General features: G+C 67.9%; 43 protein-coding genes and 3 tRNA genes (1 of these 46 running past the window's edge). 27 read left to right on the forward strand and 19 right to left on the reverse strand.

The window, feature by feature from the left end; genetic code table 11:
• Both HTY53_RS06175 and HTY53_RS06180 read right to left on the reverse strand, forming a co-directional pair.
• On the reverse strand, positions 1 to 3623 hold a 3623-nt coding region (locus HTY53_RS06175), incomplete at its 3' end, for a hydantoinase B/oxoprolinase family protein (RefSeq protein ID WP_174105599.1).
• A 142-nt stretch (positions 3624 to 3765) separates the two neighbouring features.
• On the reverse strand, positions 3766 to 4413 hold the full coding sequence (locus HTY53_RS06180; RefSeq protein ID WP_174105600.1) for a winged helix DNA-binding protein: 648 nt from the start codon (positions 4411 to 4413) through the stop codon (positions 3766 to 3768).
• 361 nt (positions 4414 to 4774) lie between these two features.
• On the opposite strand from HTY53_RS06180, the gene HTY53_RS06185 reads away from it, so the two are divergent.
• The 8 genes from HTY53_RS06185 to pgi all read left to right on the forward strand — a co-directional run bounded on the left by HTY53_RS06185 (position 4775) and on the right by pgi (position 14909).
• Positions 4775 to 6145: an amidase gene (locus tag HTY53_RS06185; RefSeq protein ID WP_438820929.1), complete on the forward strand. Its 1371-nt coding sequence runs from the start codon at positions 4775 to 4777 to the stop codon at positions 6143 to 6145.
• A gap of 149 nt (positions 6146 to 6294) precedes the next feature.
• Positions 6295 to 7284 carry a TRAP transporter substrate-binding protein gene (locus HTY53_RS06190; protein WP_149318946.1) on the forward strand — a complete coding sequence of 330 codons (990 nt, stop codon included), beginning with the start codon at positions 6295 to 6297 and terminating at the stop codon, positions 7282 to 7284.
• Positions 7285 to 7414: 130 nt separating this feature from the next.
• On the forward strand, positions 7415 to 7927 hold the full coding sequence (locus HTY53_RS06195) for a TRAP transporter small permease (RefSeq protein ID WP_174105601.1): 513 nt from the start codon (positions 7415 to 7417) through the stop codon (positions 7925 to 7927).
• A 54-nt stretch (positions 7928 to 7981) separates the two neighbouring features.
• Positions 7982 to 9280, forward strand: a complete 1299-nt coding sequence (locus HTY53_RS06200; RefSeq protein WP_174105602.1) for a TRAP transporter large permease — start codon at positions 7982 to 7984, stop codon at positions 9278 to 9280.
• A gap of 5 nt (positions 9281 to 9285) precedes the next feature.
• Positions 9286 to 10560 (forward strand): D-amino acid dehydrogenase, encoded by a 1275-nt coding sequence (locus HTY53_RS06205; protein WP_174105603.1) that lies wholly within the window; start codon positions 9286 to 9288, stop codon positions 10558 to 10560.
• 33 nt (positions 10561 to 10593) lie between these two features.
• The gene (locus HTY53_RS06210; RefSeq protein WP_174105604.1) at positions 10594 to 12219 is read left to right on the forward strand and encodes an NAD(P)H-hydrate dehydratase; all 1626 of its coding nucleotides are present in this window, start codon (positions 10594 to 10596) and stop codon (positions 12217 to 12219) included.
• The gene (locus HTY53_RS06215) at positions 12216 to 13160 is read left to right on the forward strand and encodes a DMT family transporter (RefSeq protein ID WP_174105605.1); all 945 of its coding nucleotides are present in this window, start codon (positions 12216 to 12218) and stop codon (positions 13158 to 13160) included. Before HTY53_RS06210 ends, HTY53_RS06215 begins: the two co-directional genes overlap by 4 nt.
• 81 nt (positions 13161 to 13241) lie before the next feature.
• Positions 13242 to 14909, forward strand: a complete 1668-nt coding sequence (gene pgi / locus HTY53_RS06220) for a glucose-6-phosphate isomerase (protein ID WP_174105606.1) — start codon at positions 13242 to 13244, stop codon at positions 14907 to 14909.
• Positions 14910 to 14946: 37 nt separating this feature from the next.
• On the opposite strand, the gene HTY53_RS06225 is transcribed toward pgi, so the two are convergent.
• The gene (locus tag HTY53_RS06225; protein ID WP_174105607.1) at positions 14947 to 15645 is read right to left on the reverse strand and encodes an ABC transporter ATP-binding protein; all 699 of its coding nucleotides are present in this window, start codon (positions 15643 to 15645) and stop codon (positions 14947 to 14949) included.
• Here HTY53_RS06225 and HTY53_RS06230 point away from each other — a divergent pair.
• A complete protein-coding gene (locus HTY53_RS06230) occupies positions 15644 to 16351 on the forward strand; it encodes an arylesterase (protein WP_438820930.1) in 708 nt (235 codons plus the stop codon). The two genes, HTY53_RS06225 and HTY53_RS06230, sit on opposite strands and share 2 nt — an antisense overlap.
• A 114-nt stretch (positions 16352 to 16465) precedes the next feature.
• Here the strand turns inward: HTY53_RS06230 and HTY53_RS06235 are convergent, their stop codons facing one another.
• The 8 genes from HTY53_RS06235 to mnmC all read right to left on the reverse strand — a co-directional run bounded on the left by HTY53_RS06235 (position 16466) and on the right by mnmC (position 27638).
• On the reverse strand, positions 16466 to 18400 hold the full coding sequence (locus HTY53_RS06235; RefSeq protein ID WP_174105608.1) for a SurA N-terminal domain-containing protein: 1935 nt from the start codon (positions 18398 to 18400) through the stop codon (positions 16466 to 16468).
• A 197-nt stretch (positions 18401 to 18597) separates the two neighbouring features.
• Positions 18598 to 18674, reverse strand: a tRNA-Asp gene (locus tag HTY53_RS06240).
• 74 nt (positions 18675 to 18748) lie between these two features.
• Positions 18749 to 18824, reverse strand: a tRNA-Val gene (locus HTY53_RS06245).
• Between the two features lie 246 nt (positions 18825 to 19070).
• Positions 19071 to 21485: an endopeptidase La gene (gene lon / locus HTY53_RS06250; RefSeq protein ID WP_174105609.1), complete on the reverse strand. Its 2415-nt coding sequence runs from the start codon at positions 21483 to 21485 to the stop codon at positions 19071 to 19073.
• A 241-nt stretch (positions 21486 to 21726) separates the two neighbouring features.
• A complete protein-coding gene (clpX, locus tag HTY53_RS06255; protein ID WP_174105610.1) occupies positions 21727 to 23001 on the reverse strand; it encodes an ATP-dependent Clp protease ATP-binding subunit ClpX in 1275 nt (424 codons plus the stop codon).
• Between the two features lie 249 nt (positions 23002 to 23250).
• Positions 23251 to 23901, reverse strand: coding sequence for an ATP-dependent Clp endopeptidase proteolytic subunit ClpP (gene clpP / locus HTY53_RS06260; RefSeq protein WP_006575957.1), 651 nt, complete (start codon positions 23899 to 23901; stop codon positions 23251 to 23253).
• Between the two features lie 94 nt (positions 23902 to 23995).
• Positions 23996 to 25354 carry a trigger factor gene (gene tig / locus HTY53_RS06265; protein WP_174105611.1) on the reverse strand — a complete coding sequence of 453 codons (1359 nt, stop codon included), beginning with the start codon at positions 25352 to 25354 and terminating at the stop codon, positions 23996 to 23998.
• 229 nt (positions 25355 to 25583) lie between these two features.
• A complete protein-coding gene (gene mnmC / locus HTY53_RS06270; RefSeq protein ID WP_174105612.1) occupies positions 25584 to 27638 on the reverse strand; it encodes a bifunctional tRNA (5-methylaminomethyl-2-thiouridine)(34)-methyltransferase MnmD/FAD-dependent 5-carboxymethylaminomethyl-2-thiouridine(34) oxidoreductase MnmC in 2055 nt (684 codons plus the stop codon).
• Between the two features lie 160 nt (positions 27639 to 27798).
• Here mnmC and HTY53_RS06275 point away from each other — a divergent pair, with 160 nt between their 5' ends.
• Positions 27799 to 28656, forward strand: coding sequence for a 23S rRNA (adenine(2030)-N(6))-methyltransferase RlmJ (locus tag HTY53_RS06275; protein WP_174105613.1), 858 nt, complete (start codon positions 27799 to 27801; stop codon positions 28654 to 28656).
• A gap of 40 nt (positions 28657 to 28696) precedes the next feature.
• Here the strand turns inward: HTY53_RS06275 and HTY53_RS06280 are convergent, their stop codons facing one another.
• From HTY53_RS06280 to HTY53_RS06300, 5 genes are all read right to left on the reverse strand, one after another.
• Positions 28697 to 29170, reverse strand: a complete 474-nt coding sequence (locus HTY53_RS06280) for an aminoacyl-tRNA deacylase (RefSeq protein WP_174105614.1) — start codon at positions 29168 to 29170, stop codon at positions 28697 to 28699.
• Positions 29171 to 29409: 239 nt separating this feature from the next.
• Positions 29410 to 29730: a PXPV repeat protein gene (locus HTY53_RS06285; protein ID WP_174105615.1), complete on the reverse strand. Its 321-nt coding sequence runs from the start codon at positions 29728 to 29730 to the stop codon at positions 29410 to 29412.
• A 188-nt stretch (positions 29731 to 29918) separates the two neighbouring features.
• Positions 29919 to 30005, reverse strand: a tRNA-Leu gene (locus HTY53_RS06290).
• Positions 30006 to 30224: 219 nt separating this feature from the next.
• Positions 30225 to 33332, reverse strand: a complete 3108-nt coding sequence (locus HTY53_RS06295; RefSeq protein WP_174105616.1) for an efflux RND transporter permease subunit — start codon at positions 33330 to 33332, stop codon at positions 30225 to 30227.
• A 10-nt stretch (positions 33333 to 33342) separates the two neighbouring features.
• Positions 33343 to 34545, reverse strand: coding sequence for an efflux RND transporter periplasmic adaptor subunit (locus tag HTY53_RS06300; protein WP_174105617.1), 1203 nt, complete (start codon positions 34543 to 34545; stop codon positions 33343 to 33345).
• Between the two features lie 409 nt (positions 34546 to 34954).
• On the opposite strand from HTY53_RS06300, the gene hpnC reads away from it, so the two are divergent.
• The 4 genes from hpnC to HTY53_RS06320 all read left to right on the forward strand — a co-directional run bounded on the left by hpnC (position 34955) and on the right by HTY53_RS06320 (position 39616).
• Complete coding sequence (hpnC, locus tag HTY53_RS06305; protein ID WP_438820931.1) at positions 34955 to 35881, forward strand: squalene synthase HpnC; 927 nt, start codon at positions 34955 to 34957, stop codon at positions 35879 to 35881.
• 110 nt (positions 35882 to 35991) lie between these two features.
• Entirely contained in the window at positions 35992 to 36828 is an 837-nt protein-coding gene (gene hpnD / locus HTY53_RS06310) for a presqualene diphosphate synthase HpnD (protein WP_174105618.1), read from the forward strand.
• The gene (hpnE, locus tag HTY53_RS06315; protein WP_254599846.1) at positions 36801 to 38318 is read left to right on the forward strand and encodes a hydroxysqualene dehydroxylase HpnE; all 1518 of its coding nucleotides are present in this window, start codon (positions 36801 to 36803) and stop codon (positions 38316 to 38318) included. The genes hpnD and hpnE overlap by 28 nt, the downstream gene beginning before the upstream one ends.
• Before the next feature lie 35 nt (positions 38319 to 38353).
• On the forward strand, positions 38354 to 39616 hold the full coding sequence (locus tag HTY53_RS06320) for a Zn-dependent hydrolase (RefSeq protein ID WP_174105871.1): 1263 nt from the start codon (positions 38354 to 38356) through the stop codon (positions 39614 to 39616).
• 173 nt (positions 39617 to 39789) lie between these two features.
• On the opposite strand, the gene HTY53_RS06325 is transcribed toward HTY53_RS06320, so the two are convergent.
• Entirely contained in the window at positions 39790 to 40179 is a 390-nt protein-coding gene (locus HTY53_RS06325) for a hypothetical protein (protein ID WP_174105619.1), read from the reverse strand.
• A 204-nt stretch (positions 40180 to 40383) separates the two neighbouring features.
• Between HTY53_RS06325 and ompR the strand changes: the two genes are divergently transcribed.
• The 5 genes from ompR (at position 40384) to HTY53_RS06350 (ending at position 44694) form a co-directional block, all read left to right on the forward strand.
• Positions 40384 to 41106, forward strand: a complete 723-nt coding sequence (gene ompR / locus HTY53_RS06330; protein ID WP_006576352.1) for an osmolarity response regulator transcription factor OmpR — start codon at positions 40384 to 40386, stop codon at positions 41104 to 41106.
• 15 nt (positions 41107 to 41121) lie between these two features.
• Positions 41122 to 42471, forward strand: coding sequence for an ATP-binding protein (locus HTY53_RS06335; RefSeq protein WP_174105620.1), 1350 nt, complete (start codon positions 41122 to 41124; stop codon positions 42469 to 42471).
• Positions 42472 to 42765: 294 nt separating this feature from the next.
• On the forward strand, positions 42766 to 43314 hold the full coding sequence (locus tag HTY53_RS06340) for a peroxiredoxin (protein WP_174105621.1): 549 nt from the start codon (positions 42766 to 42768) through the stop codon (positions 43312 to 43314).
• Positions 43315 to 43423: 109 nt separating this feature from the next.
• Complete coding sequence (locus tag HTY53_RS06345; protein ID WP_174105622.1) at positions 43424 to 43945, forward strand: carboxymuconolactone decarboxylase family protein; 522 nt, start codon at positions 43424 to 43426, stop codon at positions 43943 to 43945.
• A gap of 173 nt (positions 43946 to 44118) precedes the next feature.
• Entirely contained in the window at positions 44119 to 44694 is a 576-nt protein-coding gene (locus HTY53_RS06350) for a GNAT family N-acetyltransferase (protein ID WP_174105623.1), read from the forward strand.
• A 29-nt stretch (positions 44695 to 44723) separates the two neighbouring features.
• Here the strand turns inward: HTY53_RS06350 and ispF are convergent, their stop codons facing one another.
• Together ispF and ispD are read right to left on the reverse strand one after the other, a co-directional pair.
• Positions 44724 to 45233, reverse strand: coding sequence for a 2-C-methyl-D-erythritol 2,4-cyclodiphosphate synthase (gene ispF, locus HTY53_RS06355; protein WP_174105624.1), 510 nt, complete (start codon positions 45231 to 45233; stop codon positions 44724 to 44726).
• Positions 45230 to 46039 carry a 2-C-methyl-D-erythritol 4-phosphate cytidylyltransferase gene (gene ispD, locus HTY53_RS06360; protein ID WP_174105625.1) on the reverse strand — a complete coding sequence of 270 codons (810 nt, stop codon included), beginning with the start codon at positions 46037 to 46039 and terminating at the stop codon, positions 45230 to 45232. Before ispD ends, ispF begins: the two co-directional genes overlap by 4 nt.
• A 208-nt stretch (positions 46040 to 46247) precedes the next feature.
• Between ispD and mfd the strand changes: the two genes are divergently transcribed.
• The 8 genes from mfd to HTY53_RS06400 all read left to right on the forward strand — a co-directional run.
• Positions 46248 to 49721, forward strand: a complete 3474-nt coding sequence (mfd, locus tag HTY53_RS06365) for a transcription-repair coupling factor (protein WP_174105626.1) — start codon at positions 46248 to 46250, stop codon at positions 49719 to 49721.
• A gap of 252 nt (positions 49722 to 49973) precedes the next feature.
• Positions 49974 to 51188, forward strand: coding sequence for an acetylornithine deacetylase (argE, locus tag HTY53_RS06370; RefSeq protein WP_174105627.1), 1215 nt, complete (start codon positions 49974 to 49976; stop codon positions 51186 to 51188).
• Between the two features lie 182 nt (positions 51189 to 51370).
• A complete protein-coding gene (locus tag HTY53_RS06375; RefSeq protein WP_254599847.1) occupies positions 51371 to 52885 on the forward strand; it encodes an amidohydrolase in 1515 nt (504 codons plus the stop codon).
• Positions 52886 to 52985: 100 nt separating this feature from the next.
• Positions 52986 to 53840: a phosphoserine phosphatase SerB gene (serB, locus tag HTY53_RS06380; protein ID WP_174105628.1), complete on the forward strand. Its 855-nt coding sequence runs from the start codon at positions 52986 to 52988 to the stop codon at positions 53838 to 53840.
• Positions 53841 to 54181: 341 nt separating this feature from the next.
• Positions 54182 to 54457 carry a hypothetical protein gene (locus HTY53_RS06385; RefSeq protein WP_174105629.1) on the forward strand — a complete coding sequence of 92 codons (276 nt, stop codon included), beginning with the start codon at positions 54182 to 54184 and terminating at the stop codon, positions 54455 to 54457.
• On the forward strand, positions 54454 to 54738 hold the full coding sequence (locus tag HTY53_RS06390; RefSeq protein WP_174105630.1) for a hypothetical protein: 285 nt from the start codon (positions 54454 to 54456) through the stop codon (positions 54736 to 54738). The genes HTY53_RS06385 and HTY53_RS06390 overlap by 4 nt, the downstream gene beginning before the upstream one ends.
• A 10-nt stretch (positions 54739 to 54748) precedes the next feature.
• On the forward strand, positions 54749 to 56380 hold the full coding sequence (locus HTY53_RS06395) for a PepSY-associated TM helix domain-containing protein (RefSeq protein WP_174105631.1): 1632 nt from the start codon (positions 54749 to 54751) through the stop codon (positions 56378 to 56380).
• A 211-nt stretch (positions 56381 to 56591) separates the two neighbouring features.
• A protein-coding gene (locus HTY53_RS06400) for a TonB-dependent siderophore receptor (RefSeq protein WP_174105632.1) crosses the window boundary here: on the forward strand, positions 56592 to 57671 show its beginning. 1134 nt of this gene lie beyond the right edge of the window; the window shows 1080 of its 2214 coding nt (coding positions 1–1080); the start codon lies at positions 56592 to 56594; the stop codon falls past the right edge of the window.

Here is a 57671-nt window from a genome sequence, read left to right on the forward strand (position 1 = left end):
CCACCCCCGGGCGTCTCGATCACGAACACATCCCCCACCTCCATCTCGGTCCGCGCCACGTGCGGCAGCGTCTCCTCGCTGCCATCGGCGCGGATCACGCGGTTGCGGCCCGTCGCGCCCGGCTCGCCGCCCGCCATGCCGAACGGTGCATGGACCCGGTTGTTCGACAGGATCGATGCCGTCATCGGCTCGAGAAAACGCACCTTGCGCACGCCGCCGTTGCCGCCGTGCCAGCGCCCCGCTCCGCCGGATCCCTGGCGGATCTCGTAGCTGTCCAGCCGCACCGGGAAGCGCCATTCGAGCACCTCGGGATCGGTCAGCCGGGAGTTGGTCATATGGGTCTGCACCACATCGCAGCCATCGAAGCCATTGCCGGCGCCGCTGCCGCCCGAAATCGTCTCGTAGTACTGGTAGCGCGCGTTGCCGAAGGTGAAATTGTTCATCGTGCCCTGGCTGGCGGCGACCACGCCGAGCGCGCCGTACAGCGCGTTGGTGATGCACGACGACGTCTCGACATTGCCCGACACCACCGAGGCCGGATAGCGCGGATTGAGCATCGAACCTTCGGGGATCACCACATGCAGCGGCTTGAGGCAGCCGGCGTTCAGCGGGATGTCCTGATCGACCAGCGTGCGGAACACGTACAGCACGGCCGCCATGCACACCGCCCGCGGGGCATTGAAGTTGTTCGGCAACTGATCCGAGGTGCCGGTGAAATCGACGGTCGCTTCCCTGCGCTCCCGATCGACCGTGACCCGCACGCGGATCTGCGCGCCGTTGTCGAGCGGATAGGTGTAGCTGCCATCCTTGAGCGCCGTGATCACGCGCCGCACCGCCTCCTCGGCGTTGTCCTGCACATGGCCCATGTACGCGCGCACCACCGGCAGGCCGAAGTGCGCGACCATCTTGCGCAATTCTTCGACGCCTTTGGCATTGGCAGCCACCTGGGCACGCAGATCCGCCATGTTCTGGTCGACGTTGCGCGCCGGATACCGCGCGCCGGCCAGCAGAGCGCGCATGCCGGCATCGTCGAGCACGCCGCCATCGACCAGCAGGAAGTTGTCGATCAGCACGCCCTCCTCTTCGACCACGGTCGAGTCCGGCGGCATCGAGCCCGGTGTGATGCCGCCGATATCGGCATGGTGGCCGCGCGAGCCGACGTAGAACAGCACCTCCTTGCCATCGGCATCGAACACCGGCGTGATCACCGTGACGTCGGGCAGATGGGTGCCGCCGTTGTACGGGTCGTTCAGCACATAGACGTCGCCGTCCTTCATCCGGCCGGCATTACGCGCGATCACGGTCTTGATGCTCTCGCCCATCGAGCCCAGATGCACCGGCATATGGGGCGCATTGGCGATCAGATTGCCCTGCGCATCGAAGATCGCGCAGGAGAAGTCGAGCCGCTCCTTGATGTTGACCGAGTAGGCGGTGTTCTGCAGCCGCAGGCCCATCTGTTCGGCGATCGACATGAACAGGTTGTTGAAGACTTCCAGCATCACCGGATCGGCCTCGGTGCCAAGCGCGCGCCGGAGCGGGCGCGGCACCGCGCGCGTCAGCACCAGATGGTCGCGTTCGGTCAGCAGCGCCTGCCAGCCCGGTTCGACCACGGTGGTGGCGTTCTGCTCGGCGATGATCGCCGGGCCGGCGAGGCGGTCGCCGGGACGCAGCGCGTCGCGCCGGTACAGGCCGGTGTCGTGCCAGGCGCCGCCGCTGAACATGCGCACCGTCTCGGCGGGCTGCGGCGGACCTTCGCGCGGCGCCAGGGCCGGCGGACGCTCCTGCGGCGCCTGTGCGACGCCGACCGCCTCCACCGAGACCGCTTCGACGATCAGCCCCTTGTCGGGCATCAGGAAGGCGTAGCGCTGCCGGTAGGCGGCCTCGAAGCCGGCGCGCATCGCGGCAGCGTCGTCGAACGGCACCACCAGCGCGGAATCGGTGCCCTCGTAGCGCAGATGGACGCGGCGCAGCACCTCGATGCGGCCCGCATCCTCGCCCTGCTCCAGCAGCTCGTCGCGCGCCTGCTGCGCGAGCGCGTCGAGGCGCTGCGCCAGCATCGGCACCGCGGCCTCGTCCAGCTTCGCTTCGATCGACAGCTCGCGCATCGCCGTGCGGTCGGCCAGGCCCATGCCGTACGCCGACAGCACGCCGGCCAGCGGATGGACGAATACGGTCTGCATGCCAAGCGCATCGGCCACCAGGCAGGCATGCTGGCCGCCGGCGCCGCCGAAGGTGGTCAGCGTGTAGCCGGTCACGTCGTGGCCGCGCTGCACGGAAATCTGCTTGATCGCATTGGCCATGTTGCCGACCGCGATCTCGATGAAGCCCTCGGCGACCTGCTCGGGCGTGCGGCGGTCCCCGGTCTGTTCGGCGATTTGCGCGGCCAGGTCCTCGAAGCGCGCGACCACGGCATCGCGATCGAGCGGTGCATCGGCGCGCGGACCGAACACTGCCGGAAAATGCGCCGGCTGGATCTTGCCGAGCATCACGTTGCAGTCGGTCACCGCCAGCGGGCCGCCGCGCCGATAGCTGGCCGGCCCCGGATTCGCGCCGGCCGAGTCCGGCCCAACGCGATAGCGGCTGCCGTCGAAATGCAGCACCGAGCCGCCGCCCGCGGCCACCGTATGGATGCTCATCATCGGCGCGCGCATGCGCACGCCGGCGACGCTGGTCTCGAACACGCGCTCGAAGTCGTTCGGGTGCTTGCCGCTGAAATGCGACACGTCGGTCGACGTGCCGCCCATGTCGAAGCCGATGATGCGATCGAAGCCGGCGCGCTGCGAGGCGCGCACCATGCCGACGATGCCGCCGGCCGGGCCGGACAGGATCGCGTCCTTGCCCTGGAAGCGATGCGCGTCGGTCAGGCCGCCGCTGCTCTGCATGAACTGCAGGTTCACGCCGGGCATCTCGCGCTCGATCTGCTCGACATAGCGGCGCAGGATCGGCGACAGATAGGCGTCGACCACCGTGGTGTCGCCGCGCGGCACCAGCTTCATCAGCGGCGACACCTCGTGCGACACCGACACCTGCGCGAAGCCGAGCTCCCGCGCGATGCGGGCCGCGCGTGCCTCGTGATCCGAATAGCGGTAGCCGTGCATCAGCACGATCGCCACCGCGCGAATGCCGTCGGCCAGCACGCGCGTCATCTGTTCGCGCAACGCCGCCTCGTCCAGCGGCAGCACCACGTCGCCATGCGCGCCGATCCGTTCGTCGACCTCGACCACCTCGCGATACAGCAGTTCGGGCAGCAAGATGTTCAGGTCGAACAGCCGCGGCCGGTTCTGGTAGGCGATCCGCAGCGCGTCGCGATAGCCGCGCGTGATGAACAGCGCAGTGGGCTCGCCCTTGCGCTCGAGCAGTGCGTTGGTCGCTACCGTGGTGCCCATCTTCACCGCGGATACCAGGCGCGGCGTGATCGGCTCGCCCGCGGCGAGTCCCAGCAGATGGCGGATGCCGGCGACCGCCGCATCGGCGTATTGCTCGGGGTTCTCCGACAGCAGCTTGTGCGTGACCACGGTGCCGTCCGGGCGCAGGCCGACGATATCGGTGAAGGTGCCACCGCGATCGATCCAGAACTGCCAGCGCGGATCGGAGGGGACGGCTTGCGATTTGGAGAACGACACGGAATACCTCGTGATTGGACGATTGATCGGGCGATTGATCGGACGATTGATCGGAAGATTGGGACCGGACGATTGATTGGACGAACGAGCGAAGGAAAGAAGCCGACAAATCGACCCCGCGAACACCGGGGCGAAGCTGGTGCTACAGCGACGTCGCGGAGCGCGCCGCCTGTTCGTACAGCCCGGTCAGCACGCGCAACAGCCGGGCCAGTTCGCCGATCTCGGCATTCTCGGCGCTGCCGGGGGTCATATTGCTGGTCAGGCATTGCTCGCGGATTTCACGGTACCGCGCGCATGCCTCGGTGCCGGCCGCGGTGGTGCTGTACGTCGCCTCCTTGCCCACGCGCACGCCTGCAACCAGGCCCATGCCCTGCAGCTTCTTCAGCGAGTAGGTGACCAGATGGGTGTCTTCGACGTTCAGCACGAAGCAGATGTCGGCCAGCCGCTTGGCCCGGCCGCGGTGATTGACGTGATGGAGCACCAGCACGTCGAGGAAGGTCAGATCACGTACGCCGGCCGCGCCCATGCAGCGCACCACCCAGCGGCTATAGGCGTTGTAGGCAGTGTTCAGGCCGAACTCGAATTCGGACAGCTCGGGACTGCGCGAAGACACCAGATGCGCGGAAGACACGATGCCGGCGCCCGCAGCGCGGGAAGCAGCAACGTCGGCAGCAACGTCGGCAACAACGTCGGCAACAACGTTGGCTGCAGCAACGCCGACAGCCGCGACGTTGGCGGACGCGATATCGGGAGGGGCAACTTCGTCGCGGCGGCTCGGTTTTCGGGCCATGGACAGCACTCCTGCAGAAGAACAGCGGAGAACGAACGGCATCGCGCGTCGCGCAGCGATCAACGGGCGCCGTGTAGGTGATTTCCCGGGGGCCGCGACTGAAATTTCAGCTTGACAGTTTATCGACAAATTATGAGCATGAGTACCCGGTAACGATGGGGATTGCGCGGCACTGCAATGACCGCTTCGGTGGCAATTCGCGCACGAATCCTGGGCATCGGACCAATCGCGCACGGTCCGCGCACGGTCCGCGCACTGTCGCGGGGCAAGCGGCAACGAGTCCGGGCCCGATGCACATCCCCGTTCCGACTTCGACCACCGCCCGAGCCCTCCGCCGAGCCCACGCACCACCGCTTACCCGATGACGATGCCTGCCGCGCTGCTTCCCGATATCGATACGCTGAACCGCCTGGCCCGCGAAGGCCGGCTCTCCCGCACGGCACTGTTGCAGCAGGCGCAGGCGCGCGCGAACGAGCCCGCGGCGCAGGCGGTGTTCCTGCAGACCAGTTTCGACACCGCCGCCAGCGCGGCGCAGGCGGCCGATGCCGCGGCGCTGGCCGGCAAGCCGCTGCATCCGCTGGCCGGGCTGCCGGTATCGATCAAGGACCTGTTCGATATCGGCGGCGATATCACCCGCGCCGCCTCGACGGTACGTGCCGATGCCGCACCGGCGCTCGAAGATGCGCCCGTCGTGGCGCGGCTGCGCTCGGCGGGCGCGGCACTGGTCGGCCGCACCAACATGACGGAGTTCGCCTTCTCGGGCGTCGGCATCAATCCGCACTACGGCGCGCCGGTCAATCCGCACGACACCGCGGTGGCGCGCATCTGCGGCGGCTCGTCCTCGGGCGCCGCGGCCTCCGTGGCCCTTGGCCTCGCGGTGGCGGCGCTGGGCAGCGATACCGGCGGATCGATCCGCATCCCGGCCGCACTGTGCGGGCTGACCGGCTTCAAGCCGACCGCGCGGCGCGTGCCGCTGACCGGCGCCTTTCCGCTGTCGTTCTCGCTCGATACCGCCTGCGCGATGGCACGCACGGTGGCCGACTGCGTGCTGGTCGATGGCGTGATCGCCGATCAGGCACTGGTCCCGGTGCGCAAGGCCGCCGGCGCGCTGCGGCTGGCGGTACCGCGCCAGCTGCTGCTCGACGATCTCGACCAGACCGTGTCGCGCGCCTTCGATCGCGCGTTGGGACGACTGTCCGCCGCCGGCGTGCAGATCGAACATGTGGATCTGCCCGAGCTGCTGGAGCTGTCGGCGCTGAACGCGCAGGGCGGGCTGACCGCGGCCGAAGCCTATGCGATCCACCGTGGCACGCTGTCCACGCGGCGCGCACTGTACGACCCGCGCGTGGCCGCGCGCATCGATCGCGGCGCCGCGATCGGCGCGGCCGACTATGTCGATCTGGTGCGTGCTCGCGCCGCATGGAGCGAGCGCGTGATGGCGCGCCTGGCCGGCTACGACGCGCTCGCCTGTCCCACCGTGCCGGTGGTGGCGCCGCCGATCGCGCCGCTGATCGCCGACGACGCACTGTTTACGCGCACCAACGCGCTGCTGTTGCGCAATCCCTCGACGATCAACTTCCTCGACGGCTGCGCGATCTCGCTGCCGTGCCACCAGCCCGACGAACTGCCGGTCGGCCTCATGCTGGCGCACGGCCCGATGCGCGACGCGCCGCTGCTGGGCACGGCGCTTGCATTGGAGGCCGTGCTGGCGCCCGCGCCGCTGCAGGGCTGAGGCCACGTCGGACGACAGCGCGAACGACGGCGCGAACGACGCGCGACAACCTAGTGGACGACCCAGTGGACGAGCCCCCGCTGGCGGCGCAAGATCCACGCACGCGCACACACCAACGACGCGGTAACGACACAACCAGGAGAGAAATGATGCAGCGCAAGGGATTGCTGAAGTCGATGTCTGCGTGCGGGCTGCTCGCCTGCGCCTTCGCGATGGCGCCGCTGGCGCAGGCCCAGGTCAAGTGGGATCTGCCGACCGGCTATCCGGCCAACAACCCGCACACGGTCAATCTGGATCAGTTCGCCAAGGAGGTCAGCGCGGCCACGCAGGGCAAGCTGGCCATCACGCTGCATCCGAACGGCTCTCTGTTCAAGGCCAACGAAATCAAGCGCGCGGTGCAGAGCAACCAGGCCCAGGCGGGCGAGGTGCTGATGTCGCTGCTGGAGAACGAGAATGCGCTGTTCGGCGTCGACGCCGTGCCCTTCCTCGCCACCGGCTTCGATGCCTCGTACAAGCTGTGGCAGGCGCAGCGGCCCGTGATCGACCGCCTGCTGGACCGTCAGGGCATCAAGCTGCTGTACGCGGTCGCGTGGCCGCCGCAGGGCATCTACGCCAAGAAGGAGATCCGCTCGGGCGCCGACATGAAGGGCCTGAAGTGGCGCGCCTACAATCCGGCCACCACGCGCATCGCGCAGGCGGTCGGCGCGCAGCCGATGACGATTCAGGCCGCCGAGCTTTCGCAGGCGCTGGCCACCGGCGTGGTCGACAGCTTCATGTCCTCGGGCGCGACCGGCGTCGACAGCAAGGTGTGGGAGAGCCTGTCGCACTTCCATACGGTCGATGCCTGGCTGCCGAAGAACATGGTGATCGTCAACAAGCGCGAGTTCGACAAGCTCGACAAGCCGTCGCAGGAGGCGCTGCTGAAGGCCGCCCAGGCTGCCGAGACGCGCGGCTGGCAGCGGATGCGCGAATACACGCAGCAATCGCTCGACACTTTGGCGAAGAACAAGATGACCATCGTCAAGCCCACGCCGCAGCTGCAGGCGGACATGAAGAAGATCGGCGACGAACTGCTGGCCGAATGGGAAAAGAAGGCCGGGCCCGAGGGCAAGGAAATCATCGCGGCGTATCGCAAGTAAGGTGCGGGCCGGCGTGCCGAAGACTGTCCTCGTCGTTCCCGCAGAAGCGGGGACGACGGCGGCTTCGCGCCAAACGGCCACGTAGCGACATCGTGTCCCGCTCCCCCTCCCCTGGCCTTCCGGACGCATCATGACTTCCCGCTTTCAGTGGTTCTACCAGGCGCTTGGCGCGCTGGCGGCCGTCTTCATCTGCCTGACGCTGCTGGTCGAACTGGCCATCATCGTCGGACGCTTCGCCAATTTCCAGATCGACGGCGGCGACGCCTATGCCGGCTATTTCATGGCCGCGGGGTCGTTTCTTGCGCTCGCCGCGACACTGCGCCAGGGTGACCATATCCGCGTCACGCTGATCCTGCAGCGCCTGCACGGCAAGCCGCGCGTATGGGCGGAGATGTTCTGTCTGGCAGTCGCCACGCTGCTGACCGCGTACTTCACCTACTACGCGGGCAAGCTCGCGTACGACTCGTTCATCTATCACGACATCTCGCAGAACACCGACGCCACGCCGCTGTGGATTCCACAGCTGTCGATGGCGGTGGGCCTGTTCGGCCTGTTCGTCGCGTTTGCCGAAGAGTTCGTCTACGTGCTGCGCACGCGCCGGCTGCCGCGCGAGGAAAGCGGCGAAATGGCGCGCACCGAATAACGGCGACGTCCCGGGACGTACCGCCTGGACGGCCCCCCACAGGAACGCAACAACATGGATCTCTGGATCACCTTCTTCCTGATCGTCGCCATCTTCGCCGTGCTCGGCGCCGGCGTCTGGATCGGCATCGCGATTCTCGGCGTCGCCTGGTTTGCGATGGAGCTGTTCACCAACAAGGTCGGCGGCGAATCGATGGCGCTGACGGTCTGGGGCTCGCTGTCGAGCTGGACGCTGACGGCGCTGCCGCTGTTCATCTGGATGGGCGAGATCCTGCTCAAGACGCGGCTGTCCGAAGGCATGTTCCGCGGGCTGGCGCCGTGGCTGCAGCGCCTGCCCGGGCGGCTGCTGCATGTGAACGTGATCGGCTGCACGATCTTTGCCGCGGTGTCGGGCTCGAGCGCCGCGACCTGCGCGACCATCGGCAAGATCTCGCTGCCGGAACTGGCCAAACGCGGCTATCCCGAGTCGATGGCGATCGGCTCGCTGGCGGGCGCCGGCACGCTGGGTCTGTTGATTCCGCCGTCGATCATCATGATCGTCTATGGCGTCACGGCCGACGTGTCGATCGGCAAGCTCTTCATCGGCGGCGTGCTGCCGGGGCTGCTGCTGGCGCTGCTGTTCATGGGCTATGTCGCGGTCTGGGGCTGGCGCCATCGCGATGCGATCCCGGTGCCGGAGCATCGGCTCGATCTGCATGCCAAGCTGGCGGAATCGCGCCATCTGATTCCGGTGGTGTTGCTGATTGGCGCGGTACTGGGCTCGATCTACGCCGGCATCGCAACCGCCACCGAGGCTGCGGCGCTCGGCGTGGTGGGCGCGCTGCTGCTGGCGCTGGCCCAGCGCACGCTGACCTGGCCGACCTTCCGCGATTCGCTGATGGCCGCCACGCGGATGTACTGCATGATCGCGCTGATCCTGGCGGGCTCGTCGTTCCTGACGCTGGCGATGGGCTTCATCGGCCTGCCCCGCCATCTGGCCGAATGGATCGTCGGCCTGAACCTGACGCCGTTCCTGCTGATCGTCGCGCTGATGGTGTTCTTCATCATCCTCGGCTGCTTCCTCGACGGCATCTCGATGGTGGTGCTGACGATGTCGGTGCTGCTGCCGACCATTCAGGCGGTCGGCATCGACCTGCTGTGGTTCGGCATCTTCGTCGTGCTGGTGGTCGAGATGGCGCAGATCACGCCGCCGGTCGGCTTCAACCTGTTCGTGCTGCAGGGGATGACCCGGCGCAATATCAGCTATATCGCCTGGGCTGCCTTCCCCTTCTTCGTGCTGATGGTGGTGGCGGTGCTGCTGATCTGGACCTTCCCCGGGTTGGTCACCTATCTGCCCGCGCAGATGAAGATGTAGATGCCATGCACGCCATCGTGATCGGTGCCGGCGTGATCGGCGTCTGCTCCGCCTGGTATCTGCGCGAGGCCGGTTTCGAGGTCACCGTGCTGGACCGGCGGGCCTCGCCCGCGCAGGAAACCAGCTTCGGCAATGCGGGCGTGATCGCGCCTGGCTACGTGACACCGTGGGCCGCGCCGGGGATGCCGGCAAAGGTGCTGCGCACCCTTTTCGCCAGCACCTCGCCGGTGGTGTTCCGGCCCAGCGCCGACCCCGCGATGTGGCGCTGGATCGCGCGCTGGCTCGGCGAATGCCGGCTCGAACGCTATCGCATCAACAAGCTGCGCATGCAGCGGCTGGCCTTCTACAGCCGCACGTGTCTGCATCAGCTGCGCGACCAGCTGCAGATCGACTACGAGCAGTCGCAAGGCTATCTCCAGCTGTTCCGCGGCGAACACGATCTCGACATGGCGCAGCCCGCGCTGGCGCTGCTGCGCGAGAACGCGGTACCGCATCGGCTGATCGACGCCGCCGAATGCCGCCGCCTCGAGCCCGGTCTCGCCCCGGACACGGCGCTGGCCGGCGGGCTGCATCTGCCCGAGGACGAATCGGGCAATTGCCCGATGTTCACGCGCCGGCTGCGCCAGTTTGCGGAGGCCGCCGGCGTGCGGTTTCTGATGGACACCACGGTTCATGGCATCAACGCCCCGCGCGATGGCCTGCTTTCGGTGTCCATGCGGCGCCAGGGCGGAGACTCGACCCTGCATGCGCAGCGCGTGGTCGTCGCGGCCGGCGTCGCCAGCGCCGCGCTGCTGCGCCCGCTGGGCCTGCGCGTGCCGCTCTATCCGGTCAAGGGCTATGCGGCGACGGTGCCGGTGCGCGATGCCCTGCAGGCACCGCTGGCCGCGCTGATGGACGAGTCGTACAAGGTCGCGATCACCCGCATGGGCAATCGCATCCGGCTGGCCGGCACCGCCGAGCTCGGTTCGCGCAAGCTGGACCTGCGCCAGGCAGCGGTGCGCACGCTGCTGAAGGTCGGACGCGACTGGTTCCCGGGCGCGGCCAACTACGGCGAAGCGTCGCTGTGGACCGGTGCCCGGCCCATGCTGCCCGACGGCCCGCCGCTGATCGGCGCCACTGCCGTGCCGGGGCTGTTCCTCAATCTCGGACATGGCTCGTCCGGCTGGGCGATGGCCTGCGGTTCCGCCAAGCTGCTTGCCGCGCAGGTCGCCGATGCCCAGCCCGATATCGATATGGAAGGCCTGACGCCAGACCGCTACGGCCTGGGTCCGCGGCAATGAGCCAGTGGCCGGCGGCGCTGCGATAATGCGCCGATGACGCCCTTCTCCTCGCCCGCCGCTTCCGGGACGACCTCGGACACATCGGTTACCGCGGACTGGCTGCGCTTCGATCCGGCCAGCGCCACGTCGATCCCGTTGTTCGACAGCGCCGCGATCCGCCGGCTCGAACAGGCCGCCTACGCCAGGCTGTCGCCGTTCACGCTGATGGCCCGCGCCGGTGCCGCCGCTGCCGCGTGGCTGACCGCCCATGCACCGGCAGGACCGCTGCTGTTGCTGGCCGGGCCCGGCAATAACGGTGGCGACGCGCTGGTCGCGGCGACGTGTCTGCATCGGGCGGGCCGCGACGTACAGGCATGGCTGCTGGCCGACCCTTCCCGCTTGCCCGCCGACGCCGCACGCGCGTGGAAAGAGGCGAGCGACGCCGGCGTGCCGCTGCAGGTGGTGGTGCCCGACCCCGCGTCGCCGCAGACCGCGCCGCCCTGGCCCACAACGGCACCGCGCTTTACCGCGGTAGTCGACGGCCTGCTGGGTATCGGCCTGAACCGTCCCGCGAGCGGCGCGCTGGCCGAATGGATCGATCGCCTGCGTGGGCTCGCCGAGCAGGGCGTGCCGGTGTTCGCGCTGGATATACCGAGCGGCCTGTCGGGCGATACCGGCGCCGGTGCACCGGCGGTACGCGCGACGCGGACGCTGACGTTTATCGCGGCCAAGCCGGGACTGCTGACGCGCGACGGGCGCGACTGCGCCGGCGAAGTCGATATCGCACCGCTGGGCCTGGACTATCCCCCGCAAGTGCCGCCAGAAACGGTGGCGGCGTGGGCCAATACGCCCGCCCGCTTCGCCACAGCACTGCCCGGCCGGCGGCATGCCAGCCATAAAGGCAGCTTCGGCACGCTGGCGGTGATCGGCGGCAGTATCGGCATGGTTGGCGCGCCGCTGCTCGGCGCGCGTGCCGCGCTGCATCTTGGCGCCGGGCGCGTGCATATCGGCTTTCTGGCCGATCCGGCACCGCCGTTCGATCCCGTGCATCCGGAGCTGATGCTGCATCCGGTCGACCGGCTGCAACCGGCCGAGATGTCGGCGTTGGTGGTCGGCCCTGGCATGGGCACCGGCGACGATGCCCGCGGATGGCTCGAGACAGCGCTGCGGGCTGGCGCGCCCACGGTGCTGGATGCCGACGCGCTGAACCTGCTGGCTACCAATGCAGCCCTGGCGGCGATCGCCAGGGCCGGCACCGCGCCACGCGTGCTGACCCCGCATCCGCTCGAAGCGGCGCGGCTGATGGGCGGCACCGTGGCGGAGATCCAGCGCGATCGCCTGGCCGCCGCGCGCGCGCTCGCGGCGCAATGGCAGGCGGTGGTCGTGCTCAAGGGCTCGGGCACCGTGATCGCCGCCCCTGGCGAGCACGCGGTCACGATCAATCCGACCGGGAATGCGGGCCTGGCCACCGCCGGTACCGGCGACGTACTGGCCGGCATGATCGGCGCGCTGTTGGCGCAGGGCATGGCTGCGGAGCCGGCGGCGCTGGCCGCGGTCTGGCTGCATGGCCGGGCCGCCGATCGGCTGGTGGCCAGCGGCGAAGGCCCGGCCGGATTGACCGCCGGCGAACTGCCGCGGGCCGCACGGCACGAGCTCAACCTGCTGAGCGCGTGGCGATGAACGGCGCGATCTCCATGCCGGGCGCGGCGCCGAGCCGCCGGCAACTGTGGACCGGCATCGCGCTGCTGGTGCTGGGCCAATGGATCCTGACGCTGCTCGATGCCACCGGCAAGACACTGACCCAGCAGGGCCTGCCGATCGTCGCGGTGGCGTGGGTCCGCTATGTCGGCCATGTGGTGGCCATCTTCCTTCTGCTCGGTCCCACACGCTTCCGCGCCCAGGTCCGCACGGACCAGCCGCGGCTGCAATGGCTGCGCGGCGGCCTGATGCTGGCCTCGACGCTGGTGTTCTTCTCGGTGCTGAAGCTGATGCCGTTGGCGACGGCCACCGCGCTCAATTTCTGCGCGCCGCTGTTCGTGGTCGCGCTGTCGCCATGGCTGCTCGGCGAACGCCCCGGCCGCCACGCGCGCCTGATCCGCTGGAGCGGCGTGCTGATCGGCTTTGCCGGCATGCTGGTGGTGGTGCGCCCCGGCGGCGAGCTGACGCCGGGCGGCGTGGCGCTGGGCCTTGCCTCGGCGCTGCTGTTCGCGCTGCTGCAAATGCTGACGCGGCGCATGGCCGCCCACGATGCGCCGATGACCACGCTGATCTGGAGCGGCATCACCGGCGCCGTGCTGACCACGCTGCTGGTGCCGTTCTTCTGGTTCACCGCGATGCCGACCCCGCTGCAATGCGCGCTGCTGCTGTCGGCCGGCATCACCGGCTCGCTCGGCCACTACTTCGTGATCCGCGCCTTCCAGTACGCGGACGCATCGTTCCTGAGCCCCTTCCTCTATCTGCAGATCATCTCGGCCACCACGGTCGGCTTCCTCGCTTTCGGCCAGCTGCCCGACTGGACCACGGCGCTGGGCATCGCGGTGATCTGCGCCGGCGGCGTGCTGGTCGCGGGCGGCGAATCGGCATTGCGGCTGGTGGCTCGGAGCCTCGGCGGAACGCGCTGATTGCGGCGTTGTCTGACAGTTTTCGCCGAACGTGCAGGCTATACTCCGCACATCCTGCGTCTTCTCCGCTCGTTTTTCGCAATGCCCACTGACCTTCCCGCCTGGCAACGTCTGCAGCAGCACTACCAAACGCTCCGCGACCAGCGGATGCGCGACTGGTTTGCCGCGCCAGGCGCGAGGGAGCGGGTCGACCGGTTCTCGCTGGAAGCGGCCGGCCTGTTCCTGGATTACTCGAAAAACCGCATCGTGCCGGAGACGATGGACCTGCTGGTCCAGCTCGCCGAAGAGGCCGGCGTCCCCGCGCGCCGCGATGCCATGTTCGCTGGCGAACATATCAATGCGACCGAGGACCGCGCCGCGCTGCATACGGCGCTGCGTGCCGCGCCGGACGCGCCCTTCCAGGTCGACGGCAAGCCGGTGATGCCGGCCGTCCATGATGTGCTGGCCCGCATGCGCGCCTTCTCCGAGCGCGTGCGCAGCGGCCAGTGGAAGGGCCATAGCGGCAAGACCATTACCGACGTGGTGAACCTGGGGATCGGCGGCTCGGACCTTGGCCCGCGCATGGTGTGCCGTGCGCTGGCCCACCTTGCCGGTGATGGCCGCGACGACGGCAGCGACGTTGGTGGCGCGGCATCGGGGCCGCGCGTGCATTTCGTCTCCAACGTCGATGGCACCGAACTGGCCGAGACGCTGGCGCGGCTCGATCCCGAACGCACGCTGGTGATCGTCTGCTCGAAGACCTTCACCACGCTCGAGACGATGGCGAACGCAATCAGCACGCGCCAATGGTTTGTCGAACGCGGCGTGCCGGAGGCCGGATTGGCGTGCCATTTCGTCGCGGTGTCGACCAATCTCGAGGCCGTGCGAGCGTTCGGCATCGATCCGGCCAATATGTTCGAGTTCTGGGACTGGATCGGCGGTCGCTTCTCGCTGTGGTCGTCGGTGGGGCTGTCGATCACGCTGGCGCTCGGTTACGAGGCCTTCGCGGAATTGCTCGCCGGCGGCCGCGAGATGGACGAGCACTTCCGCAGCGCGCCGCTGGACCGCAACATGCCGGTGATCCTCGGCCTGCTGGGAGTCTGGTACCGCAACGTGTTCGGCCTGCCGACCAGCTGCATGGCGCCGTACTCGACCTCGCTGGAACTGTTTCCGGCCTTCCTGCAGCAACTGGAGATGGAGAGCAACGGCAAGTCGGTGCAGCGCGACGGCGCGCCGGTGCGCGTGGACACGTCGCCCGTGGTCTGGGGCACGGCCGGCACCAATGGCCAGCACGCCTATTTCCAGCTGATCCATCAGGGCTCGCAGATCGTGCCGGTCGATTTCGTCGCGCCGCTGTCCGCGCCGCGCACGCTGCCGGGCCATCATGCCAAGCTGCTGGCCAACTGCTTCGCGCAGGCCGAGGCGCTGATGCGCGGACGGACCGAGGACGAACTGCGCGCGGCCGGCATCGTCGAGCCCGAGCGCATCGCCCATATGCGCTTCGAGGGCAATCGGCCGAGCAACATGCTGCTGATCGAGGGCATCACGCCGCGTGCGCTGGGTGCGCTGATTGCACTGTATGAGCACCGCACCTTCGTGATGGGCGCGATCTGGAATATCAACTCGTTCGATCAGTGGGGCGTCGAACTGGGCAAGCTGCTGGCGCGGCCGATCGAAGCGGAGCTCAACGGTGGCGCGGAAGCACCGCACGATCCATCCACCAGCGGGCTGATCGCGCGCGCCAGAAGCGCGCTGGCGCGGGGGGGCTGAGAGTCGGCCGCGGCCGACCTTTCACGTTTTCACGCGTTCAGACCTCGGCGCCCATCCACTCGTCGCTGGCGACCTTCCCCGCCTCGATGGTCAGGATGCGGCCGCAGCGCGCCGCCACCGACCGGTCGTGCGTGACCAGCACCAGCGTCGAGCCGGCGTCGCGATTCAGTTCGAACATCAACGCAATCACGGCCTCACCGGTCGCGGTATCGAGGCTGCCGGTCGGCTCGTCGGCAAACAGGATATCGGGGCGCGTAACGAAGGCGCGGGCCAGCGCGACGCGCTGCTGCTCGCCGCCCGACAGCGTGCGGGGATAGTGCGACAGGCGCGCCCCCAGGCCCACCCGTTCCAGCATCGCCCTGGCCCGCTCCTGCACGCCTTCGGCCTCGCCGCGAAGCTCCAGCGGCAGCATCACGTTCTCGAGCGCGGTCAGATGGCCGACCAGCTGGAACGACTGGAACACGAAGCCGACATGCCTGCCGCGCAGCGCCGCGCGCTGGTCCTCGTCGAGCGCGAACAGGTCGTGGCCATGCAGCGACACGGTGCCGCGGCTGGGCAGATCGAGACCCGCCATCAGACCGAGCAGCGTCGATTTGCCCGAACCCGAGGCGCCGACGATGGCGAGCGTTTCGCCGGGCGTGACGGAAAACGTCACGTCATGCAGAATCGTCAGCGAACCGGTCGCGTCCGTCACGGTCTTTCCCAAGGATTCGACAGCAAGAATGGATGAGGACATGAGCAAGGGTTTCCGGAACGGTTTTTGGCGGGACATCGGTGGGCGCTGGCGTGCCCTGATGCTGGGCGCGCTGCTCGCATTGGCGGCGGTGCCAGCGCTGGCGCAACGCTCGCCCACCATCCTGGTGCTTGGCGACAGCCTGTCGGCGGAATACGGCATCGCGCGCGGCGCAGGATGGGTCAAGTTATTGGAAGACCGCCTGCGCGCGGAGAGGTTCGATTATAGCGTCGTCAATGCGAGCATCAGCGGCGAAACCACGGTCGGCGGCAAGACCCGTCTGCCGGACCTGCTGGCCCGTCATCGGCCCGCGATCGTGGTGGTCGAGCTCGGCGCCAACGACGCGCTGCGCGGCCTGCCGCTGCAGAGTACCGAGGCCAATCTGCGTCAGATCGTCACCAGCGCGAAGGCTGCCAAGGCCAGCGTGCTGCTGATCGGCATGCGCATCCCGCCCAACTACGGGCCCGACTACACCGAGCGCTTTTTCGCGCTGTATCCGAAGCTGGCCAAGGAATATCAGCTGCCGCTGGTGCCCTTCCTGCTCGACAAGGTGGTCACACGGCCGGAATGGTTCCAGGACGATCGCATCCATCCGACCGCGCAGGCCCAGCCAGCGCTGCTCGAAACCGTGTGGCCGCAGCTGGAGCCGCTGCTCAAGCGCCAGCGACGCAGCGCCGAGGAAGGCAAGGCACCGCCACGGCGCGGTTGATGTCAGCATAGTGCCGTTCACCACCACCACCGGCACATGAGAAAGGGGCCCCGCGGGGCCCCTTTCTTTTTCGCTACGAGACCGACCCTGTGCGGCCGGTCTCCTCCATCGCCATCAGCCTGCCGGCTGCGACTCCGCCGGCGCCGCGGGCTTGAGCACCTCGACCTCCGACCGCGCCTTCAGGCTCTCGAAGAACGCTTCCAGCTCGCTCTGGCCGGCCAGTTGCGACAACTGCTGCGCCTCGGCCTGGCGCTGCGCGGCATCGACCTGCGCCGGCTGCGAAACCTTGGCGATGCGATAGATCGCATAGCCCTGCCCGCCCAGATCCACGCCGACCACGGCCGGCAGCTTCGATGCATCGGCACGCATCACCGCCTCGACCGCCTTCGGCGCCAGACCGGCCGGCTGCTGGCGCGATACCGTGACGGCGGCGCCAAAGCCTTCGGCCGAGCCGCTCTGCTTCAGCTTGGCAAGCTGCGCTTCGCCGTCCTTGCGCGCCAGTTCGGCGGCCTGCTCGGCAACATACTGCGCCCGGACCTGGTCGCGCACCGCGTCGAACGGCCGCACCGATGCGGGGCGATACTCGACCACGCGACCGGCGACCAGCGTTTCGGGACCGACCTGGACCGCTTCCGTATTGCGCTTGTTCTTGATCGCATCGTCGCTGAACAGCGCCGCCAGCACCTTCTCGTTGTTCAGCGGATTGTTCGCGCCCAGCGCGGGGTTGGGCGCGCGGGTCACGTTGTCCGCGGTCTGGATCGTCAGCTTGAACTTGTCGGCGGCCGGCTTCAGGCTGTCGGCCTGCTCATAGACGGTATTGCCGAAGGCGTCGGCTTGCTCGGTGAACTGCTTGGCCGCCAGCTGCTTGCGCAGTTCCGCTTCCAGTTCGGGCTTGACGGCCTCGAGCGGACGCGTCTGCGACGGCTTGATCTCCGTCACCTTGATGATGTGATAGCCATAGTCGGTTTCGACCACGTCGCTGAGCTGATTCGGCTGCAGCGCGTACATCGCGTCCTCGAACGGCTTGACCAGTGCGCCGCGGCCCATGAAACCGAGGTCGCCGCCCTTCTCCGCCGAGCCCGGGTCCTGCGACTGCTTGCGCGCGACGTCGGCGAAGGTGTCCGGATGCTTGCGCAGTTCTTCCAGCAGCTTGGTCGCCTTGTCCTTGGCGGCCTGGCGTTCCGCGGCGGGCGCGTCCTTCGAGGCGGCGATCAGGATATGGCTGGCGCGGCGCTGCTCGTCGGTACGGAAGCGCGCGATATTGCTGTCGTAGTAGGACTTGAGCTGCTCGGGCGTGATGCTGATGCCGGCGGCCAGCGCATCGGCCGAGAGCACCAGGTATTCGACCTTGGCCTGCTCGGGCACGCTGAACGCCTGGCGATGCTTGTCGTAGTACGCCTTCAGCGCGGCGTCGTCGGCCGTCACCTTGGCAGCGTAGTCGGTGGCCTTCAGCAGCAGCGGCTGAACTTCACGTTGCTGGTCGCGCGCGGCGATCAGGCGGTCGAGCAGCGACTTCGGCATGAAGGCGGTCGCACCGATCGACTGGCCGAGCTGCTGCGTCGCCAGATCGAAACGCATGCGGGCGTCGAATTGCTCGGGCGTCATGCCCTGCGATGCCAGCAGTTCGAGATAGGCCTTGTCCTCGACCCGTCCGTCCGCCTTCTTCGGCAGCTGCGCGATCGCGGGAATATTGACGATCGCCTCGTACAGCCGCTCGTTCGACACGGTCAGGTGCTCGCGATTGACCTCGTTGGCCACCACGCGCTGCAGGATCAGTTGGTCCAGTACAGCCTTGCGCGCTTCCGGACCCTCGAACTGGCGCGGATCGTAGGCGGCGCCCAGCACCTGACGCATCCGCTCGGACTGCTCGCGCAGCACGTTGTCGACTTCCTGTTGGGTGATGGCACGGCCATCGACCTTGGCGGCGTCGTGCGAGCTGTCCATGAAGCGCGAATAGCTCTCCACGCCAAAGAACACGAACGACGGAAACACCAGCACCAGCAGCAGCAAAAGCATCAGGCGCCGGTTGTTGCGAACGAAATCAAGCATGCTGACTCGGGATCAAGTTGGGACGGAGGTCAAAACTCCGCGATTCTAGCAGGCTGCGCGGAGCCGCCCGCGGGATGTGGCGTGGGCGGCCGTTGCTCGAGGGGCTACAAATGGGCTTGCGAATGGGGCCACAAATGAAAACAGCCGCTTGGAGGCGGCTGATTCGGCCGGCCACCTGGCGGTGCCCGGATGCAATGTGGCGGAGTGGACGGGACTCGAACCCGCGACCCCCGGCGTGACAGGCCGGTATTCTAACCGACTGAACTACCACTCCGATGTCGGTCTCGCTGCCCGGCGATACGGCCCTTCAATGACGCGGCGGCATGGCGATCGGGGCCATCGAGTGAGTGGTGGGTGCTGAGGGGATCGAACCCCCGACCTACGCCTTGTAAGGGCGCCGCTCTACCAGCTGAGCTAAGCACCCGCTCGATGTTGCCGCGATGTTGCCGCCATGTGGCTGCAATGCCGCGAATCAGGCTGTATCGCCGCGCACGTATCAGCCGTCGACTGCCGTTTGCGCTGCGAGGCCGCAAGTGTAATACAGCGTGTTCGGCTTTGCCAAGCCGAACACCGGGCGCGCCGCAAAAAAAAACCGCAGGGCGAACCCTGCGGTTTTTGCGTCTTGCGGTGCCGGCGGGCGGGACGCCCGGCCGGCACACGATCGGCGCGCTCAGTGATGAATCATCTCGTGCGTGGCCGCCGCACCCTTGTCCTTGACTTCGGCAGGGCTGGCGACTTCTTCCGGCAGCGGCTCGGGCATCCGTTCGAGCGCCATTTCCAACACCTTGTCGATCCAGCGCACCGGAACGATCTCGATGTTGTTCTTGACGTTGTCCGGAATCTCGGCGAGGTCCTTGACGTTCTCCTCCGGAATCAGCGCCAGCTTGATGCCACCGCGGTGGGCGGCCAGCAGCTTCTCCTTCAGACCGCCGATCGGCAGCACTTCGCCGCGCAGCGTGATCTCGCCGGTCATCGCCACATCGGCGCGCACCGGGATACCGCTGAGCACCGACACCAGCGCCGTCGTCATCGCGATACCGGCGGACGGACCGTCCTTCGGCGTCGCGCCCTCGGGCACGTGAATGTGGATGTCGCGCTTCTCGAACATCTCGTCGGTGATGCCCAGCCGGCGGGCGCGCGAACGCACCACCGAACGCGCGGCCTCGACCGATTCCTTCATCACGTCGCCCAGCGAGCCGGTGCGGGTGATATTGCCCTTGCCCGGCATCAGCGCCGCCTCGATCGTCAGCAGATCGCCGCCGACCTCGGTCCACGCCAGACCGGTGACCTGGCCCACCTGGTTTTCCTTGCCGGCCAGGCCGAAGTCGTACTTGCGCACGCCGAGGAATTTATCCAGGTTGTCCGAATCGACCTTGACCGTGCCGCTCTCCTTCTTCAGCAGCAGCATCTTGACCACCTTGCGGGCGATCTTCGATACCTCGCGTTCGAGCGAGCGCACGCCGGCTTCCCGCGTGTAGTAGCGGATGATGTCGCGGATCGCCGCTTCGGTGACCTCGATCTCGCCCGGCTTCAGGCCGTTATTGCGAATCTGCTTCGGCAGCAGATAACGCTGGGTGATGTTGACCTTCTCTTCCTCCGTGTAGCCGGACAGCCGGATCACTTCCATCCGGTCGAGCAGCGGCGGCGGAATGTTCAGCGAGTTCGAGGTCGCCACGAACATCACGTCGGACAGGTCGAAGTCCACCTCGATGTAGTGGTCCTGGAACGTGTGGTTCTGTTCCGGGTCCAGCACCTCGAGCAGCGCCGACGACGGATCGCCGCGGAAATCCATGCCCATCTTGTCGATCTCGTCGAGCAGGAAGAGCGGATTGCGCACGCCGACCTTCGTCAGGCTCTGCAGGATCTTGCCGGGCATCGAACCGATATAGGTCCGGCGGTGACCGCGGATCTCGGCCTCGTCGCGCACGCCGCCCAGCGCCATGCGGACGAACTTGCGGTTGGTGGCCCGCGCCACCGACTGGCCCAGCGAGGTCTTGCCGACCCCGGGCGGGCCGACCAGGCACAGGATCGGCGCCTTGACCTTGTCGACGCGCTGCTGCACGGCGAGGTATTCCAGGATCCGTTCCTTGACCTTTTCGAGACCGTAGTGGTCTTCGTCCAGCACGCGCTCGGCGTTGGCCAGATCGTTATTGACCTTGCTCTTCTTGCGCCACGGCAGGTTGACCAGCGTGTCGATGTAGTTGCGCACGACGGTCGCCTCGGCCGACATCGGCGACATCAGCTTGAGCTTCTTGAACTCGGCCTCGGCCTTCTTCTTGGCCTCCTTCGGCATGCGGGCGGCCTTGATGCGCTTGTCGAGCTCCTCGAGATCGGCGCCCTCTTCGCCTTCGCCCAGTTCCTTCTGGATGGCCTTGACCTGCTCGTTCAGGTAGTACTCGCGCTGGCTCTTCTCCATCTGCCGCTTGACGCGGCCACGGATGCGCTTCTCGACCTGCAGGATGTCGATCTCGCCCTCGAGCTGCGACAGCAGGCTCTCCAGGCGTTCGGTCACGTTGACCATCTCCAGGATCTTCTGCTTCTGCTCGAGCTTGATCGGCAGATGCGCGGCGATGGTGTCGGCCAGGCGACCCGGCTCGTCGATGCCCGACAGCGAGGTCAGGATCTCCGGCGGGATCTTCTTGTTCAGCTTCACGTACTGGTCGAACTGCGACACGATCGCGCGGCGCAGGGCCTCGGTCTCGGCGCTTTCGCCCGGGCCCAGAGGTACCGGCACGGCCTCGCACATGAAATGCGAGTCGTCCTCGCTCACTTCGCGGATATTCGCGCGCTGCGTGCCTTCGACCAGCACCTTCACGGTGCCGTCCGGCAGCTTCAGCATCTGCAGGATATTGGCGATGCAGCCGACCTCGTACAGGTCTTCGGCGGTGGGCTCATCCTTCGCCGCCGTCTTCTGGGCCACGAGCATGATGCTCTTGCCCGACTCCATCGCAGTTTCCAGCGCCTTGATGGACTTCGGGCGACCCACGAACAGCGGGATCACCATGTGCGGAAACACCACCACGTCGCGCAGCGGCAACAATGGGAGGCGAATCGGCTCAGCCGGGAGGAGTTGTGTTCCAGACATCAGTTTCCCCAGTCAGTCATTTAAGGCGTAAATTGGGTCGCACGAACCGATTACAAGACAGCAATCACCGGTTCGCAGCATCAGTCAAATGACGGCCCCGACACTTGCGAATCCCGCGCAAACAGCATACCCGCGTTTCCTCCCGTTCGTTTGGCGAAATGAAGAAAAAAAGCCGCTCGCTTTTCGCGAACGGCCTGTCGGTTGGCTGCCGGCGCGGACGCGCCCTGCGCCGGCGTTCGCGTCAGTTGGAGCCAGCCACTTTGGGCTGGTCCTCGTACATCAGCAAGGGAGGTGCGTCGCCGGTAATCGTGCTTTCGTCGATCACGACTTTTTGCACGCCCTTGTAATTCGGCAGGTCGTACATGACATCCATCAGCGATTGTTCGAGAATCGAACGCAGGCCGCGCGCACCCGTCTTGCGCTTGATGGCCTTGCGGGCAATCGCGGACAGCGCTGCCGGCCGGATCTCCAGTTCGACGCCTTCCATCGCCAGCAGTTTCTGATATTGCTTGACCAGCGCGTTCTTCGGCTCGACCAGGATCTGCACCAGCGCGGCCTCGTCCAGCTTGGACAGCGTCGCGACGACCGGCAGGCGGCCGATCAGCTCGGGAATCAGGCCGAACTTGATCAGATCCTCGGGCTCCGTCTGCGGCAGCACCTCGCTGACATCGCGCTCTTCCTTGCTCTGGACCTGGGCACCGAAGCCGATGCCGGTCTTGTCCGAACGCTGCATGATCACCTTTTCCAGTCCATCGAAGGCACCGCCGCAGATGAACAGGATGTTGGTGGTATCGACCTGCAGGAAGTCCTGGTTCGGATGCTTGCGTCCGCCCTGGGGCGGCACCGAGGCCATCGTACCTTCGATCAGCTTCAGCAGCGCCTGCTGCACGCCCTCGCCCGAGACGTCACGGGTGATGGACGGGTTGTCCGACTTGCGCGAGATCTTGTCGATCTCGTCGATGTAGACAATGCCGCGCTGGGCCTTCTCGACCTCGTAATTGCAGTTCTGCAGCAGCTTCTGGATGATGTTCTCGACGTCCTCGCCGACATAGCCGGCTTCGGTCAGCGTGGTCGCATCGGCAATCACGAACGGGACGTTGAGCAGGCGGGCCAGCGTCTGCGCGAGCAGCGTCTTGCCGGAGCCGGTCGGGCCGATCAGCAGGATATTGCTCTTGGAAAGCTCGACATCGTCCTTCTTGCCAAGATGCTTGAGCCGCTTGTAGTGGTTGTAGACAGCCACGGCCAGAATCTTCTTGGCCTGCTCCTGGCCAATCACATACTGGTCCAGGCTTTCGCGGATCTCGTGCGGCGTCGGCAGATCCGACTTGGCCGCGGCCGGGGCGTCCTTGTCGGCGCCGGCGGCTTCATCGCGAATGATCTCGTTGCACAGGTCGATGCATTCGTCGCAGATGAACACCGACGGGCCGGCGATCAGCTTCTTGACCTCATGCTGGCTTTTGCCGCAGAAGGAGCAATACAGAAGCTTCTCGCTGGATGAACCTTTTTTGTCCGCCATAGGAATCGTCACATTAGCAGGGGCGCGCCAGGGCGCAGAAAGGACCTTGGCGATACGCGTCAAACGCATCATACGCCAAAACCTTTAGGGCAGCGGGCGGAACCCCCTGGGTGTGGGGGCAAACACCACAAACGAGGCGCAGGGCCTCGTTTTGTGGTGTAGGCTTGGCTGTTTGGGGCCGGATCGGGGTCCGGCTCGGGCCCGACTGGAGCCGCAACGCCGGAAACCGGCGCGCCGCGCGAGCGTGGCTCAACCGCGGCGGGCGATCACCTTGTCGATCAGGCCGTAGTCGACGGCCTGATCGCCGCTCATGAAATTGTCCCGGTCGGTATCGCGGGCAATCTTCTCGACCGGCTGACCCGTGACCTCGGCCAGGATCGAATTGAGCCGTTCGCGCAGATAGAGGATCTCGCGCGCCTGGATCTCGATGTCCGAGGCCTGGCCACGCGCGCCGCCCAGCGGCTGGTGGATCATGATCCGCGAGTTGGGCAGCGCCAGGCGCTTGCCCTTGGCGCCGGCGGCCAGCAGGAACGCGCCCATGCTGGCGGCCATGCCCATGCACAGCGTCGACACGTCCGGCTTGATGAACTGCATCGTGTCGTACACCGCCAGACCGGCCGAGACCGAACCGCCCGGCGAGTTGATGTAGAGGAAGACATCCTTGTCGGGATTCTCGCTCTCCAGAAACAGCAGCTGCGCGATCACCAGATTGGCGGTCTGGTCGTTGACTTCGCCCACCATGAACACCAGGCGCTCCTTCAGCAGGCGCGAGTAGATGTCATAGGCGCGCTCGCCCCGACCGGACTGCTCGACCACCATCGGCACCAGCCCGAGGCCCATGGTCTCGAGCGCCGAAGCTTGCGTGGTGGCGAGACGATCGAGCAAATCATTGCGGGTCATGCAGAGTTCTCCAGGAATTCGGTGGCAGGCCAGTGGCCTCGGCAAAAGGCAAACAAGCCGCCCGAAGGCGGCTTTGCCCTGAGGCGGCTATCGATCAGGCTTGCTGGCCGCCGTTGCCTTCGGCCGTCAGCTCCTCGAAGGACACCGACTTGTCGATGACCTTGGCCTTCTCGCACACGAAATTTACCACGTTGTTTTCGAGCACGTAGGCTTCCATTTCCGCCAGGCGCTGCTGGTCGCCGTAGTACCAGCGCATGACTTCCTTCGGATCCTCGTAGCTCTTGGCGAACTCTTCGATCTCGGCCTTGATCTGGTCGGCCTTGGCTTCCAGGCCGTTGGCCTTGACGATCTCGGCCAGGATCAGGCCCAGCTTGACGCGGCGCTCTGCCTGCTGCGCGAACATCTCCGGCGGAATCGGCATGTCCTTGGCGTTCGGCATGCCACGCTGCTCGAGGTCGCGGCGGGCCATCTGCACCAGGCGCTCCTGGTCCTGTTCGATCAGGGCCTTGGGCACGTCCAGCTCGCTGGCCTTCAGCAGCGCTTCCATGACCTGGTCCTTCAGCATCGCGTGCGTGCGGCGCTTGACCTCGCGTTCCAGGTTCTCGCGGATGTCGGCGCGCATCTTCTCGACGCTGCCGTCGGCGATGCCCAGCGACTTGGCGAAGTTGTCGTCGACCTCGGGCAGGTGAGCCCACTCGACCTGCTTCATCGTGATGGTGAATTCGGCGGTCTTGCCCGCAACTTCCTTGCCGTGATAGTCCTCGGGGAACGCCAGCGGGAAGGTCTTGCTCTCGCCGACCTTCAGGCCCAGCGCGGCCTGCTCGAACTCGGGCAGCATGCGGCCCTCGCCCAGCACGAAGACGAAGTCCTCGGCCTTGCCGCCGGCGAACTCGACGCCGTCGATCTTGCCGACGAAGTCGACCGTCACGCGGTCGCCGTTCTTCGCCGCCACTTCGCCGCCGCCATCGCCATGCTCGCCGGCTTCGCCGCGGGCATGGTAGTGGACGCGCTGCTTGCGCAGGATGTCGATGGTCTTGTCGATCTCGGCGTCGGTGATTTCGGTCTTGGTGCGGACCACTTCGGCGGCCGACAGGTCACCGATCTTGACTTCCGGGTAGACCTCGAAGGTAGCGTCGAATGCCACTTCGTCATCCGCCACACCTTCGGTCTTGATCTCGAACTTGGGCTGGCCGGCGACCTTGACGTCCTGCTGCTGGGTGATGTCGAAGAACTTGCGGGCGGCCTTGTCGAAGCGCACTTCGAACTCGACCTGCTGGCCGTACTGCTTCTCGACCATCTTCATCGGCACCTTGCCCGGGCGGAAGCCGGCCATCTTGACCGTCTTCGACAGGCGAACCAGGCGCTCCTGCTTCTCCTTCTCGACCTCGGCCTTGGGGATGGCCAGGGTCACCTTGCGGTCGAGTTTGCCGAGGTTTTCAATCACATTCGACATGGTCGTCAATCCAATCCAGAAATGTTGTTGTGTTCGTCAGCGCGTTCCGCTTGCGTGCCTGCGTGCAGGGTTTGCTCCCTCAGGCCGTCGAACGGTTCGCACGCACCAGCCACGCATGAGGCATGCGGACAAGCCGCCTGAGCCCCGATCGCGAACTCGCGCAAACAAACACACCGCGCAAACGGAAAACGGGGATTATCGCACGGTTTCGATCCGGTTCCGGCAGTTTTTACCCTGAGCGGGCCTGACTGGCCTGCTCGGCGCCCTGGCCTGCGGCCTCATCGCCGCCCTGCTCATCGACGTCCTGCTCCGCGCCGTCATGTTGCCCATGCCGCAACGCCCGCAGCAGCAGCCGCGCCGGATCCAGCGCGTCGGCCAGGTCGCTTTCCACCGGCAGCGGCTCGCCTTCGATGCGGCTGGCCAGCAGTTCGCCGGCCAGCGCCGCCCACGTCAGTCCCCGCGAGGCAAAGGCCAGCGCCACATACAGGCCGGGCAGCCGCGGTAGATGGCGCAGATGGGCGCCGCACAGCGACCCGGCCCGGCGCGCGCACTCGGCCTCGTCGGCTACCTGGCCGACCCACGGCAAGCGATTGTGCGAGACGCTGCGCACGCCGACATAGCCGCGCAGCGCAGCGGGATCCAGCCCGTCCACCGCCGCGGCCCTGTCCGGCAGCAGCATCTTGAGCCGGCGCAGATTGTCGGCATGAGTCTCGACGCGTTCGACCAGCGGCCCTTCGTCGGGCTCGTAGCTCGAGCCGATCCGGGCGCTGCCGTCAGCGTCGCGCGGCAGCAGATAGCCGCTGCCCGTCACCACGCAATCGGGCCACCGGCCCAATCGATCGGCATCGCCAGGCTCGAGCGTGGTCAGCTGCCCCCGCACGCGGCGGATCGGCAGATGGCGCAGCGGCAACAGGCCGCTCGCCTGGTGCGCATTGGCCAGCACCAGCACCGGCGCCTCGGCCACCGGCCGCCCAGCTTCATTGAAGACCTGCCAGCCGTCATCGGTCCGTTGCACGGAAGCGATGCGGCAGCCGAACCGCGTCTGCACAGACGCCCCCGCCATCGTCAGTTGGGCACGACAGACGTCGGGCGGCGCGACCCATCCCCCTTGCGGGAACCACAAGCCGCCGCGGCCCACCGTCGCGCCATGTTCGTCGGCGGCCTGCTGCGCCGACATCCACTGCACATACTGCTGCGGCAAGCCCAGTTCGGCCAGCGCGCGCTGCTGAAGTGCCGTGTCTTCGTCGTTTTGACCGACCTGCAGCACGCCGCAGCCATGCCAGCCGACCGCATGGCCGGCGTCGGCCAGCGCCTGCCAGGCGCGTAACGCGTAGAGATTGCCGGCGCGCGACAACCGCGACAGCACACTGTCGTCGGGCGACAGATGCGGATGCATGGCGGCGGCGCGATGCGACGAGGTCGCGCGGGCGGGGCCGTCGTGGGCGTCGATCAGCGTCACGCGCCAGCCGCGCGCCGCCAGCCGCTCGGTCACGGCGCAGCCGGCCAGCCCCGCGCCGATCACGATCGCGTGGCGCCGGGTCCAGGCGCCGGGCGCAGGCGGGGCATGACGGCGCCGCCGCTCGGCCGGCACGCGCGCGATCGTCATGTCGCGCTTGCTGCCGAAGCCGGGCGCCTTGCTGACGTCGAAGCCCGCCGCCTGCAGGCCGCGGCGCACGAAGCCCGCCGCCGTATAGGTGGCCAGGGTGGCACCGGGACGCGCCAGCCGGGCCAGTCCCTTCATCACCACCGGGTCCCACATGTCGGCATTGCGCGCCGGCGCGAAGCCGTCCAGATAGAACGCATCCGCGCCGACGGCCAGCCGCGGCAGCAGCGTCTGCACGTCGCCCAGCGCCAGCGTCAGCACGACCGCGCCGCCTTCGAAGGCGAGCCGATGCAGACCCGGCAGCGCCAGCGGCCATGCCGCCTGCAGCTGCTGCGCCAGCGGCGCGAGCGCGTCGAGCCCGGCATGCAATGCCGCCAGACCTTCGCGGGTAAACGGATGCTTCTCGATCGACACGAAATGCAGGCGCGCGCAGCGGCGCGGATCGTCGCGCCAGGCCTGCCACGTCGCCAGGAAATTGAGCCCCTGGCCGAAGCCCGTCTCGACGATGACGAACTGTTCGCGTCCGTGCCACGCCTGCGGCAGGCCATTGCCGCCAAGAAACACGTGCCGCGCCTGCGCCAGTCCGCCTTCGACGCTGTGATAGACGTCGTCATAGCGGGGCGAGTACGGCGTACCCTGGGCGGACAGGATGGGCTCGGCGGGATCGAGGGCGCGGGACATGGGGACGGAAAACCAGGCGGACCGTGGCTGGGCCAAAGGCGTCGCGGCACGGGACAAAACCGGCGCAACACGCTGCATGGCGGCCGCTGGATGACGGCCGCGGCTGCCGCGGAAGGCCGGCCGGATGGTAGCATGGCGCCCTGCTCCGCCCGCCCCTGCCATGCTCAGCTATCGCCACGCCTTCCACGCCGGCAATCACGCCGACGTTCTCAAGCACGCCATCGTCACCCACCTGCTCGAATACCTGACGCAGAAGGACAAGCCGTTCTGGTATATCGACACCCATGCGGGCGCGGGCCTCTACGCGCTGGACGAGGGCTATGCGACCAGAAAGTCCGAGTTCGAAACCGGCATCGCGCCGCTGTGGCGCGCCGCCGCGGATGGCCGCCAACTGCCTCCGCTGCTGCAGGAATACCTGGACCAGGTGCGCACGCTGAACCCCGATGGCCGTCTCAGGCACTATCCCGGCTCGCCCTGGCTGGCCTGGCAGATGCTGCGCGAAGCGGACCGGCTGCGGCTGTTCGAACTGCACAGCACCGAGATCCAGGTGCTGCGCGACAACTTCCGCGGCGCCGGGCGCCGCGTGATGCTGTACGACGGCGACGGCTTCGGCGGCATCAAGGCCATTCTGCCGCCGCCCCCGCGCCGCGCGCTGGTGCTGATCGATCCGTCGTACGAGGACAAGCAGGACTACGCCCGCACCGTGCAATGCCTGCGCGACGGGTTGCAGCGCTTTGCCACCGGCACCTATGCGGTCTGGTATCCGCAGGTGCAGCGGCGCGAGTCCACGCAACTGCCGGTGCAAATGAAGGCGCTGCCGTTCAAGAGCTGGCTGCATGCCACGCTGACGGTCAAGCACCCGGTGCCCGGCGGGCTCGGCCTGCATGGCAGCGGCATGTTCGTGGCGAATCCGCCGTGGACGTTGCGCGCAGCGCTGGAAGCGGCGCTGCCGGCGCTGGTCGAACTGCTTGGCCAGGACGCCGGCGCCAGCTTCACGCTGGAGGGCGTGCAGCCCTGAGCGCCGCGCCCGGCCGGGCCGCTTCTCCAGCGCTGGGCTGCTACATCATGCGCCGCGTGAACTGCCCACGCTCGGCGCCGGCCATCAGTTCGAGGAAGGCCTCCGTCGTCATGTGGATCAGCTCCTCATGGTCGCCGGCCTCGAAATAGACCTCGGGCTGGCCGAGCAGGCTCTCGTCGATATAGGTGCGCATGCCGTAGGCCATGCCGACCGGAGGAATCGCACCGAGCGCGCAATCCTTGAACACTTCGCGGACCTCGTCCTCGCTGGCCATCGTCAGCCGGCGGCCGGTGCGCTCGCACAGTTCGGACAGATCGAGCAGACGGGTGGACGGCATCACCGCCACCACATAGCCCGCCTCGTCCTCCAGCAGCACGGTCTTGACCAGACGATCGCCCGGCACATGCGCCGCCTGCGCGGTCGCCATGCTGCCGAGGGCATAGGGGTGGCGGATGATATCGAAATGGCTGTTCTTGCTGCTCAGGCAAGTCGCCAGGGTGGTTGCCAGTGCCATGATGGGTCCCCTCATCGAGATACAGGGATTGCGCGCACTGGCGTGGGGCGGAGGGCGCCCGGCCCGCTGATGGGTGCCGGTGCAACGCTGGTCTGCGGGTCTCTACTATAGGACGCGGCAACCCGGGCGGCGGCGGTCGCGCGGCCCGGGGCGGATGACGGCGAGAACGGCCGGAAGAGCGGTGTGGAGAACGGTACGAGGAACGGTGCGAAGGACGGCGCGGAAAACCGCGCCAGGAATCAGCGCGGGAAGGTCACGGTACCGTGGACGGTGACACCGGGCGGCACATAGACCGGGGCGGGCTCGACATACACCGGAGCCGGACCGTAATAGCCGTAGCGCGGACCCTTGCACTTGCGCTCTTCCTTGTAGTCGCCGTTGCCCTTGAACTTGCGTTCGACCTTGCAGTTGCCGTCCCAGTATTCCTCTTTGTAGTCGCCGCCATGGTGATGACCGCGCCATTTGCCATGGCCGCTTTCGTCCTTCCAGGGGTCGGCCTGGGCGGCCAGCGGCAAGGCCAGCAAGAGGGCAAGGCAGAGGGATTGAGCGGTTTGGGTCATGGTGGGGGTTCCGATTCGACGCGGGCGTCACACGCAGTGTTTCTGCGCAGTTCTTCTTGTCGGGAAGCTTAGCGCCGGCACCCGTCACAAGGGAGCCCAAAGGTGAAACGTTGGTAAGCAGATGTTTCGCCGATCACAATCGCCGCGGACCGCCAACGAGAGGCGATGACGAGACGATGAAGGCGTGGTGGTGCGAGGGAGGGGACTCGAACCCCTACACCATTGCTGGCGTCAGGACCTAAACCTGGTGCGTCTACCAATTTCGCCACCCTCGCGGTCCAAACGGTACCGCCCAGACGGGAGGCGCCGCGGTCTGCCCGGCATGGGGCCGAAAAAACAAAAAGAGGCGACCGGAACCGCATGCGCCCCCTGCTTCTTCGGCCGTCCCGCGGCGTTGCACCGCTGCCCGGCAAAGACCGCGGATTGTAGCGCATGGTTTGGCGCGAATCCAGCCCCCTCGATGGCCTTCGGATCGCGCCCCGACCGCCCCACGATCAAGCCATCACGCCAAGCCCCTCCTCCGGCCGCCGCACGCGGAACCAGGCGGCATACAGCGCCGGCAGGAACAGCAGCGTCAGCACCGTGGCGACGAGCAGCCCGCCCATGATCGCGACCGCCATCGGCCCCCAGAACACCGAGCGCGACAGCGGGATCATCGCCAGCACGGCAGCCGCCGCGGTCAGCATGATCGGCCGGAAGCGCCGTACCGCGGCCTCGACGATCGCGGTCCAGGCCGGCACGCCGGCTCGGATGTCCTGCTCGATCTGGTCGACCAGGATCACCGAGTTGCGGATGATCATGCCGACCAGCGCGGTGATGCCGAGCTGGGCGACGAAGCCCATCGGCGCCTGCAGCAGCAGCAGCGTCGCGGCGGCGCCGATCAGCCCGAGCGGGCCGGTCAGGAACACCATCACCGCGCGCGAGAAGCTGTGCAGCTGCAGCATCAGCAGCGTGAAGATCAGGAACACGCACAGCGGCAGCTGCGCGGCGATCGACGCACCAGCCTTGCCGCTCTCCTCCTCGGCCCCGGCCACCGTGATCAGGTAGCCGGCCGGCAGTTCGGCGCGCAGCTTGTCGAGCTCCGGATCGATCTGCGCCGTAACCGTCGGTCCCTGGATGCCGTCGACCACATCGGCCTGCACGGTCACGCCGAAATCGCGGTTTTCGCGCCAGACAATGCCGGGCTCGGAGCGGATGCCGATGCGGGCGACCTGCGTCAGCGGCACCGCGCGGCCGCTGCTGGTCGGCACCTGGACGTTGTGCAGATCGGCCAGCGCCTCGCGTTCGTCCCGGGCCGAGCGCATCACGATGTCGATCAGCTTGTCGCCGTCGCGATACTGCCCGACGGGCGCGCCGGTCAGCACGGTCTGCGTGACGCGGGCGATCGCATTGGTGGTCACGCCCAGCGCGCGCGCCTTTTCCTGGTCGATGTCCAGGCGCAGCACCTTGACGTTCTCGTTCCAGTTGTCGTTGACGCCCACCGTATTCGGATTCGCGCTCATGATGGCCTTGACCTGATCGGCGATACGCCGCACCCCCGCGGCCTCGGGCCCGATCACGCGGAACTGCACCGGATAGGCGACCGGTGGCCCGTTCGGCAGCAGCTTGACGCGGCCGCGCAGCTGCGGGAAGTCGCTGGCCAGAAGCGCGATGATCCGCTGGCGCAGCCGCTCGCGCACCTCGACATCGACCGGCAGCACGATCAGCTGGACCACATTGCTCTGCGGGAAAATCTGATCCAGCGGCAGATAGAAGCGCGGCGCGCCGGTGCCGACGAAGGTCGTGATGCTGCCGACATCGGCATCGCCGCGCAGCGCCGCCTCGAAGCGTTTTGCCTCGGCCTCGCTCTGCGCGAAGCTGGCGCCCTCGGGCAGCCACATCTCGACCATCAGCTCTGGGCGGCTCGAATCGGGGAAGAACTGCTTCTCGACGAACTGGAAGGCGAAGATGCCGAGCGCGAACGTCGCCAGCGTGATCGCGATCACGGTCTTGCGCCAGTCGACGCACCAGTCGACCGCGCGGCGGAAGCGCGCGTAGAACGGCGTGTCGAACACCTCGTGGTGCCCGCCCTCGCTGGGCTTGACCTTCAGCAGCAGATAGCCCAGATACGGCGTGAAGTAGACCGCCGCCAGCCACGACAGCACCAGCGCGAGCGCCGTCACCGCGAAGATCGCAAACGTGTATTCGCCGACCGTCGATCGCGCCAGCCCCACCGGCAGAAAGCCGGCGGCGGTGATCAAGGTGCCGGTCAGCATCGGCATCGCGGTCGAGGTATAGGCGAAGGTCGCGGCCTCCATCTTGGAGAAGCCCTCCTCCAGCTTGCGCACCATCATCTCGACCGCGATGATCGCGTCGTCGACCAGCAGGCCAAGCGCGATGATCAGCGCGCCGAGCGACACCTTGTGCAGGCCGATGTTGAACACGTTCATGAACAGGAAGGTCACCGCCAGCACAAGCGGGATCGTCAGCGCCACCACCAGGCCGGGGCGCACGTCGAGCCGCAGCGGTTTCGTATGCAGGCCCAGCGAAATGAAGCTGACCGCCAGCACGATCACCACCGCTTCGATCAGCACGCGCACGAACTCGCCGACCGAGCGCTTGACCGCCTCGGGCTGGTCCTGCACCTGCTCCATCTCGATGCCGACCGGCAGCTGCTTGCGCAGCTTGTCCGCTTCCGCCCGCAGCGACTCGCCCAGTGCGATGATGTCGCCGCCCTTCTCCATCGAGATGCCCAGGCCGATCACGTCCTTGCCGTTGAAGCGCATGCGCGGCGCCGGCGGATCGACATAGCCGCGATAGACGCGCGCGATATCGCCGAGCCGGATATTGGCCGCGCCGTTGGGGCCGCGCAGCACCATATTGCGCAGATCGCCGACGTCGGCGAACTGCCCCGACACGCGCACCTGCACGTTGTCGCTCGGCGTCACCAGCACGCCGCTGGCGGTCAGGTTGTTCTGCTCGGCGATCTGGTCGGCGATCGCGTTCAGATCGAGCCCGAGCTGCGCGAAGCGGGTCTGGTTGAACTCGATATAGATCTTCTCGTCCTGCAGGCCGATCAGCGAGACCTTGGCGACCGACGGCACACGCAGCAGCTGCTGGCGCACCAGATCGGCATATTCGCGCAGTTCCTTGTAGGTGAAGCCGTCGGCGGACAGCGCGTAGATGGTGCCGTAGACATCGCCGAACTCGTCGTTGAAGAATGGTCCGCGCACGCCGGCCGGCAGCGTGCCGGCGATATCGCCGATCTTCTTGCGCACCGTGTACCAGATCTGCGCGGTCTCCCTGGCCGGCGCATCGTCGCGCAGCTGGAAGATCACCGTGGTCTCGCCCGGCTTGGAGAAGCTGCGGATCTTGTCCGCGTACGGCACCTCCTGCAGCTGGCGCTCGAGCTTGTCGGTGACCTGCACCGCGATCTGCTCGGCGGTGGCGCCAGGCCAGAAGGCCTGCACCACCATCACGCGGAAGGTGAACGGCGGGTCCTCGTCCTGGCCCAGCTGAAAATACGACATCAGGCCCGCCAGCAGGAACACCACCAGCAGATAGCGGGTCAGCGCCTGGTGTTCGAGGGCCCAGCGCGACAGATTGAATCGGGAATGCTCCATCGCCGCGCCCTTAGCTGCGCGCGCCCGGCGCGCTGGCCGGGGCCGGGCTCGGACCGGCGGACGCAGCCCCCGGCGCGGACGCCGGCGCCAAGGTCTGCAGCGGCCGCACCTTCTGCCCCGGCTTGAGCAGATGGACGCCGGCGGTGACGATCGTCTGGCCCGGACGCAAGCCGCTGCTGACCTCGATCTCGTTGCCGATCGGCTGACCGAGCGTAACGGCAACCGGCTGCACCGTGCCCGCCGCGCCGTCGTAGACCCAGACCTGGTTGGTGCCCTGCTGCTGCAGCAGCGCAGTCAGCGGCACGCGCACCGCGGGTGAAGCGCCGGTCCGCACGAAAGTCACCATCGCCGTCATGCCGAACTTCAGATCGGCCGGCGGATTCGGCACCGTGATGCGCGCCGCATAGGTGCGCGTGATCGGGTCCGCCGCCGCGGCGATTTCGCGCACGCGGCCCGGCAGGATGCGGTCGGGCTCGGCCCAGGTGCGCACGCTGACGTCGCGGATCTGGCGCAGCCAATCGACCTGATCCTCGGGCAGGCCGATCGCGACCTCCTTCTCGGCGGTCTGCGCGACCCGCACCACCGACTGCCCGGCGCTGATCACCTGCCCGACTTCGGCATCGATCGCGGTGACCACGCCGTCGGCGTCGGCCGCCAGCACGGTATAGCCGGTCTGGTTGGTCTGCTCGCGCAGCGCCGCCTCGGCCTGGCGCAGCCGCGCGGCGGCCGCTTCGTAGCTGGCCTGGCGCCGGTTCTGCTCGGCGGCGCTGATAAACCCCTTGGCGAACAGATCGTTGTAGCGCTTCAGATCGGCGGCCGCCAGATCGCGGTCGGTGCGCGCCGCCTCGTACTGCGCGCGCGAGCCCTGCTCGGCCAGATTCAGATCGGTCGGATCCAACCGGGCCAGCGGCTGCCCGCGCCGCACCGTGGCGCCCACGTCCACCAGCCGCGCGGCGATCTTGCCGCCGACGCGGAAACCGAGCCGGGATTCGACCCGCGGCCGCACGTCGCCGGAAAACTCGTAGACAGACTGCCCGGTGGCGGACTGCAGCTGCAGCAGACGCACCGGCCGAACCTCCGGCGCGCGCTCGGGCTCGCGCGAGCAACCGCTCAACACCAGCAGGGCAAACAGCAACACCGCGCCGACGGTCGACGGCAAGGGCTTGAAAGCGTTGACGGCCGCGACTTCCGGCCCGGGACAAGGCACTGGCATGGATGGCGATAAGACGGGTGCAACGGCATGACGAGAGGCGACGTGCGCCCGGCATGGCCGGACTGGCGGCCAGCTGCTACGCTGCCGCGCGACACGACGATGGCGCCGTCCGAGGGACGGCGGGTCCGGCAGTAAATAACCGGCCGGTCAGCAATATATCCAGCCGTTCGGGGTGCGTCAAACGCGACGCGACGAACCACCCCATTTGAGGGGTAAAACCGCCGATTTAGGCGCGAATTGGCGTGCGATGCGTGCCGACATGCCCCCAATCGGTAGGGTGGAAGCGGCTCCAAAGCAGCTCCCGCGCAGCTCCAAGGCAGCTCCAAGGCAACTCCAAGGCAGCTCCAAAGCAGCTCCAAAGCGGCCCCGGCGGTCCGCGCGGCGAGCCGGTGGTTACAATGCTGCCGCCATGTCCGAGCCCGATGCGTCCTCCGCCGATACGATGCCAACGCCGCCCACTCCCGCCGCCGAGCAAGGCTTCGCCATCGACCACTACGAGAACTTCCCGGTCGCCAGCGTGCTGCTGCCGCGCCGGCTGCGCCGGCCGGTGGCGGTGATCTACCGTTTCGCCCGCACCGCCGACGATCTCGCCGACGAGGGCGATGCCACGCCGGACGAGCGGCTGGCTGCGCTCGGGGCGCTCGCCGATGCGCTCGACCGCATCGAGGCCGGCACCGATCCCGGCACGCCGATGATGCGCGCGCTGGCCGCGGTCATCGCCGAATACCAGTTGCCTTTGACGCTGTTCCACGACCTGCTCGATGCCTTCCGCCAGGACGTGACCGTGCACCGCCATGCCGACTGGGACAGCCTGCTCGACTATTCGCGCCGCTCCGCCAATCCGGTCGGCCGGCTGATGCTGCATCTGTACGGCGCGGCCACGCCGGACCGCTTCGCCCGGTCCGACGCGATCTGCACCGGCCTGCAGCTGGTCAACTTCTGGCAGGACGTTGCCATCGACTTCGCGCGCGGCCGCGTCTACCTGCCGGCCGACGCGATGGCGCGCCATGGCGTCGACGACAACACGCTGGCCGAGGGCCGCTGCGACGTGCGCTGGCTGGCGCTGATGGACGAGCTGAAAATCCGCACGGAGGCGATGCTACAATCCGGCGCTTCGCTCGCGCTGGACCTGCCGCGCACGGTGGACTGGCGCATCGGCTGGGAGTTGCGGCTGGTGGTGCAAGGCGGCCTGCGTGTGCTGGAACGCCTCGAGGCCGTCGGCTACGATGTCTTCCGGCGCCGCCCGACGCTCGGGCCTGCCGACTGGCTGCTGTTGGCATGGCGAGCGGCAGCGCGCTACCGGGCCGGCGCCGCGGCGAGCAAATCAGTGCATTGAGCCCCAGATCGAGTCCCACATCGAGCCCCAGATCGAAGCCCGTCATGGCCCGACATTGGGGCCCGACATTGGGACCCGACATTGAGCCCCCTAGCGAGCCCGAGACCGGCGTGACGCCCGACCAGTATTGTCAAGACAAGGCCGCCCAGAGCGGCTCCAGCTTCTACTACAGCTTCCTGTTCCTGCCGCCGGAACGGCGGCGCGCCATCACCGCGCTCTATGCCTGGTGCCGCGAAGTCGATGACGTCGTCGACGAGACCCAGGATCTGACCGTCGCCCAGCAGCAGCTGGCCTGGTGGCACGGCGAGCTGAACCGCCTGTTCGCCGGCGAGCCGACCCATCCGACCACACTCGCGCTGCAGCCGCATCTGGCCGCCTGCGGGCTGACGCAGCCGATGCTGGCCGAGGTGCTGGAAGGCATGGAGATGGACCTGATGCAGACGCGCTATCTGGACGAGGCCGGCCTCGACCGCTATTGCCACTGCGTGGCCGGCGTGGTCGGCACCATGAGCGCGCGCATCTTCGGCTACCGCGACCCGCGCACGCTCGAGTTCGCCGAGAAGCTCGGGCGCTCGCTGCAGCTGGTCAATATCATCCGCGACGTCGGCGAGGACGCGCGGCGCGGCCGCATCTATCTGCCGGTCAATGTGCTGCAGCGCTTCGAGGTGCCGGCCGCCGACATCATGCAGGGCCGCCATTCGCCGCGCTTCGTCGCGCTGATGGAATATCACGCCGAACGCGCGCGCGGCTTCTACCGCGAGGCATTGGCGCTGCTGCCCGATGCCGATCGCCGCGCGCAGCGCGCCGGCCTGCTGATGGGCGCGATCTATCACGCCCTGCTCGACGAAATCGAGGCCAGCGGCTTCCAGGTATTGAACCAGCGCATCTCGCTGACACCCATGCGCAAGCTGTGGATCGCATGGAAGACGTGGATACGCAACCGCTGAACGCCGCGATGGCCGACCGCGCCGCCGCGCCCTGCACGGCGTCGCCGCGAGCCGGCGGCGCGGTCGACGCGGTGGGCGTCATTGGCGGCGGCTGGGCCGGCATGGCCGCAGCGCTCGAACTGGCGCAGGCCGGCCGCACGGTCCATGTGTTCGAAGCCGCGCCGGTGCTCGGCGGCCGCGCGCGCCGCGTGGCGCGGCGCCATCCGCAGGTCGCCGGCGAACTCGACAACGGCCAGCATCTTCTGCTCGGCGCCTATCGCCATACCATCGCACTGATGCGCCGCGCCGGCGTCGATCCCGATGCCGCGCTGCTGCGGCTGCCGCTGCAGATGGCCTATGCCGACGGCTGGCGTCTGCAGGCGCCGCGCCTGCCCGCACCGTGGCATCTCGTCGGCATGGGCCTGACCGCGCGTGGCCTTCACTGGCGCGAGCGCAAGGCGTTGGCAGGGGTACTGTCGCAGCTGCGCGCCGGCAACGATGAAGGCGACATCGACGAAGACGGCATGGCTGGCCAGACCGTTGCCGCCTGGCTCGGACAGATGCCGCCGACGCTGCAGCAGCGGCTGTGGTTTCCGCTGTGCGTGGCGGCGCTGAACACGCCGGCCGAACAGGCCGATGCCCGTGTGTTTCGCCGCGTGCTGCGCGACAGCCTGCTGGCGGCGCGCAGCGACAGCGACATGCTGGTGCCGCGCTGGGACCTGAGCCGGCTGTTTCCCGAGGCCGCCGCGCAGGCGATCGTTGCCGCCGGCGGCACGGTCCGCACCGGCGCCGCGGTGCAGGCGATCGCCGAGAGCCCGCACGGCTGGCTTCTGCGGACAGGTGCGAGCGAGCAGCAGGTGTCGCAGCTCGTCATTGCCACCGCGCCGCGGCAGGCGGCGCGCCTGCTGGCGCAGATCCGGCATCGCTCGCATGAAGGCGCGCTGCAGGCGGCCGCGGCCACGCTGCACGCCTTCGACCACGCGCCGATCGTTACGCTGTATCTGAACGTCGGTGCGCTGCGCCTGCCGCGCCCGTTCCTGGCGCTCGATGCCAGCGCCGCCGCGCCGGGGCAATTCGTCTTCGATCGCGCCGCACTGTCCACCGATCCCGATGCGCCGGCCGACGCGGGCCGCGACAATGTCTGGTCAGTGGTCATCAGCGCGGCCGACGATGCCGCCGCGCTGCCGCAGGGCGAACTGGCGCGGCGCGTGCGCGCGCAGCTCGCCACCCAGCTGGCGCCCTTGCTTCCCGATGCCGCGCGCCTGGCCGAGGCGCGCGGCGAGTTCGTGATCGCCGAACGCCTTGCCACGTTCCGCTGCGTGCCGGGGCTTGCGCGTCCCGGCAACGATATCGGCGTGCCGCGGCTGGCGCTGGCCGGCGACTATACCGACGCGCCGGCCGACAACCGGTATGGCCCCTACCCGGCCACCATCGAAGCGGCGACCCGCAGCGGCTCGGCGGCCGCGGCGCTGCTGCAACGCGAACACGTGCGGTCCGCCGCGACGGCATGACTTTCCTTCCCATCGACGTACCGAAGAGCCAGCACATGCATTCCCCCTCTCCTTCCCTGGGCCAGTCCATTCTCGATGCCGCGGACGCGCTGGCGCGCTTCTCCGATATGGAAGGCGGCCTGACCTGCGCCTATCTGACGCCGGCGCATCGCGCCGCCGCGGCGATGCTGGCCGAGCGCATGCGCGCAGCCGGCATGCAGGTGCGCGTCGATGCGATCGGCAACGTGATCGGCCGCTACGAGGCCGACCCGTCGGCCGGTCCCGACGCGAAAGTGCTGATGACCGGCTCGCATTTCGACACGGTGCGCAACGGCGGACGCTATGACGGACGCCTGGGCATCCTGCTGCCGATCGCGGTGGTCGGCGCACTGAACGAGGCCGGCATCCGGCTGCCCTATCACTTCGACGTGGTGGGCTTCGCCGAGGAGGAAGGTCTGCGCTTCAAGACCAGCTTCCTGGCCAGCAGCGTGCTCGCCGGACGCTTCGATCCGGCCCTGCTGGCGCGTGCCGACGCCGACGGCATCACGCTGGCGCAGGCGCTGGCCGACTCCGACCTGCCGGGGCGCGGCGATGTCGAAGCGTTGCGCGCGGCCGCGGTCGATCCGTCGACGCTGCTGGGCTTCGTCGAAGTGCATATCGAACAGGGACCGGTGCTGCTGCACCATGACCTGCCGCTGGGCATCGTCACGCAGATCGCCGGCAGCAGCCGCTTCCAGGTGCGCGTCGAAGGGCTGGCCAGCCATGCCGGCACCACGCCGATGACGATGCGCAAGGATGCCGCCGCCGCGGCAGCCGAGATGGTGCTGCTGGTCGAATCGCGCTGCGGTCAGGCGCCGACGCTGGTCGGCACGGTCGGCCAGTTGCAGGTGCCGAACGGCTCCAGCAACGTGATTCCGGCCGCGTGCCACTTCTCGATGGATATCCGCGCCGGCGAGGACGCGGTGCGCGAGGCCGCAATCGCCGATATCGTCGCCGGCATCGAGGCGATCGCCGCGCGACGCGGCGTGCGTGCCGAAGTGGAACGGGTGCCGCCGGTCAACAACGCGCCGTGTGCGCCATGGCTGCGCGCGCAGCTGGCGGCGGTGCTGAACAAGCGCGGGCTGCAGGCCTTCGAGCTGCCCTCCGGGGCAGGACACGACGCGATGATGATGCAGCGGATCACCGATGTGGCGATGCTGTTCGTCCGCTGCGGCAACGGCGGCATCAGCCACAATCCGCTGGAGACGATTACCGCCGAGGACGCGCAGCTGGCGGCGGAGGTATTTGTCGATTTTCTGCGGCATTTCCAGCCGCGATGAGCGGTGCCGCCGCTCCGCTCGCCCGCTTGCGGGGCCGGTGATCTCCTCTCTCGCTTGCGGGCCTGGTGACTCCCCCTGGTGACTCCCCCTGGTGACTCCCCCTGGTGACTCGCTTCTCTCGCACGCGGGACGGGGGAGAGCAACCCGGGACACCGCCATCGCGACGGCGTCTCCTAGTTGCCGTGGTACATCTCCCTGCCGATGTCGTAAAGGCTTTGCCGAAGCTTGCGCCGTTCGTCGGCAGACAGCTTGCCGCCGCGGCCCTGCCGCTCGCCGGCCTCGCGCTCGGCGCGCTGGCGGTTGGCGCGCCCACGGCTTTCGCGCGGCGATGGGCGTTCGCGGTCCTGCCGGGCATGGCCTGAATGCCCCGGATAGCCCTCCGCGCCCCGGCCCGGATGGCGCCCGTGTCCCTGCAGCAGCGCGCCGAGTCCCGGCGACTGCGCGGACGCGCTCGCGGCATGAAGCAGCATCGACGGCAGCAGCAGCGCAAGCAGGGCTCCGGCGACACGGCGTCGGGCGCCGGAGGCGCGGCGCGGTTCGGACCGGGTGGATTTCGCTTTCATTGATAATGGCGGTCTGGGACTTGCCCGGCTCGGGCTTGCGCTGGACAACTCCAGGACTCCCAGATCGAGGCTGACCGATCGCCCTTTGCGGGCAGCGCGCAGTGTAAACGCTGCCCGCTGTGCACTTGGCGGTCCGCAAGGTAAAGTATGTAACCTTTTGTTAAGCCATTTTGACCCCTAGCGAGACTCGCTAAGATTAGCGCCATGGAAAATACCAGCCACAAGATTCTCGTCGTGGACGACGACCCCCGTCTCCGCGATCTGCTGCGCCGCTATCTCGGCGAGCAAGGCTTTACCGTGCTGGTCGCGGAAAACGCCACTGCCATGAACAAGCTCTGGCTGCGCGAGCGTTTCGACCTGCTTGTCCTCGATCTGATGATGCCGGGCGAAGACGGTCTGTCGATCTGCCGGCGTCTGCGTGGCGCCAACGATCAGACGCCAATCATCATGCTGACCGCCAAGGGCGAGGACGTGGACCGCATCGTCGGCCTGGAAATGGGCGCCGACGACTATCTGCCCAAGCCGTTCAATCCGCGCGAACTGATCGCGCGCATCCACGCGGTGCTACGCCGCAAGGGCCCGGCCGAAGTGCCCGGCGCCCCGTCGGAAACGCCCGAGACCTTCGCCTTCGGCGACTTCGTGCTGAATCTGGCCACGCGCACGCTGACCAAGAACGATGAGGAAATCACGCTGACCACCGGCGAGTTTTCGGTGCTCAAGGTGTTCGCCCGCCATCCGCGCCAGCCGCTGTCGCGCGAGAAGCTGATGGAAATGGCGCGCGGCCGCGAGTACGAAGTGTTCGACCGCAGCCTGGACGTGCAGATCTCCCGCCTGCGCAAGCTGATCGAACCCGATCCGGGCAATCCGCGTTTCATCCAGACCGTCTGGGGGCTGGGCTACGTCTTCATTCCCGATGGCGTGAAATAAGTCCCGGCCGTTATCGTGGCGACTGTGATCCGCCGCACGGCCACGCGTTTCTTCGGTTCGCTGTTCTGGCGGACCTTCATGCTGATCGCGCTGTTGCTGGCCATTTCGCTGGGCATCTGGTTTCAGAGCTACCGGCTGTTCGAACGCGCCCCGCGCGCGCAGCAGATCGCGATGCAGGTGGTCAGCGTGGTCAAGCTGACGCGCGCGGCCCTGCTTTACTCCGACCCCGCGCGGCGTCGTTTCCTGCTGCTCGACCTGGTGCAGAACGAAGGCATCAAGGTCTATCCGCGCGAGCGCGACGACGACTTCACCACCCCCACCGCGAATCCCTTCCTGACCCAGCTGGTGCAGCAGGAAATCCGCAGCCGGCTGGGCGGCGATACCGTGATCGCAACCACGGTCAACGATATCCCGGGCGTCTGGGTCAGCTTCGAGATCGAGGGCGACGATTACTGGGTGGCGATCAGCCCGGAGCGCTTCGAGCGCGTGCCGGGGCTGCAATGGCTGTGGTGGACCGTGGCGGCGCTGCTGCTGTCGATCTTCGGCGCGGCCTTCATCACCGCACGGGTCAACCGGCCGCTCAAGCGCCTGGCCGATGCCGCGCGCGCGATCGGTTCGGGCGGCGATCCGCCGCCGCTGCCGGAGCGCGGCGCGAGCGAGGTTGCGCAGGCCAACCACAGCTTCAACCAGATGGTGCGCGACCTGCGCCAGCTCGACGACGACCGCGTGGTGATGCTGGCCGGCATCTCGCACGATCTGCGCACGCCGCTGACGCGGCTGCGGCTGGAGACCGAGATGTCCCCGGTCGACGACACCACGCGCGAGGCGATGATCGCCGATATCGAGCAGATGGACGCGATCATCGGCCAGTTCCTGAACTACGCGCGCCCCGCGCAGGAGAGCAGCGAGCCGGTGGACCTGTCGTCGCTGGTGCGCGACGCGGTCAACGTCTATGCCGCGCACGACGACGTCCGCATCCGCGTGCATGCGCCCGAGCCGGTGATGGCGATGGCCAACCGGATGGAGGTCCAGCGCATCCTCGACAATCTGGTCGAGAACGCGCGCCGTTATGCCAAGCATCCGGAGAGCGGCATCGCCGAGGTCGAGATCACCACGCGCAACCATGACAAGGAGGCGATGCTGGTGGTGGCCGATCGCGGCGACGGCGTGCCAGACGAGCAGTTGCCGCTGCTGACGCGGCCCTTCTATCGGCTCGACGCGGCGCGCAGCGAGGCCAAGGGCGCGGGCCTGGGCATGTCGATCGTCAACCGGATCATGCAGCGCAATGGCGGCCGCCTGGTGCTGACCAATCGTCCGCCGCCGGGCAGCGGCCTGGTGGTCAGCGCGTGTTTCCGGCGCGCGTAGCGGCGCAGTTCGTCGCCATGCCGCCGTCATAACGATCGTGTATGGTGGCGCGATGCTGCATGAAGGTTGCTGGGAGGCTGCTGTCGTCCCTGCGTTCGCGGCGTCGACAGCACCAAGCAGCAGCCGTCCTCGCCTATCGGCCTCTTTGAGATTTTCAATTAGCCGTGCCGAGCAGGATGCTGCATACTTCCCATTCGTTGCGTGGCATACGCAGGGGCCCGAGAACATCGTCTTCGACGATGGCCATTGGCGATGCCGCGCTCGCGTCTGTTCAACCGTATCCAGGAGAAGTCCATGAAGACCGTTGGTGACAAGCTCGAACCGTTCCACGTCGTCGGTGTCAAGCCGGGTTTCAACGCCCACGAAGAAAACGGCCAGTCGGCCTTTGAAGACATCACCGAGAAGTCGTTCGAAGGCAAGTGGAAAATCATCTACTTCTACCCGAAGGACTTCACCTTCGTGTGCCCGACCGAAATCGTGGCCTTCGCCAAGCTGAACCAGGACTTTGCCGACCGCGACGCGATCGTGCTGGGCGGCTCGACCGACAACGAGTTCGTCAAGCTGGCATGGCGCCGTGAACACAAGGACCTGAACAAGCTGAACTCGTGGCAGTTCGCCGATACCACCGGCTCGCTGGTCGACCAGCTGGGCGTGCGCGAGAAGGAAGCCGGCGTTGCGCTGCGCGCCACCTTCATCGTCGACCCGGACAACACGATCCAGCACGTTTCGGTCAACAACCTGAACGTCGGCCGTAACCCGGAAGAAATCCTGCGCATTCTGGACGGCCTGCAGACCGACGAGCTGTGCCCGTGCAACCGCGCTGTCGGCGGCGCAACGCTGTAATTCGCGCCATGTCGAAGTTGCCGGCGGTTCGCCGCCGGCAACCGCGCCCCAGTGCGCACCGAAACCCGCTCATGCGGGTTTTTTCCGCCCAAAGCGATAGGAGAATTTGATGGAATTCCTCAACACGATCAAGAATCTCATTCCCGACTATGCGAAGGACATTCGCCTGAATCTGGACGGCACCATCGCACGCTCCTCGCTGGAGGGTAACGATGCGGTGGGCGTCGCGCTGGCCGCCGCCTTCGCCGCCAAGAGCAAGATCATCGTCGACGCGATCCGCAACGCCGGCGTGCTCTCGCCCGAAGAACTGAACGGCGCGCTGACCGCGGCCGCGCTGATGGGCATGAACAATGTCTGGTATCCGTACGTCGAGATGGCCGGCGACCCGGATCTGGCCAGCCAGCCCGCCGGCCTGCGCATGAATGCGTACGCGACCCACGGCGGCGTCGACAAGCGCCGCTTCGAGATGTACGCGCTGGCCGCGTCGATCGTCGGCAAGTGCCACTTCTGCGTCAAGTCGCACTATGAGCTGCTGAAGAACGAGCAAGGCATGACCTCGCAACAGTTGCGCGATGTCGGCCGCATCGCGGCGGTGGTGACGGCCGCCGCCAACGTGATCTCGGCAGAGTAAGCGCCGCCGCGATCCTCGCGGCACGCGTATCCCGCCATCATCGGGCCATCGATGGCCGCCCTCGGGCGGCCATTGTCGTCTGGCACGTCCGCATCGGCGCGTCCGCATTTCTCCGACTGCATTTGTGCACGGTCCGGCCTACAATCGAGGCAGATTCTGCTTCGCGGACCATCATGAGCCAACTGCCCTCGCCCTCCTCGCCGCATTTCCACTACCGTCTCGCCACCGCTTCCGATTGGGGCCAGATCGCCGCGGTCACGCAGGAAGCCTATGCGCAGTACGAGCTGGAGATCATGGAGGACTGCCGCGCCTCGTTCCAGCAGGGCATGCGCTCGGTGCTGGCGACCAATACGTCGGATATGGAATGGTGGGTCGCCGAGACCGACCACGGCATCAGCGGCGCCGTGCTGTTCTGCCACCCCGGTGCAACGCTGCAGGCGCTGGACGGCAGCACGGTGACGCTGGCCCTGCCCGAAGCCCGCCTGCTGTCGGTCAGCCCGCAGGCGCGCGGCCTGGGCCTCGGACGCACGCTGATGCAGATCTGCATCGAGCGGGCGCGCGATATCGGCGCGCAGGCGCTGGTGGTGCGCACCATGCCGGAAATGGACGCGGCCAACCGTTTGTGCCAGCAGATGGGGTTCGTCAAGCGCACCGAAGCCGGCGCGCGCTCGGGCCCGCTGGAGCGGCTGGTCGACTACGTCTACGTGCTCGAGCCGAAGGAAGCCGACGCGCCGCAGCCGGGCCTGTAACGGCCCGAATCACTGCGCACTGAGCCCGTTCAGTCCTGCGGCGCGACGATCGCGCCGCGCCAGAGCAGCACCACCGCCTGCGCGACGATCCCTTCCTGACGCCCTTCGAAGCCCAGCTTCTCGTTGGTCTTGGCCTTGACGTTGCAGCGGCCGACCGCGATGCCCAGATCCTCGGCCAGTTTGGCCACCATCGCGCCGATATGCGGCGCCAGCTTCGGCGCCTGTGCGATCACCGTCGCATCGACATTGCCGACTTCGAAGCCCGCCTCGCGCACGCGCCGCACGGCCTCGCGCAGCAGCGCGCGGCTGTCGGCGCCGGCAAAGGCCGGATCCGTATCGGGGAAATGCCGGCCGATATCGCCCAGCCCGGCGGCGCCGAACAAGGCGTCGGTGATCGCATGCAGCAAGGCATCGGCATCGGAATGGCCAAGCAGCCCGCGGTCATGCGGAATTTCCACGCCGCCGAGCACGAGCTTGCGGCCCGGCACCAGCGCGTGCACGTCGTAGCCTTGTCCCACGCGGATATCGAAGGGCATCATCGCGATCGGTCTCCAGAAGAACCAGAAGAAGGGGCGGCGGACGGCCCGCCGAGCAGGACTTCGGCAAGCGCGAAGTCCTCGGGATAGGTCACCTTGAAATTGCGCAGCGAGCCGTTGACCAGCCGCGGCTTCAGGCCGAGCCGCTCGATCGCGCTGGCCTCGTCGGTCACGACCGCGCCGCTGGCGAGCGCGTCTTCCAGCGCCTGGCGCAGGACGCCGACGCGGAACATCTGCGGCGTCTGCGCCTGCCACAGCCCTTCGCGCGGCACGGTGCCGCCGATGCGGGACGGCTGCGGGGGTTGCACGGACAGGCTGCCATGCAGCGGTTCGGCCTCGGCCCGCTTCAGCGTATCGGGCACCGGCACCGCCAGGATGCCGCCGATCGCCGCGTCGGGGCCGTCGCCATTGTCGCCTTCGACCGCGCGGATCAACGTCTCGATCATCAGCGGCGTCAGCCCGGGACGCGCGGCGTCGTGCACCAGCACCCAGTCCTGATCCGCGGCACCGAGCTGGGCCAGATGGCGCAGTCCGTTCAGCACCGACTCATGGCGCGACTGGCCGCCGACGAAGGCGGTATCGAAACGCAGCCCCGCAAACGCCGCCGCGCCAAAGCGCGCCTCCAGCGGCAGATCGTCCGGTGCCAGCACCAGTGCGGTGGCGCTGATCGACTCGCACGCCGAGAACGCCGCCAGCGCGTACCAGATCATCGGATGGCCGGCCAGCTCGCGATACTGCTTGGGCAGGCCGGCGCCCGCGCGGCTGCCGCTGCCGGCACAGGGAATCAGGGCAAAACGTCGTTCGGACATGCGGCGCAATTGCGGATAAGGGGATCGACTCGTTGCGCCAACCAAGGCCCCACGATGGGTCGACCATGCGCGGTGGGTATTCTCATGGCCAGCGGCACGAAATGCGGCGCTCGATGGCCGGGCGCTGCGCATTCTATAATACGTCCCTCTTCTCGACACCCCCGCCCGCGCTGCCGGCGGGGCGTCGTCGTTTGATCCGAACCGCTTTATGCCCGACGCCAAATCGCCTTCCGCGCTACCCGTTTCCAACCAGTTGCCGCTGCTCAAGGCCGGCCAGCGCCATCACATCGCCGGCCTGCACGGCTCGGCCGATGCCCTGGCCCTTGCCGCCTATGCCCGCACCCACCACGGACACGTGCCGATGCTGGCGGTAGTCTGCGCCAATGCGGTCGACGCGCAGCGGCTGGCCGACGAGATCCCGTGGTTCACGCCGGAGCTGCGCGTGCGCGTGCTGCCCGACTGGGAGACCCTGCCCTACGACAGCTTCTCGCCGCACCAGGACCTGGTGTCGGAGCGGCTGGCGACCCTGCACGATATCCAGACCGGCCAGTGCGACGTGATGCTGGTGCCGGCGCAGACCGCGCTGTATCGGCTGGCGCCGCCGGCCTTCCTGGCCGCCTACACCTTCTTCTTCAAGCAGGGTGAGCGGCTCGACGAGGCCGCGCTGAAGGCGCAGTTCACGCTGGCGGGCTACGAGCACGTCAGCGCGGTGATGCGGCCAGGCGAGTACAGCGTGCGCGGCGGCCTGATCGACCTGTTCCCGATGGGCTCGGCGCTGCCGTACCGGATCGATCTGTTCGGCGACGAGATCGAGACCATCCGCGCGTTCGACCCCGACACGCAGCGCAGCCTCTATCCCGTCAAGGAAGTCCGCCTGCTGCCCGGGCGCGAGTTTCCGCTGGACGAGGCCGCGCGCACGGCGTTTCGCGGCCGCTGGCGCGAAGTGTTCGAAGGCGACCCGAGCAAGTCGCCGATCTACAAGGACATCGGCAACGGCGTGCCGTCGGCCGGCATCGAGTACTACCTGCCGCTGTTCTTCGAATCGGCGGCGACGCTGTTCGACTATCTGCCGGCCGGCACGCAGCTGGCGTACGTCGGCGCGATCGACGAGGCGATCCGTCGCTTCTGGACCGACACGCAGCAGCGCTACGATTTCATGCGGCACGACCGCGAGCGGCCGCTGCTGCCGCCCGCGCAGCTGTTCCTGAGCGAGGAGCAGTTCTTCAGCGGCGCCAAGCCGCTGGCGCGGCTGGTGCTGCAGGAAGGCCCTGGCGGACCCGATGTCACGCCGCTGTCGGCCGCCCTGCCCGACGTCTCGGTCAACCGCCGCGCCGAGGATCCGCTGGTCAATCTGGAAGCGCTGCTGCTGCGCAAGCAGGCGCGCGTGCTGATGTGCGCCGATTCGGCGGGCCGCCGCGAGACGCTGCTGCAGCTGTTCGCCGACAGCGGCCTGCGTCCGCATCCGGTCGAGGACTGCGCGGCCTTCCTCGCCAGCGACGCGCCGTTCGCGATCGCGGTGGCGCCGTTGCAGAGCGGCTTCGTGCTGACCGGTGCCGACGGCCACCCCGGCCTGGCGTTCGTCACCGAAGCCGAGCTCTATGCGAATACCGCGCGCCGCGCCGGCCGCCGCAAGCAGGAGCAGGCCAGCAGCGTCGACGCGATGGTGCGCGACCTGGCCGAGCTGAAGATCGGCGACGCGGTGGTGCACAGCGAACACGGCATCGGCCGCTACCAGGGCTTGGTCACGCTGGACATGGGCCAGGGCGAGGAGGAATTCCTGCACCTGGACTACGACAAGGGCAGCAAGCTCTATGTCCCGGTGCACCAGTTGCACGTGATCTCGCGCTATTCGGGTGCCGATCCGGAAACTGCGCCGCTGCATTCGCTGGGCTCGGGCCAATGGGAGCGCGCCAAGCGCCGCGCCGCGCAGCAGATCCGCGATACCGCGGCCGAACTGCTGAACCTGTACGCGCGCCGCGCGCTGCGCGAGGGCCATGCCTTCCAGCTGTCGCCGAAGGACTACGAGACCTTCGCCGAGAGCTTCGGCTTCGAGGAGACGCCGGACCAGGCGGCGGCGATTGCCGCGGTGATTGCCGACATGACCTCCGGCAAGCCGATGGATCGGCTGGTCTGCGGCGATGTCGGCTTCGGCAAGACCGAGGTCGCGCTGCGCGCGGCCTTCGTTGCGGTGATGGGCGGCAAGCAGGTCGCGATGCTGGCGCCGACCACGCTGCTCGCCGAGCAGCATTTCCAGACGCTGTCGGACCGCTTCGCCGACTGGCCGGTGCGCATCGTCGAGCTGTCGCGCTTCAAGACGAAGAAGGAAGTCGAGGCGGCGATCAAGCAGATCAACGACGGCACCGTCGATATCGTGATCGGCACGCACAAGCTGCTGTCCGACGACGTCAAGTTCCAGCGGCTGGGCCTGGTCATCATCGATGAGGAACATCGCTTTGGCGTGCGCCAGAAGGAGGCGCTGAAGACCTTGCGCGCCGAGGTCGACGTGCTGACGCTGACCGCGACGCCGATTCCGCGCACGCTCGGCATGGCGCTCGAAGGGCTGCGCGACTTCTCGGTGATCGCGACCGCGCCGCAGAAGCGGCTGGCGATCAAGACCTTCGTGCGGCGCGAGGAGGACGGCGTGCTGCGCGAGGCCATCCTGCGCGAGCTCAAGCGCGGCGGTCAGGTCTACTTCCTGCACAACGAAGTCGAGACGATCGAGAACAAGCGCGCGCGGCTCGCCGAACTGGTGCCGGAGGCGCGCATCGCGGTGGCGCACGGACAGATGCACGAGCGCGAGCTGGAACGCGTGATGCGCGATTTCGTCGCGCGGCGCGCCAACATCCTGCTGTGCACGACCATCATCGAGACCGGCATCGACGTGCCGTCGGCCAACACGATCCTGATCCACCGCGCCGACAAGTTCGGGCTGGCGCAGCTGCACCAGCTGCGCGGCCGCGTCGGCCGCTCGCACCACCAGGCGTATGCCTACCTGCTGGTGCACGATCCGGAAGGGCTGACCAAGCTGGCGCAGCGGCGGCTCGAGGCCATTCAGCAGATGGAGGAACTGGGTTCGGGCTTCTATCTGGCAATGCATGACCTGGAGATCCGCGGCGCCGGCGAGGTGCTCGGCGACAAGCAATCGGGCGAAATCCACGAGATCGGCTTCCAGCTGTACACCGACATGCTGAACGCCGCCGTCAAGGCACTGAAGGCCGGCAAGGAGCCCGACCTGATGGCGCCGCTGGCGGCGACCACCGAGATCAACCTGGGCACGCCGGCGCTGCTGCCGAGCGACTACTGCACCGACGTGCACGAGCGGCTGTCGCTGTACAAGCGGCTGGCCAACTGCGAACGCCCGGAACAGGTCGACGACATCCACGAGGAGCTGGTCGACCGCTTCGGCCGTCCGCCGGCGCAGGCGCAGGCGCTGATCGAAACGCACCGGCTGCGCATCGCCGCGGTCCCGCTCGGCGTGCGCAAGATCGACGCCGGCGAGGCTTCGATCAGCGTGCAGTTCGTGCCGAACCCGCCGATCGACGCGATCCGCATCATCGATCTGGTGCAGAAGAACCGGCATATCAAGCTGGCCGGCCAGGACAAGCTGCGCATCGAGGCGAAGATGCCCGACGTGGCGGTGCGCGCGCAGACGATCAAGCAGACGCTGCGGCAGCTGGCTTGAGCGGCTGACGGGCTGTGGGAAATGCCTGGTGGCGGTTGCCCTCTCCCCCACCCCTCTCCCGCAGAGCGGGAGAGGGGAACCTTCTCCGATCGTCGGCAGAGCCCCGCGGCGATGGCAGCGACGCAAGCGCTCGCGTTCGGCTCCCTCTCCCGCTTGCGGGAGAGGGTTGGGGAGAGGGCTGGCCTCGGGCCAAGTGGACCGCACCACATATCCAGGTGTAGGATCGGACATCCACCAGCGTGATCCTGCCGCATGCCAGCCCATACCCCTGCCCCCACCGATACCCTCACCGACGCCCCCGAACACTCCGCCCTCGACTGGACCCGCCGGCTGATCGAATTCGATACCACCAGCCGCGAGTCGAATCTGGGCCTGATCGAAACGGTGCGCGACCACTTCGTGGCTCGGGGCCTGAAGCCCCACCTGAGCTACAACCCGCAGCGCAACAAGGCCAATCTGCATGTGACCGTGCCCGCCGCCGACGGCAGCGAGCAACGCGGCATCGTGCTGTCCGGACATACCGACGTGGTGCCGGTGGACGGCCAGGACTGGAGCACCGACCCGTTCCGTCCCGCGCTGCGCGACGGCAGGCTGTACGGGCGCGGCGCCTGCGACATGAAGGGCTTCATCGGCACCAGCCTCGCGCTGCTGCCCACGCTGCTGCAGGCGCGCCTGCGCGAACCGGTGCACTACGCGCTGTCGTTCGACGAGGAGGTCGGCTGCATGGGCGCGCCCTATCTGCTCGACGACCTGCGCGAGCGCGGCATCCAGCCGGCCGGCTGCATCGTCGGCGAGCCGACCAGCATGCGCGTGATCGTCGCGCACAAGGGCATCAACGCCTATCGCTGCTGCGTCAAGGGCCAGGCCGCGCATTCGTCGCTGACGCCGCGCGGCGTCAATGCGATCGAATACGCAGCGCGGCTGATCTGCTTCATCCGCGACCTGGCTGACGATTTCCGCGCCAAGGGCCCGTACGACGATGCCTTCGACGTGCCCTTCACCACCGCGTCGACCGGCACCATCCACGGCGGCATCGCGCTGAACACGATCCCCGCGCTGTGCGAGTTCGTCTTCGAGTACCGCAACCTGCCGGGCGTCGATCCCGAGGCGATCCACGCGCGCATCCAGGCCTATGCCAACGACGTGCTGCTGCCGCGCATGCGTGCCGAGCATGCCGACGCGGACCTGAGCATCACGCGCATCGCCGCGGCGCCGGCGCTCGACGCCGCCGAGCGCGATGCCATCACGCAGCTGGTGCGCGCGCTGACCGGCGACCACGCGATCAGCAAGGTGGCGTACGCCACCGAGGGCGGGCTGTTCCAGCGCGCCGGCATCCCGGCCGTGGTCTGCGGCCCCGGCGACATCCAGCAGGCCCACAAGGCCGACGAATTCGTCGCGCTGGAACAGCTCGCGCAATGCGAGGCCTTCCTGCACAAGGTCGTCGACAGCCTGCGCCTCGCAGCCTGACGGCCCACGTCAGGACAGCAAGACATCCAGCATCCCGTCCCGGAGGCGCATCGCGCCTCCTCACCGATGGCCTGAACGGCCGGGCCGCGCATGGTCCGGCCGGACCAACAAGGGGCACGCAGAGGCCCTGTTGCACCACGAACCGCAACATCGACCACAACGACATCAAAGGAGAACTCGACATGGCAGCACGCCGCTCCCCCGCTCACGCTCCCCACTTCCGCTTCCGCCCGCTGCCGGCCGCCATCACGGCGCTGGCCGCGGCGGCCGGGCTGCTGGGCGGGTCCGCCATCGTCTCGCCCGCGTTCGCACAGACCGCACAGACCGCACAGACTGCACAGACCGCAAAGACCGCACAGACCGCAAAGACCGCACAGACGGCACAGACCACGCAGGCTGTGTCCGCGCCCGCATCGCAAAGCCAGCCGACCATCGGCGACCCGGCCCTGCACGCGCAGATCGAAACGCGCGCCAAGGCGGCCGAGGCCCGCCTGATCGCCTGGCGCCGCGACATCCACCAGCACCCGGAACTGGGCAACTACGAGGTGCGCACCGCGAAGCTCGTGGCCGATCATTTGCGCAAGCTGGGCATGGAGGTCAAGACCGGCGTGGCCAAGACCGGCGTGGTGGGCCTGCTCAAGGGCGGCAAGCCGGGACCGGTGGTGGCGCTGCGCGCGGACATGGATGCCCTGCCGGTCAAGGAGCGCGTCGACGTGCCGTTCGCCTCCAAGGCGAAGGGCAAGTATCTCGGCAAGGAGGTCGACGTGATGCACGCCTGCGGCCACGACACGCACGTCGCGATCCTGATGGCCACCGCCGAGGTGCTGGCCGGCATGAAGGACCAGCTGCCCGGCACCGTCAAGTTCATCTTCCAGCCAGCCGAGGAAAGCCCGGCCGATATCGAGCCGGACGGCACCAATATCTGGGGCGCCAAGCAGATGGTGGCCGAAGGCGTGCTGGAGAACCCGAAGGTCGACGCGATCTTCGGCCTGCATGTCAGCAGCGGGATCGAGTCGGGCAAGCTGGCCTGGCGCAGCGGCCCGGCGATGGCCGCCGCCGACCAGTTCTGGATCGACGTCAAGGGCCGCCAGACCCATGGCGCCCGACCGTGGGGCGGCATCGATCCGATCGTGGTGTCGTCGCAGATCGTGCTCGGGCTGCAGACCATCCAGAGCCGGCAGGTCAATGCGATGCTGGAGCCGTCGGTCATCACCGTCGGCACCATCCACGGCGGCAACCGCATGAACATCGTGCCGGAGAAGGTCGAGATGATGGGCACCATCCGCACCTACGACGAAGGCATGAAGAAGGACATCCATGCGCGCATGAAGCGCACCACCGAGTCGATCGCCGCCAGCTCCGGCGCCGAGGCGACCTTCCGCGTGGTGGAGCTCTACAACGCCACCGTCAACCAGCCCGCGCTGACCGAGAAGATGGCGCCGACGCTCAAGCGCGTGGCCGGCGACGGCAACTGGATGCTGGCGCCCAAGGCCACCGCGTCGGAGGACTTCTCGTTCTACCAGGAGAAGGTGCCGGGCCTGTTCTTCAATCTCGGCGTCACGCCCAAGGGCACCGATGTCACCAAGGCGCCGTCGAACCACTCGCCGGAGTTCTACGTCGATGAGCCGGCGCTGATCAACGGCGTGCGGGCCCTGTCGAACCTGACGGTCGACTACATGACGATGGCGCAGCGCTGATCGGCATGGCGCGGGGGCAGGCGCGGGACGATTACAATAGCGTCCTTTCACCGTCGCCCCCGCTCCCTGCGCGGGGCGGCGCATGCCTCCGATCCTTTCCATGCCCCTGATCGCCCAAAGCCTGCACCCCATCGCTTCCCAGGATATCGACGCGCTGCGCGCCCTCGCCGACGCGCCCGGCCTGAGCCTGCGCGGCGACACCGTCGCCACCGCCGAGGCCTGCGCGCCGCTCGACGACCGGCTGCGCGATGCGCTGGAGGCGTTCTGCGAGCCGCGCCGGCTCGACTGGGCGGTGCTGCCGACGCACCGGAAGCTATCCGACTTCCGGCTGGTGGCGATGGACATGGACTCGACGCTGATCACGATCGAGTGCATCGACGAGATCGCCGATTTCTGCGGGCTGAAGGCCGAGGTCTCGGCGATCACCGAGGCCGCGATGCGCGGCGAGATCACCGACTTCAACGAAAGCCTGCGGCGCCGCGTCGCGCTGCTCAAGGGCCTGGACGCCAGCGTGCTCGATCGTGTCTACGAGGAGCGGCTGCGGCTGTCGCCCGGGGCCGAGCGGATGCTGGAAGCCGCGCGCGCGGCAGGCTTGCGCACGCTGCTGGTGTCGGGCGGCTTCGTCCACTTCACCGAGAAGCTGAAGGCCCGGCTGGGCCTGGATTTCGCCCGCGCCAATACGCTCGAAATCGTCGACGGCAAGCTGACCGGCCGCGTCGAAGGCGAGATCGTCAATGCCGAGGTCAAGGCTCGCACCGTGCGCGAAACCTGCGAGGCCATCGGCGCCGATCCGCAGCAGGCCATCGTGATGGGCGACGGCTCCAATGACCTCAGGATGATGGCGATCGCCGGCCTGTCGGTCGCCTTTCGCGCCAAGCCGGTGGTGCGCGCGCAGGCCAGCGTGGCGTTCAATCATGTCGGGCTGGATGGGTTGCTGAATCTGTTTGCGGACTAACTTGCTCGACGCAGCCGGCATGCTGCTGGCCCGCGCCGTCGTTCACCCACCGCCGCACTGCCCTCTCCCCCAACCCCTCTCCCGCAAGCGGGAGAGGGGAGCAAACCAGCCGCCTCTCTTCCGCTTGCGGGAGAAGGAGCAAATCGTCCGCCTTTCCGGCGCGCGCACTGTGTTCTCCCTCTCCCGCTTGCGGGAGAGGGCCGGGGAGAGGGCAACGTCCGCCGAAGCGGGCGTCCCTTCCCTCCCCGTCTACCAATACATTGCAAACAATATCAATAACTTGCATCTCCAAATACGAATCATTACCATTCGTGTTTTGAATCCGTAACAAATTCTTAGCGATGCAACCCTTTGCCGCTCTCCTCGGCCTGGCGGGCGCTGCCTGCCTGTATCTGGCCGGTCCCAACCAGGTGCTGCTGCGCCGACCGCCCCAGCGCCGCATGATGGTTTGGCTCGGCATCGTGCTGACCTCGGCCGGCGCGGTCGGCTGGTCGGTCGAGCACAGCTGGCCCTCGGCCATCGCCGCGACGCTGGCCACACTGGGCACCGGCCTGTCGCTGTGGCCCTTCCTCGGCTGCTATCTGCACAAGCGCCGCGGCGGCGAGGAGGCGGCATGAACGGCGGCATCGGCACCAAATGGCTGGCCGGCACGCTGCTCGGCTTTCCGCTGTCGCTGGCGGTCTGCACGCTGGCCATCCTGTGGCTGCCGGGCGGCTGGCAGAGCGGCATCATCGGCGCGGTGACCGCCAGCCTGCCGCTGTGGGTCGCCATCATCAGCGCCAGCCTGCTGTTTGCCAGCAGCCGCGCCGCCTGGCTGTGGCTGGGCGCGGCCAACCTGATCTGTTTCGGCGCGTTGTGGGGATTGCGGCTGATGGCCGTGCCCGGCGCGGCCGCGTAAGGAGTACCCCATGAAGGCTGCAACACTGCGCGTCTACCAGACGCTGCATACCTGGGTCGGCCTGATGGCCGGCTGGGCTTTGTTTATCGCGTTCTTCGCCGGCGCGATCACGGTGTTCCACCACGAGCTGCACGAGTGGCAGTCGCCGGCGCGCATTCGCGGCGAGACCCACGCCGCCGCCAAGCCGTCGCCCGAGGATCTGGACCGCTTTGTCGCCACGCTGGTCAAGGCCCATCCCGAGGCGGCGGCCAGCGTCTATATCGGCCTGCCGACCGAGGGCGAGCCGCACACCACCGCCTACTGGATGGACGCCAAGGGCGAGTGGCAGACCACCAACGAGGAGAAGCTGGGCGCGGGCCGGACCTCGCCGCAGGACACCTCCCTCGACGGCGTGCGCGGCGAGCTGTCGAACTTCCTGAACGCCCTGCACTACACGCTGGGCCTGCCGATGCAGGTGGGCATGCATTTCATGGGCGTGGTGTCGGTGCTGTACGGGCTGGCGCTGGTTTCCGGCGTGCTGCTGCACCTGCCGCGGCTGAAGAAGGACCTGTTCGCGGTGCGCCCGGGCCGCAACCTGAAGCGCTTCTGGATGGACGCGCACAACGTGATCGGCCTGTTCAGCCTGCCCTTCCATCTGGTGATCGCGATCACCGGCGCGCTGTTCTGCGTGTCGATGACGCTGGCGATGGCCTTCAACGTGCTCACCTTCGACGGCAAGCTGATGGCCGCGCTGCCCACCGCGATGTCGTCGGTGCCGGAGGTGCAGGCCGCCGGCAAGCCCGCGCCGCTGATGCCGGCGCGCGGGCTGATCGAGATCGCGCAGCGCACCGCCGGCGAAGGCTTCAAGCCGAACTCGGTGCGCTATCAGCGCGTCGGCGACGCCAATGCGCTGATCGAGGTGCGCGGCGACAGCGAGCGCGCGCTGGGCAACTTCGGCTCGGTCGGCATCCACGCCGCCGCCGGCCAGCCCGACAGCGGCCGCGTGATCGCCAACCAGACGGCCAGCGGGCGCGATGCGAACCACGGCCTCTACAGCGCGCTGTTCGCGCTGCACTTCGGCACCTACGGCGACCTGGCGCTGCGGCTGGTCTATCTGATCGCCGGGCTGGCCGGGGCATTCCTGTTCTATTCGGGCAACTTGCTGTGGATCGAGTCGCGCCGCAAGGCGCGCCAGGCCGAGCAGCCGCGCGTGCACCGGCTGCTCGCGCAGGCCACCGTCGGCGTCTGCATCGGCTGCTGCGTCGGCGTGGCGGTCGCCTTCACCGGCGCGCTGCTGTGGCCGGAGCGTCCGTCGTCGTTCGTCTACTTCCCGGTGTTCTTCGCCGCGCTGGCGTGGGCCCTGCTGCGCCCGCCGGTGCGGGCCGCGATCGAGCTGCTGTACGCAGCGGCGCTGGCCTATCTGGCGGTACCGGTGGCCAACGCGATCCTGACCGGCGACCATCTGCTGCGCAGCGTGCAGCAAGGCGAATGGGCGGTCGCCGGCTTCGACATCGGCGCGCTGGCCTTCGCGGCGGGCTTCGTCGCGCTTGCCCGCGCGACCCAGCGCCGCGCACGCACCGGCCCGGCCGATTCGGTATGGGCACCGCGCCCGAGCCGCGGCGATCCGGGCCCGTCGGCGCCGCCGGTGGTCGACACGCCGTAACACCGGCCGCACCGGGCGTCCCCGGTGCCCCAACCGCACCCACCGAGGTGCGGCAGGGCTGAGCGGCGCGGTTCCCGGCGCCGCGGCCCACAACACCACACCCCCACCCAATTTGCACAGCTCCCAGGCGCACGCGGTTCCCCGCGGCGTCCGCGGAGCCGTGCGCGTTCGCATAACGCATTCGCATCACGACCGAAGAGGAGATCGAGCCATGTCCAACCCTCGCCGCGGCCGCCCCGCGCTGACACCACTGGCGCGCCAGCTTGCCCTGATCGTCGCCGTCGGCGGCGCCGCCACGCCGGCGCTCGCGCAGAACGCCACGGGCACCGCCGCCGTTCCACCTACACCCGCTGCCACACCCACCGCCACCGCGCAGGCCGAACTGCCGACCGTCCACGTCACCGCCGGCAGCGAGCCCGCCTATCGCGCCCGCGACGCCAGCACGGGCGCCCTCGGCGACAAGCCGCTGCAGGACACGCCGTTCTCGGTCTCGGTGGTGCCGCAGGAACTGATCGAGAATCGCCAGGCGATCACGCTCGGTGACGTGTTCCGCGGCGATCCGTCGGTCGCGCCGATCGGCGACGGCTATATCGGCGAGTCGGCGGGTTTGACGATCCGCGGCCTGCATCTGGATCTGCTCGAGGGCTACAAGATCGACGGCCTCGCCATTCCGAACTGGGGCAGCGACGTGCCGCTCGAACACTTCGAACGCGTCGAGCTGCTCAAGGGCCTGGGCGGCTTCATGTATGGCTTCGGCGCGCCGGGCGGCATCGCCAACTTCGTCACCAAGCGCCCCACCTCGAAGTTCGCCGGCAGCGCGACCCTCGGCTATGTCTCCGACGGCGTGCTGCGCGAGTCGATCGACGTCGGCGGCCGCTTCGGCGCCAACGACATGTTCGGCGCGCGCGTCGGCTTCGTGCACGAGGAAGGCGACACCTTCGTCGACGGCGGCCATATCAAGCGCGACTCGGCCTCGGTCGCGCTCGACGCGAAGCTGACCAACAACCTGCGCTGGTCACTCGACGGCCTTTACCAGCAGCGCAACGTCAAGGGCGCCTACTACGGCATCATCCCCGGCCAGGACTTCGGCGCGCCGGTGACCGAGTTCGTCAACACGCCGCGCACGCTCGACGGCAGCCAGCGCGTGGCCAGCAAGGGCACCTATTACGAGACCGAGATCAAGAGCATCGGCACGGAGCTCAACTGGGGCTTCGCCGACGACTGGAACCTGCGCACCTCGTACCGCTTCACGCAGCAGAACCGCGGCAACGCCGACAGCGCCATCCTGCTG

The organism is Cupriavidus gilardii (assembly GCF_013314895.1).
GTDB classification, from domain to species: Bacteria; Pseudomonadota; Gammaproteobacteria; order Burkholderiales; family Burkholderiaceae; genus Cupriavidus; species Cupriavidus gilardii_C.

Bases quoted from the DNA above. Each gene is read 5' to 3' on its own strand.
- HTY53_RS06275 (WP_174105613.1), top strand. From the start codon at position 27,799: ATGCTCAGCTATCGCCACGCCTTCCACGCCGGCAATCACGCCGACGTT.
- HTY53_RS06230 (WP_438820930.1), top strand. From the start codon at position 15,644: ATGAGCAAGGGTTTCCGGAACGGTTTTTGGCGGGACATCGGTGGGCGC.
- HTY53_RS06350 (WP_174105623.1), top strand. From the start codon at position 44,119: ATGAGCCAACTGCCCTCGCCCTCCTCGCCGCATTTCCACTACCGTCTC.
- HTY53_RS06185 (WP_438820929.1), top strand. From the start codon at position 4,775: ATGACGATGCCTGCCGCGCTGCTTCCCGATATCGATACGCTGAACCGC.
- HTY53_RS06390 (WP_174105630.1), top strand. From the start codon at position 54,454: ATGAACGGCGGCATCGGCACCAAATGGCTGGCCGGCACGCTGCTCGGC.
- HTY53_RS06225 (WP_174105607.1), bottom strand. From the start codon at position 15,645: ATGTCCTCATCCATTCTTGCTGTCGAATCCTTGGGAAAGACCGTGACG.
- HTY53_RS06385 (WP_174105629.1), top strand. From the start codon at position 54,182: ATGCAACCCTTTGCCGCTCTCCTCGGCCTGGCGGGCGCTGCCTGCCTG.
- lon (WP_174105609.1), bottom strand. From the start codon at position 21,485: ATGTCTGGAACACAACTCCTCCCGGCTGAGCCGATTCGCCTCCCATTG.
- HTY53_RS06295 (WP_174105616.1), bottom strand. From the start codon at position 33,332: ATGGAGCATTCCCGATTCAATCTGTCGCGCTGGGCCCTCGAACACCAG.
- HTY53_RS06280 (WP_174105614.1), bottom strand. From the start codon at position 29,170: ATGGCACTGGCAACCACCCTGGCGACTTGCCTGAGCAGCAAGAACAGC.
- tig (WP_174105611.1), bottom strand. From the start codon at position 25,354: ATGTCGAATGTGATTGAAAACCTCGGCAAACTCGACCGCAAGGTGACC.
- HTY53_RS06210 (WP_174105604.1), top strand. From the start codon at position 10,594: ATGACGCCCTTCTCCTCGCCCGCCGCTTCCGGGACGACCTCGGACACA.
- HTY53_RS06205 (WP_174105603.1), top strand. From the start codon at position 9,286: ATGCACGCCATCGTGATCGGTGCCGGCGTGATCGGCGTCTGCTCCGCC.
- ompR (WP_006576352.1), top strand. From the start codon at position 40,384: ATGGAAAATACCAGCCACAAGATTCTCGTCGTGGACGACGACCCCCGT.
- HTY53_RS06200 (WP_174105602.1), top strand. From the start codon at position 7,982: ATGGATCTCTGGATCACCTTCTTCCTGATCGTCGCCATCTTCGCCGTG.
- HTY53_RS06300 (WP_174105617.1), bottom strand. From the start codon at position 34,545: ATGCCAGTGCCTTGTCCCGGGCCGGAAGTCGCGGCCGTCAACGCTTTC.
- clpP (WP_006575957.1), bottom strand. From the start codon at position 23,901: ATGACCCGCAATGATTTGCTCGATCGTCTCGCCACCACGCAAGCTTCG.
- HTY53_RS06180 (WP_174105600.1), bottom strand. From the start codon at position 4,413: ATGGCCCGAAAACCGAGCCGCCGCGACGAAGTTGCCCCTCCCGATATC.
- clpX (WP_174105610.1), bottom strand. From the start codon at position 23,001: ATGGCGGACAAAAAAGGTTCATCCAGCGAGAAGCTTCTGTATTGCTCC.
- hpnE (WP_254599846.1), top strand. From the start codon at position 36,801: ATGGAAGACGTGGATACGCAACCGCTGAACGCCGCGATGGCCGACCGC.
- mnmC (WP_174105612.1), bottom strand. From the start codon at position 27,638: ATGTCCCGCGCCCTCGATCCCGCCGAGCCCATCCTGTCCGCCCAGGGT.
- HTY53_RS06375 (WP_254599847.1), top strand. From the start codon at position 51,371: ATGGCAGCACGCCGCTCCCCCGCTCACGCTCCCCACTTCCGCTTCCGC.
- argE (WP_174105627.1), top strand. From the start codon at position 49,974: ATGCCAGCCCATACCCCTGCCCCCACCGATACCCTCACCGACGCCCCC.
- HTY53_RS06320 (WP_174105871.1), top strand. From the start codon at position 38,354: ATGCATTCCCCCTCTCCTTCCCTGGGCCAGTCCATTCTCGATGCCGCG.
- HTY53_RS06195 (WP_174105601.1), top strand. From the start codon at position 7,415: ATGACTTCCCGCTTTCAGTGGTTCTACCAGGCGCTTGGCGCGCTGGCG.
- serB (WP_174105628.1), top strand. From the start codon at position 52,986: ATGCCCCTGATCGCCCAAAGCCTGCACCCCATCGCTTCCCAGGATATC.
- ispF (WP_174105624.1), bottom strand. From the start codon at position 45,233: ATGATGCCCTTCGATATCCGCGTGGGACAAGGCTACGACGTGCACGCG.
- HTY53_RS06190 (WP_149318946.1), top strand. From the start codon at position 6,295: ATGCAGCGCAAGGGATTGCTGAAGTCGATGTCTGCGTGCGGGCTGCTC.
- mfd (WP_174105626.1), top strand. From the start codon at position 46,248: ATGCCCGACGCCAAATCGCCTTCCGCGCTACCCGTTTCCAACCAGTTG.
- ispD (WP_174105625.1), bottom strand. From the start codon at position 46,039: ATGTCCGAACGACGTTTTGCCCTGATTCCCTGTGCCGGCAGCGGCAGC.
- HTY53_RS06395 (WP_174105631.1), top strand. From the start codon at position 54,749: ATGAAGGCTGCAACACTGCGCGTCTACCAGACGCTGCATACCTGGGTC.
- hpnC (WP_438820931.1), top strand. From the start codon at position 34,955: ATGTCCGAGCCCGATGCGTCCTCCGCCGATACGATGCCAACGCCGCCC.
- HTY53_RS06235 (WP_174105608.1), bottom strand. From the start codon at position 18,400: ATGCTTGATTTCGTTCGCAACAACCGGCGCCTGATGCTTTTGCTGCTG.
- pgi (WP_174105606.1), top strand. From the start codon at position 13,242: ATGCCCACTGACCTTCCCGCCTGGCAACGTCTGCAGCAGCACTACCAA.
- HTY53_RS06285 (WP_174105615.1), bottom strand. From the start codon at position 29,730: ATGACCCAAACCGCTCAATCCCTCTGCCTTGCCCTCTTGCTGGCCTTG.
- HTY53_RS06345 (WP_174105622.1), top strand. From the start codon at position 43,424: ATGGAATTCCTCAACACGATCAAGAATCTCATTCCCGACTATGCGAAG.
- HTY53_RS06215 (WP_174105605.1), top strand. From the start codon at position 12,216: ATGAACGGCGCGATCTCCATGCCGGGCGCGGCGCCGAGCCGCCGGCAA.
- HTY53_RS06340 (WP_174105621.1), top strand. From the start codon at position 42,766: ATGAAGACCGTTGGTGACAAGCTCGAACCGTTCCACGTCGTCGGTGTC.
- HTY53_RS06325 (WP_174105619.1), bottom strand. From the start codon at position 40,179: ATGAAAGCGAAATCCACCCGGTCCGAACCGCGCCGCGCCTCCGGCGCC.